This window comes from Nonomuraea sp. MG754425, assembly GCF_021699195.1.
Classification (GTDB): Bacteria; Actinomycetota; Actinomycetes; order Streptosporangiales; family Streptosporangiaceae; genus Nonomuraea.
The window spans coordinates 1-51,416 of sequence record NZ_SSXE01000048.1 but is presented as its reverse complement, the minus strand read 5'-3'; the positions used below and the strand labels follow the sequence as shown (position 1 = coordinate 51,416).

The following is a 51,416-nucleotide window of genomic DNA, read 5'->3' as shown; positions in this document are numbered from 1 at the left end:
GAGGCTCTGTGCCCTCGCCGTCCCCCCGTCCCGGCCATCGGCCCGGCGCCCGGCCGGTGTCCCGGCATGGGTCCCGCACCTGGCATGGGGCCTGGCATGGGGCCTGCGCCCGGGGTCGGTCCCGGGATCGGTCCTGGCATCGGTCCTGTGCCCGGCATGCCCGACATGCCGGGCATCCCCGGCATCCCCGGCATGGGCGTGCCGGGCGGCACGGGGCCCGGGGCGGCGTTCGGCAGGGGGGCCGAGTCCGTCGTCTGGCCGCTGAGCAGCCGCAGGATCACGTCCCGCATCGTCGGCCGCCGCTGCGGGTCCTTGGCCAGGCAGGCGTACACGATCGAGCGCAGCGGCTGCGGCAGATCGCCCAACTGGGGCTCGTTGTGCAGGATCCGGTTGATGATCGCGGGCAGCGTGTCCTGCCCGAACGGCGGCGTCCCTGCGCCGGCCCACACCATGACCGAGGCCCACGCGAAGACGTCGGACGCCGGGCCCACCGGCTGTCCCGCGAGCTGCTCGGGCGACATGTACGCCGGCGTCCCCACGACGGAGCTGGTGTGCGTGACGGCGTCGTCCATGGCCCTGGCGATGCCGAAGTCGATGACGCGCGGCCCGCCGGGGCCGAGCAGCACGTTCGCGGGCTTGAAGTCGCGGTGCACGACGCCCGCCTGGTGGATGGCGGCCAGCGCGGTGGCGGTGGCGACGGCCAGGCGTTGCAGGTCGGCCCCGCCGTGCCGGCCGGCCTGCTGGAGCGACGGCCCTTCGACGTACTCGGTCACGATGTACGGCCGGGGCCCGCTCAGCGAGGCGTCCAGCACCTGCGCGATGCAGAACGGCTCCACCCGCCGGGCCGCCTCGATCTCCTTGGCGAGCCGGCCGTCGATGCCGGCGCCCTCGCGCAGCACCTTGACCGCCACCGTCCGGCCGTCGGCCGCCTGCCCGAGGTAGACGGTGCCCTGCCCGCCGGAGCCGAGCCGGCCGAGCAGCCGGTATGACCCTGCCGCAGTCGGGTCGTCCTCCCGCAGCGGTTCGACATGCGCCATGAGAGAAGTGACTCCTGAGACGGGTGCGGTGATCTTACGTACGATACCGACTCGTATACATATTTGTAGTGAAGTCGATTATTTGTCCGAAATTCTTCGGTAATCCCGTCAGGAAGGAGTGGAACTGTCGAATGCCCCCGATCAGCCGGGGGAGCCGCTCACCACAACCTGTCGGCCAGGCCGCCCCGGGGCAGTGACACGGCCACGACCAGCCCGCCGCCCTCCCGGGGCCGCGCCCGCACGTCCCCGCCGTGCGCGGTCGCCACCGACCGGACGATCGACAGCCCCAGCCCGGCGCTCGTCCCCGTCACGGCCCGCTCGCCGGCCTGCCGGTGGAACGGCTTGAACAGCAGCGGCACGTCGTACGGCGGCACGAGCGGCCCGGTGTTGCTGACCTCCACCTCGACCTTCCCCCCGGACACCGTGCGGCTGACGACCCGCACCCAGCCGGTGCCGTCGTCGAGGTTGTAGCGGATGCCGTTCTCGACCAGGTTGTGCACGAGCCGTTCGAGCAGCAGCGCGTCCCCGGTGGTCGGGGCGGGGGCGACGGCCTCGTACACGGTGACCTTGGCGTCGGCGGCCGGCTCGGCGGACTGGGCGGTCACGTGGGTGACGACGTCGGCCAGGTCCACGGGGGAGCGGTCGGCGACCTCCTGCTCGGACCTGGCGAGCAGCAGCAGGCCGCCGATGAGCCGCTCGTGCCGGGCGTTGATCTCCAGCAGGCTCTCGCCCAGGTCCTTGACGTCGTCGGAGGCCGTACGGCGGTGCATGGCCAGCTCGACCAGCGCCCGGTTGAGCGTCAGCGGCGTGCGCAGTTCGTGGGAGGCGTTGGCGACGAACCGGCGCTGCCCGTCGAAGGAGTGGTCGAGCCGCTCCACCATGGTGTCGAAGGTGTCGGCCAGGTCCTTGACCTCGTCGGCCGGGCCGCTGAGCGCGATCCGCTCGTGCAGCCCGCGCTCGGCCATCGGCGCGGCGGCGATCTTGCGCGCGGTGGCGGTGACCAGGTGCAGCGGGGCCAGCACCCGCCCGGCCACCACCCAGCCCAGCCCCACCGCGCCGCCGCCGACCAGGACGAGCGCGACCGTGCCCTGCGTGAGCAGCGAGGTCACGGCGGCGTCGCGCAGGCCCTGCTGCTCCCGCCACAACCAGTCGATCGCGGCGTCGCCGGTCAGGGTGACGTCTTCCTTGGCGATGAAGATCTGCCGATGCCTGCCGGGCTCGGTGGGGGCGCCGTACCGTTCGTCGAAGGTCTGCGCGAGCTGCTGGTTGAACAGCAGGTACGTGACGCCGAGCAGGACCAGCCCGGCCAGGAAGAACAGGGCCCCGTACACCAGGGTGAGCCGCAGCCGCAGCGTCGGCCGCATCCGGCGGAGCAGCCCGGACCCCGGCCACGTGCGGGCCGGTCGCTGCCGTGGTTGTGGCCGGGCGTTCATGCGATCCGGTAGCCCACGCCCGCGACGGTCTCCACGACCGGCGGGTCGGCGAGCTTGCGGCGCAGCTTGAGTATGGTGAGGCGGACCGCGCCGGTGAACGGGTCGGCGTTCTCGTCCCACGCCTTCTCCAGGAGTTGCTCGGCGGAGACGACGGTGCCGCCGGCGCGCAGCAGCTCGGCCAGGACGGCGAACTCCTTCTTCGACAGCGGGACGAACCGCCCGTTCCTGAACACCTCCCTGCGCGCCGGGTCGAGCGTGATCCCGGCCCGCCGCAGCACCGGCGGGGCGGCCGGCCGCGAGCGCCGCCCCAGCGCCAGCACCCTGGCGGCCAGTTCGGGGAAGGCGAACGGCTTGGTCAGGTAGTCGTCGGCGCCCATGGACAGCCCGGTGACCCGGTCGTCGAGCTGGGCGGCGGCGGTGAGCATCAGCACCCGCGCGTCGCACTCGGAGGCCACCATCTCCCGGCAGACGTCGTCGCCGTGCACCCGCGGCAGGTCGCGATCCAGCACGACCACGTCGTAGTCGTTGACCGCGATCCGCTCCAGCGCCGCCGCGCCGTCGTGCGCCAGATCGACCGCGTGGGTCTCCTCACGCAGCCACTCGGCAATCGCGTCGGCGAGCATCGGCTCGTCCTCCACCACCAGCACCCGCATGCGTCTCTCGGACCCTTCTCCTCGCTTACAGGGCGAGTGTGGCGGAGCGGACATTCGCTCCGAATAAGCCGCCGATCGCCGCAGGTGACCCGGCCGGGGGACGGAAACGCTGAGGAAACACCGTGGCTTGTTCCATCCCATCGAACGACGACATTTCGACGATGGAGGGGCTTCCATGAGACGACGAGTCCTGAGCGCGCTGGTCACGGCACCGTTCGCGTTCTCCCTGCTGCTGACCGGCTGCGGCTCCGGCGACGGGGGCGGCGCGGACGTGGCCTCGGTGAGCGGCGGCACGGGCAATCCGAGCGCCGCCGCCGCCGAACCGAGCGAGGACCCCCAGGAGCGGGCGCTGAAGTTCGCCCAGTGCATGCGCGAGAACGGCGTCGAGGTCCCGGACCCGGACTCCAGCGGCCGGTTCATGATGAAGTTCGACAAGGGCACCTCGCCGGAGAAGGTGGAGGCGGCCCAGGCCGCCTGCAAGCAGTACGCGCCCAGCGGCAAGCTCCAGGGCGGCGGCGACCCCAAGATGGCCGAGAACCTGCGCAAGCTCGCCCAGTGCATGCGTGACAACGGCGTGGAGAGCTACCCCGACCCCGAGGGCGGCATGATGCGCATCACGCCCGACATCGCCGAGGACCCCGACTTCAAGTCCGCCGAGGAGACGTGCAAGAAGGAGTCCGCCGAGGCCGGCATGGGAGGCTCTTGATGCCCCCACCGAACGACACGGCAGCCAACGGCACGGCCGCCGTGGACGCCGATCCGCGGGCCACGCCCGCCCGGCAGCGCCGCCGCCGCGGCAGGGGCCGGCTGGCGGCCGGGCTGCTCGTGCTGGTGGCGGTGGCGGGCGGCGGGTTCGTCGCGGTGAACAGCGCGGGCCTGCTCGAAGGCGGGGCAGGGCCGACCCGCTCCGCCGCCGTCCTGCCCCCGGCCACCACGACGGTGACCAGGCAGACGTTGAACGACACCAGGGACGCCGACGGCGAACTCGGCTACGGCCCGGTGACCTCGGCCCTGACCCGCCGGCCGGGCACGATCACCTGGCTGCCGGCCGGCGGCGCGACGATCACCCGCGGCAGGTCGCTGTACCGGCTGGACAACGAGCCGGTCGTGCTCATGTACGGGGACACGCCCGCCTACCGCGACCTCAAGATCGGGGTTGCGGGCAAGGACGTGAAGAACCTGGAGCGCAACCTGCGCGCACTCGGCTACGACGGCTTCACGGTGGACGAGGAGTTCACCTACGACACCTACCGGGCCGTCCTGGAGTGGCAGGAGGACCGCGGACTGGACGAGACCGGCGTGGTCGAGCTGGGCCGGGTCGTCTTCGCCCCCGGCAAGGTGCGCGTGGAGAGCCTGGAAGCCGAGAAGGGCCAGCCGGCCCAGCCCGGCCAGAAGGTGCTGACGCACACCGGCACGGCCAAGGTGATCACGGTGCAGCTCGCGGCCGAGGACCAGCGGATGGCCAGGAAGGGCGCCAAGGTCGAGGTCACGCTGCCGGCCGGCAAGAGCGTGAAGGGCGAGGTCACCGAGGTCGCCACGGTCATCGTGCCGGGCGAGGGCCAGAACGCCGACCCCGAGACGCGGGTGGAGGCGCTGGTCTCGATCGGCTCCGCCAAGGCGGCCAAGGGGCTGGACAAGGCGTCGGTGGACGTGACGTTCACCGCCTCGCAGCGCAAGAACGTGCTGACCGTGCCGGTGGCGGCGCTGGTGGCGCTGCAGGAGGGCGGGTTCGGCCTGGAGGTCATCGAGGGCGGCGCCTCGCGGTACGTCGCGGTCGAGACCGGGATGTTCGCCGGCGGGCGGGTCGAGGTCTCGGGGGACGGGCTCACCGAGGGCATGACCGTGGGGATGCCGAAATGACGTTCCCCATGATCGCTCTCACGGACGTGTCCAGGACGTACCCGGGGGGCGTGGCGGCGCTGAGTTCGGTGTCGCTGCGGATCGGCCACGGGGAACTGGTCGCCATCGTCGGGCCCTCCGGATCGGGCAAGTCGACCATGCTCAACGTCGTCGGCACGCTCGACCGGCCGTCGTCGGGGCGCATCCACATCGACGGGTACGACGTCTCGAAGCTGTCGGACAACCAGCTCTCGGCGCTGCGCGCGACCACGATCGGGTTCGTCTTCCAGTCCTTCCACCTGGCCGCCAAGGTGCCGGCGCTGGACAACGTGGCCGACGGCCTCGTCTACACCGGCCTGTCCAGGGCCGAGCGGCGGCGTCGCGCGGCGGCGGCGCTCAGGCGGGTGGGGCTGGAGCACCGCATGGACCACGAGCCGCACGAGCTGTCGGGCGGGGAGCGGCAGCGCGTGGCCATCGCCAGGGCCGTGGCGGGCGACCCGCCGCTGCTCCTGGCCGACGAGCCCACCGGTGCGCTCGACTCCGTCTCGGGTTCGGGGGTGATGGAGCTGCTGCACGAGCTGAACGCGGGCGGCACCACCATCGTGATCATCACGCACGACCGCGAGATCGCCGCCGGCCTGCCCAGGCAGGTGCGGATGCGCGACGGCCGGATCGTCGCCGACTCCGCCGGTGAGCTCGCGGAGCCGGTGGAATCAGGGGTGGCGTGATGGCGGCCATGGAGGCGGGACGGCCCAGGCTCGCTCCCGCCAGGATGCGCCCCCGCGACGTCATGCGGGTCGGCGCGGTCGGCCTGCGCACGCGACCGCTGCGGGCGTTCCTGTCGGCATTGGGCATCGCCATCGGCATCGCGGCCATGGTCGGCGTGGTCGGGCTCTCGTCGTCCTCGGGAGCCGAGCTCGACCGCCAGCTCAGCGCGCTGGGCACGAACCTGCTCACCCTCTCCGCGGGCTCGACGCTCATGGGGGAGGCGGCCCAGTTGCCGACGGACGCCGAGGCGATGATCGAGCGGATCGGGCCCGTGCAGGCGGTCTCGTCCGTCGGGAAGGTCGCCGAGGCCAAGGTCTACCGCTCGGAGCAGATCCCGGAGGCGCAGACGGGCGGGCTGACCACGTACGCGGCCCGCCTCGACCTGCCCGCCACGGTGGGCGCGACGCTGCGCAGCGGCACCTGGCTCAACGCGGCCACCGAACGGTACCCGGCCGCCGTGCTCGGCTCGTCCGCCGCCCAGCGGCTCGGCGTCGGCGCGGCCGGGCCGGACACGCAGGTCGTCGTGGGCGGCGTGCGCTTCACGGTCGTCGGCGTCCTGGCGCCCGTGGCGCTGGCCGCGGAGCTGGACAGCGGCGTCATGATCGGCTGGCCGGTGGCGGCGGGACGGCTGGGCTTCGACGGCCACCCGACGACCCTCTACACGCGCTCGGAGGAGGCCCGGCTGGAGTCCGTCCGCCAGGTGCTGGCGGGCACGGCCAACCCGGAGGCGCCGAACGAGGTGGACATCTCCCGGCCGTCCGACGTGCTGGCCGCCAAGCAGGCCACCAGCCAGGCGTTCACCGGCCTCCTGCTGGGGGTGGGCGCGGTGGCCCTGCTCGTGGGCGGGGTCGGCGTGGCCAACACGATGGTCATCTCGGTCCTGGAGCGTCGCGCGGAGATCGGCCTGCGCCGCTCGCTGGGGGCCACCAGAGGGCAGATCAGGACGCAGTTCCTGGCCGAGTCCCTGCTGCTGTCGGCGATCGGCGGCACCGGCGGCGTCCTGCTGGGGACGGCCGTCACGATGGGGTACGCGCTCTACAGCGGCTGGCCGTCGGTCGTCCCGGTGTGGGCCACGGCCGGGGGGCTCGCCGCGACGCTGGTCATCGGGGCCGTCGCCGGTCTCTACCCGGCCGTGCGCGCCTCCCGCCTGTCGCCGACGGAGGCCCTGTCCACGCCGTAGTTGCCGGTCGCGGCCGGTCGCGACCGGTCCGGGGGCGCGGGTCAGCCGGTCGGGTAGCAGGTCGTCCGGCCGACCACGCGCACCCCGGGCCGGTCGCCCGACCGCACGGTCAGCTCGAACTCCACCCAGGTGCGCGGATGGCGTAACACCGCCACGTCCTGGTCGTCGTCGCGCAGGTCGGGGTCGTCGGCGACCCGGTCGTAGCCCATCGCCCGCAGCCGCCGCAGCAGCCCGTCGGACACCTCGGGGAGGTCGCTCTCGGCCCGGACGGAGTGGCGCACCTTGCCGGGCACGCAGGCGTGGTCGTCGCGCCGGTCGGGGGCCGACAGGCGCAACCCGGCGTCGCCGAGGAGGTGACCGGCGTCGGCGTCGAGCTGCCTGACGGCCTCCTCGCGGGTGGGCGGCCGTTCCGCGGCCATGCACGCGGTGACCGCCGCAGCGCACAGGAGCAGCGCGGGCAGGACGTGACGGCGGGCACGCACGAGGCGACCCTACCGAAGATCACTATCAGCTAACGGGCTAATAACACAAAAGCACAGATGTGCGCTGTGCGCGCTCAGGGCATGATCCGCCCTTCTCAGGGCAGATGCCGAGGATGAACGGCAGGCGTTTCGCACCGGAGCCGGATGATCCTCGACACCTTTGACCAGCTACGCGTCACCCTCGTTCCGCACCCGTTCGGCCTGCGCATCACCGGCGAGATCGACTGCGGCAACCGCCGCCTGCTCGCCGACGCCCTCGGCTGGGCCCTCCTGGCGGGCAGCCGGCAGCTCCGGCTCGACCTGTCGGGCCTGGTCTTCCTCGACGTGGCCGGGTTGCGCCTCATCGTCGGCACCGCGGCCCGATTATCCGCCGGCCGCGAGGTGGTGCTCGACCCGATCTCGCCGATGGTCCGCCGCCTGCTCGCGGTGACGGGCTGGGACCGGGCCCCCGGCCTGCGCGTGCCCTCCCGGGCCTGAACCCGTGACCGGGAGGCTAGGGCCGCCAGCGGCGCAGGTCCGTCTCCTTCTCGTACGGCTGCTCGTCCGGGTACGTGAGCAGTTCCAGCGTCCCGCCCCAGGGCGCGCGGCAGTACACGAACCGGTTGCGCTCGCCCGCCTCGGGCCCCGGCAGCGGCACCGGCTCCGACAACCAGGTGCCGCCCGCGTCGGTCACCCGGCGCAGCGACTCCTCCAGGTTCTCCACGTACAGGGCGACGTGCTGCCACCCGAGGTCGCACGGCAGACCGGCCCCGGCCTGCCGCGGCCCGCTGAACTCGAACAACTCGATGCCCGGCCCGTTCGGCAGGCGGAGCATGCGCACCGCGACCTCCGCCGTCCCCTGCGGCACCCCGAGCCGCCGCTCGGTCGCCCAGCCGCCCTTGGGCCCGTGCTCACGCGGCAGCGTGTCGTAGAGCACCTCGGCGCCGAACGCGCGGGCGAAGAACTCCGTGGCCGCGTCGAGATCGGGCACCGTCATCCCGACGTGGTCGATGCCGCGGACGGTCATGGCTGCCTCCTGCCGATCATGTGCGCCCGCCGCGGAATCTCCCGGCCAGCCCCAGCTCGTCCACGAACCGGCCCAGGCCGAGTGCCACGCTCACCAGCGGGTGCTCGGCTCTGCGCACCGGCATGCACAGCGCCTCGCGCAGCCGCCGTCCGAGCCCGTGCAGCATCGCCCCGCCGCCGACCAGGACCGCGCCGCGCTCGCCGAGGTCGGCGGTCAGCTCGGCCGGGCACCGTTCCACGGTCTCCATCGCCGCCCAGGCGATCGTCTCGACCGGCTGCCGGGTGGCCTCCAGGATCTGTTCGACAGACAGCGTCAGCTCCTGCTCGCGGCCGGTGTCGGGGTCGCGGGCCAGCACGACCACCTGCCCGTCGCGCGCGCCGTGCTTGGCCGACTCGGCCTCGGAGTCGTCGAGCTGCAGCCCGTGCTCGCGCTCGACGAGGCGGGCGATCGCCCTGGTCATGGCCCGTCCGCCGTAGGGGACCGAGCCGGTCGCCACCACGGACTCGCCGGACAGCACGGCGATCCGCGCCGCGTCGCGGCCGATGTCGATCACCATGTGGCCGGTGCAGTCGTTGAGTGTGAGGCCCGCGCCGAGGGCCGCCGCGAGCGCGTGCGGCACGAGGTGCACGGTCCGGGCGTCCGCGTCGTACGCGATGTCCCGCAGGGCCGCCCGGTCGATCGGTGTGGAGTCGCCGGGCAGTGCCAGGACCAGGCGCGGCCTGGCGTACGGGTGCCAGTGCACCTTGCGCAGGAAGTGGCGGATCATGCGCCGGGCGAGTTCGGTGTCGGCCGGCAGCCCACCGCTGACCGGCCAGTGCGTACGTCCGACCGCCCCCAGGGCGGCGGCCTCCGCGCCGTACCCGATCACCTTGCCCGTCCGCCCGTCGCACATGACGGCGGAGGGTTCGTCGAGCACGATGCCCTTACGCCTGACGTAGATCCGCGTGCTCGCCGCACCAAGATCCACCGCGACGTCACGACCGAGCAGTCTCATCGTCGGATCTATTTCCGGACCTGCTCCAACGCAACACCACGATCCGAACGGTTCCCCTTTACCCGTCCGGCCGGGACGTCGTGGCCGGTGGTGGGCGCGCGGGCCGGTTCCGGAGGCTCGTGGAGGAGATCGAGGCCGGTTTCGCGTCGCACGCGGGCGCGTGCGAAGCTGTGAGTGTCCCCAACACCTTGGAGGTCCTCATGGCGGATACACCGGAGCCGGAAGTCAGCGAGACTCCCGAGGACGAGATGAAGCGCAAGTTCCGCGAGGCGCTGGAGCGCAAGCGCAACCAGCACGCGGAATCGGGCGCGGGTGGCAGGGGCGGCGACCCATCGAAGATTCACGGGTCGCACGGTCCGGCTGCGAGTAAAAGATCGTTCAGGCGCAAGAGCGGCGGCTGAGACTGAGAATCCTGCGGGGGTGCGGCATGGGCCGCGCCCCCTTTTTTCATTCCCATCCCAGGTAGATCTTTTGCCCGATTCATGGTGAATAGTTGGCGAGTGTCCGTTTCGTGGCTACAGTAATCGCCATTACCAGCCGGTGACCTGGTCCTTACCGAGAGGGACCGCCGGTTGGCGCCGAATCCCGAGAGATCGGGAACCGGGGAACCACCTCAATGGGGTGAATCCGGCCCCCCGCCGGTAGGGCATCTCCGCGCCCGAACCCGTCAGCTAACCCGGTAGGCGTGATGGAGAGGATGTTCCGCCCCATGCACCAGCGCGTCGTACCCCCAGACCGCATCCCCCCGGCCGCGGGCTGAGCGGCCCCCTTCCCCAAAGGCTCGTACCTTGCGCTCCGCGTAGCGATATCGCGGTGTCCTGCCCTGCTGCGCCCTTTTTCGGCGAGCGCAATCTCCCTGTCCCCCAGTGAAGGGTCTTGCTGCTTTATGTTTGCCCGTTTTGGCCTGCGTTCCCTCGCCGCCCTCACCGCCTCGGCCGTGAGCGCGCTGACCATTGCCGGTACGGCGGCCCACGCCGATACCGGCACAGAAGAGAAGGCCCTGCTCAAGGGCTCGACCACGGCCTCGTACTTCTGGGACGACGCCTCCGGCCGCGCCGGCGACACGGGCCTGCCGGCCAGTGGCAAGCCGATGCAGAAAGGGCTGGCCGCCAGCCCGAGCTGGCCGCTGCTGACCGAGGGCTACGTGGTCTACAAGGGCAAGAAGATGCCCTTCTTCGTGGGTGACCGCGGGCCGGGCGAGCCCTCCAACCGGGGCATCATGCTGGACCTCGACGCCAAGACCTTCGCCGCGCTGACCGGCGGCAGGTTCAACTCCGCCACGCTCGGTGTGGACGGAGTCGGCGGCCAGGGCCACATCGACGTCGACTACGTCATCACCAAGTGGGGCGACGGCGTGGGCAAGAAGAACCACCCGGTGCCCTTCTCGACCGGAGCCTGGGCCAAGCGCGACAAGAACCCGGCGACCCCGCCGCAGACCGACGCGGACACCTCCTCCGCCGGCGGCCAGTTGGTGGACGCCCCCGAGACCGCCGGCCCCGGCGTGGTCGGCACGTCGCTGATGGCCGGCGTCCTGGTCATCGCGGGCGGCGGCGTGGTGCTCGGCGGCGATCGCCTGCGCGCCCTCATCAAGCGCTGACCGCACGACGTCTCCCGACACGGGCAATCCCGCTTTACGGAGCGGCGACCAGAATGACATTCTGGGCGTCGTGACCTCTCGCGCAGCCGCGAACGGCATCGAAATCGCCTACGAGAGCTTCGGCTCACCCGACGGCCGGCCCCTGCTTCTCATCATGGGACTCGGCGCCCAGCTCATCCAGTGGGACGAAGGGCTCTGCGAGCTCCTGGCGGACCAGGGCCACCACGTCATCCGGTTCGACAACCGCGACGCGGGCCTGTCCACGCACTTCCACGACCACGGCCCACCCGTACCGGGCGCGGCCCCGCCGTACCTGCTGGACGACCTGGCCGACGACACCGCGGCCCTCCTGGACGTCCTCGGCCGGCCCGCCGCCCACATCGTGGGCGCCTCGATGGGCGGGATGATCGCCCAGACGCTGGCCATCCGGCACCCCGGGCGGGTGCTCACACTGACCTCGATCATGTCCACCCCGGGCCCGTCCGTGGCCCCGCCCACGGAGGCCGCGGCCGCGGTGCTGTTCCGCCGGCCGCCCGAAGGCCGCGAGGCGGTGCTGGAGCAGGCGCTGCGCACCTGGTCCACGATCGGCTCGCCGGGCTACGCCCAGGACCGGGAGAAGATCGTCGAGATGGCCGGGCGGGCGTACGACCGCTGCTTCGACCCGGCGGGCACGGCCAGGCAGATGGCCGCGATCATGGCCTCGGGCGACCGCACCGAGCGGCTCGCCGGGGTACGGGTGCCCACCCTCGTGCTGCACGGGGAGGCGGACCAGCTCGTCCCGGTGGCGGGCGGCCGGGCCACGGCGGCGGCCGTCCCGGGAGCGCGGCTGGTGACGTACCCGGGGATGGGGCACGACCTGCCGCGCGAGCTCTGGCCGAGCGTCGCGGCCGAGATCACCAAGCTGACCTCCGCCTGACGCCCCGGCCGGTGGCCCGCCTCCCCATGGGCGCGGGCCACCGCGACGGGCGTCAGACCTCCAGCTTCTCCTCGATGCCCCTGAGCTGGTGGCGGGCCATCGCCAGGTTGGCGCGCCCGCGGTCGAGCGCCAGGTACAGGAACAGGCCCTTGCCGCCGCGCCCGGTGATCGGGCGGATGATGTGGTACTGGCCGCTCAGCGTGATCAGGATGTCCTCGATGGCGTCCTTGAGACCCAGCGAGTCCATCGTGCGCAGCTTGGCCTTGACCACCTCCGTGTTGCCGGCCGCGGCGACCTGGAGGTCCAGGTCCTTGGAGCCGCCGAGCGCGCCCAGCGCCATGCCGCTGCCGTGATCGACGATCGCCGCCCCGAGGGAGCCGTCGATGGTCATCATCTCCTTGAGTGACACGTCCATGCCGGCCATGTTCTCTCCTCCCTTTTTCGTGTGCTCAGTGCCTTCGTGCTGCGACGGCGGCCACTGCGGCAGCCGTCTTCCTGCCCTCCAGCCGCAGCAGCCCGACGTTCGCGCCGGGACCGGCCAGGACCGTGAGGACGATGGTGGGGCCGGCGGCGTAGCAGGCCGCGAAACCGGCGGTGCCCGAGATGAGCGTCTCCTCGAACGTCCCCTGACCGGTGATGACCAGCATCCGCCTGCTCATGGCGAGCAGCGCCGCGGACAGCGCCGCCGCCTGCTCGCCCGGCCCGCCCGCGAGGTCGCAGGCGATCTGCAGGCCGTCCACGGTGCAGGCGACGCTCCCCTGGACGTCCGGGGTGCGCCCGCGCAGGAGCGCCATCTCCTCCAGAACCTCTTGCCGTAGCTCCACCGGTGGCCTCCTCCTGAGTGAGGGGAACCTCACGACAGCTCCTCGAGCGCCTTCTTCAGCCGCATCAGCAGCGCCAGATCGGTCGGATCACCCGTCACGGGCGGGCCCAGCGGCTGGGCCGCCGCCCCGGGATCGTGCGGCGGTCGCGCGGCCGTGGCCGCCCGCCGGTTGGGCAGGTCGGGCGCGGCGAGCAGCCCCGACGCGGCCAGCCGCCGCACCGCCACCAGCACCGGGTACGCCGGCCGCCCGATCTGCTTGGCCAGCTCCGGCGGCGTCGCCTTGTGGTCGGCCCGGACGACGACCTCCCACTGGACCCGGCTCAGCGTCACCCCGTGGCCCGGCAGCCGCGCCAGCGGCCGTACCGGAAGGGTGTCCACGTCGGCGGAGGGCCAGATCCGGGCGAGCTGCGCCCGCCGCCGCGCGCACTCCCGCACCAGCCCCGGCACGTCGAAGAACCACTGCCCGCCCAGCCAGTGCCGCTCGCCGGGGCGGAACTTGGGCCGCGTCCCGCTGACCGGCAGCAGGAAGAAGGCCGCGTCCAGGACGCCGCCGAGCACCGCGTACTGCAGCTCGCCCGGGGTGACCGGGCCCTCGGCGAGCAGCCGCTCGCAGCCGCCGTCGGCCCGCAGCCGGCGCAGCGCCGTCTCGGTCGTCAGCCCCCTGGCCGCGAGCAGCCGTTCCACGCTGGGGGTCTGCGCGCACTCCATGTACGTCACGCGCCCGTCGGCGAGGAAGATCGTGCCGCTCCTGCCGACCTGGAGCGCGCCCGTGGAGCGTTCGCGGGCGAGCCCCGCCAGGAGGGTGTCCAGCTTGCTCATCGGCTCAGGTCGCCAGCTCGCCGGAGATGGCCCGCAGGCGGTAGCGGGCCAGGGCGAGGTTCGATCGCTCCAGGTCGAGACGTACGTAGATGACGAGCGGCCCCTCGAAGACCGTCTCCAGCAGCCGGAGCAGATGGTGGCCCTTGTCGGTGGTGACGAGCATGTCGTCGATGCGCACGACCTCGCCGGGGCAGGAGCGGGCCAGGCCGTCCGTGGTGGCGCGCAGGGCCTCGGTCAGGGCGGCGGCCGATCGGTCGGCGTCCACCCCGTCCGCCGCGCTGAAGGCGACCGCCATGCCGCTCGTGTGGTCCACCAGCATGGCGTCCAGCGCGCCCGGTATGGACATGACCTCAGCCAGGCAGGTGTCGATTCCCAGCACGTGACCTCCCTCGCCGTGGGTGGAACGCGAACAGCGTAGGGGGAGGGAAAGGCATCGGCGTGACGGGCGGTGACCGGCGGGATGCTTTTATTCGGCTGCGATGGAGAAAAACAACACCGTTATATATATCTGTACGATTTATGAGAATTTCTCGCGGCAGCGCATGATCTCGGCGACATGCTGTTCGGCCCAGTCGGCCACCACGGAGATCGGCCCGTGCAGCGAGCGTCCGAGCGTCGTCAGCTCGTACTCCACGCGCGGCGGCACCTCCGCGAACACCTCCCGCGTCACCAGCCCGTCCTGCTCCATGGCCCGCAGGGTCTGGGTGAGCACCTTGGGGGTGACGCCGCCGATGCGCGTCCTGAGCTGGGTGAAGCGCATCGGGCCGCCGTCCAGGCAGAGCAGCACCAGCGCCGACCATTTATCGCCGATCCGGTCGAGAACCACCCTGGTCGGGCAGTTCGGGTCGAAGACATCGCCGGTATCCATAAGGTACTTATAGCACGATGAAGTAACCAGTATCCGATGGATACTCTTGCGCGTATGAAGATCCTGCTCTTTGGCGCTACCGGCATGGTCGGCCAGCGCATCGCCGCCGAACTGCGCGACCGCGGCCACGAGGTGACCGGCCTCAGCCGCGGCGGGCCCGTCAAGGGCGACGTCCACGACACCGCCACGCTGGCCGAGGGCCACGACGTGATCGTCTCCGCCATCGCCCCGCCGCGCGACGGCACCGAGCCCGAGCCGCCCTTCCTGGCGGCCAACCGCGCGCTCATCGACGGCGCGCGGACGGCCGGGGTGCCGCGGGTGATCGTCGTGGGCGGCGCGGGGAGCCTCCAGGTGGCCCCCGGCCACGACCTCGTCGACACGCCCGACTTCCCGGCCGTCTACAAGAAGGAGTCGCTGGCCGGACGCGCGCTGCTGCGCCTGTACCGGGAGGTGGACGACCTCGACTGGACGTTCTTCTCCCCGGCGGCGGAGATCGCGCCCGGCGAGCGCACCGGGTCCTACCGGCTCGGCGGCGACCTGCTGATGACCGACTCCGAGGGGCGCAGCTTCATCAGCGCCGAGGACTTCGCCGTCGCGATCGCCGACGAGGTGGACGAGCCCGCCCACCCGCGCCGGCGCGTCTCGGTCGCCTACTGAGCGGACCGGCCCGGGGTCACTCGTCCGGATCGTCGGGCAGCAGCGCCCGCTCGTCGGGCTTGTGCACGAGCACCTTGTCCACGTACGACTTCATCGCCACCGCCAGCCCGACGTCGGAGCCCTCCTGCTCCGACAGGAACCAGCGGTGGTCGAGGACCTCGTGGAAGAGCTGCGCGGGATCGAGCTTCCCGCGCAGCTCGGCGGGGATGGCCTCGACGGTCGGCTGGAACACCTCGGCCAGCCACCGGTGCGCCACGATGGCCTCGTCCTCGTGCCGCAGCCCCCTGGCCACCCGGAAGCCGTCGAGGTCGTTGAGCAGCCGCCGGGCCTGGTTCTCCTCCACGTCGAGCCCGGTCAGGCGGAGCAGCCGCCGCTGGTGGTGGCCGGCGTCCACGACCTTGGGGCGGACGATCAGCCGGCCGGTGCCGACCTTGCGGCGCACCATCATCTCGGCCACGTCGAAGCCGAGCAGGTTCAGCCGCCTGATGCGCTGCTCCACGCGGTGCCAGTCCACCTCCTCGATGATCTCGCTCTCGTTGATCTCGTTCCACAGGCGGTGGTAGCGGGACACGACGTCCTCGGCGGTCTCCATGGGGTCGATCGACGGGTGCAGCAGCCCGCCGGCCTCCAGGTCGAGCATCTCGCCGAAGATGTTCGTGTGCGCGCTCTCGATGTCGGCGAGCCGCTGGCCCTCGCTGATCATCGGGTGCATCTCGCCGGTCTCGGCGTCCACGAGGTAGGCGGCGAACGCGCCCGCGTCGCGGCGGAACAACGTGTTCGACAGCGAGCAGTCGCCCCAGTAGAACCCGTTCAGGTGCAGCCGGACGAGCAGCACGGCCAGCGCGTCGAGCAGGCGGGTGAGCGTGTCGGGACGCAGGGTGCCGGACATGACCGCGCGGTAGGGGAGGGAGAACTGCAGGTGCCGGGTGATCAGGGCGGCGTCGAGGCCGTCCTCCCGGCCGGTGACGTACGCGACCGGTTCGACGGAGGGGGCGTCGAGCCTGGCCAGGTCCCACAGGAGCTGGTACTCCCGCTTGGCGTACCGCTCGCTGATCTCCTTGATCGCGTACACCTTGCCGGAGAGCCGGGCGAAGCGGACGACGTGCCGCGAGATGCCGCGCGGCAGATCGACGAGATGGTGTCGCGGCCAGTCCTCCAGCGGCGTCTCCCAAGGAAGGCGGATCAGGTCAGGGTCGCCTAGCGCGCCGGTGATCTGCAGGGGCATTTTCTCAGGATATGGTGCATCGGTGGACGAGTTTCTCAAGTGGTACTTTTCAGACCGTCCCGTCGTCGCCGCCTCCCTCGGGGCCGACGGTCACGATCACACGCTCGGCGACTTCTCCGCCTCCGCCTGGCAGGCCCGCGAACGTGAGCAGGTGCTCTGGCTCGACCGCCTCTCCGCCGCCGAGGCCCCCACACTCGATGACGAGATCGACAGAGATCTCGTCCTGTCCCAGCTCAGGGGTTCGATCGCGCTCGCGTCCTGGCCCGAGTGGCGGCGCGACCCGGGCGTCTACCTCGGGGCGATCTTCACCTCCATGTACGCGCCCTTCCAGCGCCGCCTCAAGCCCGAGCCCGAACTGGTCGCCTCCGCCCTGTCCCGCCTGGCCGAGGTGCCCGCCGTGCTGGCCGCCTGCCGCGCCAACCTCGACCCCGACCTCGCCGCCCCGCTGCTCATCACCCGCGGGCTCGGCCAGGCGCGCACCGGCCGCAACTTCCTGACCCGCACCGTCCCGTCCATGGTCGCGGACGAGGACCTGCGCGCCAGGCTGGCCGCCGCCGCCGAACCGGCCGCCCAGGCGTTCGACGACCTCGTGGCCTTCCTCGAAGGCTTCGCGTGCGGCGGCACCTGGCGGATGGGCGAGCGGCTCTACTCCACGCTGCTGCGCGAGCGCGAGCTGCTCGGGTACGGCGCCGCCGAACTGCACGAGAAGGGCAAGGCCGCCTGGGCCGAGCTGGACACCCGCATGAGCGAGGTGGCGGTCCGGGTCAACGGCTCCCCGGACTGGCGGGCGGCCATGGAGTCCCTCATGGACGACCACCCGCCGACCCTGGCCGACATGCGGGCCGAGTACGAGGCCGAGACCCTGCGCGCCCGCGAGTTCGTCCGGGCGCGGGACCTCGTGACCTTCGCCGACGGCGAGGAGTGCGCGGTGCTGCCGTCGGCGGAGTACACCCGGCCGGTCCTGTCGGTGGCCCACTACCTGGCGCCGCCGCCGCTCAGCGCGTCGCGGGCGGGCGTGTTCTTCGTGCCGTACACGCCGGACGGCTTCACCCCCGAGCAGGTGCGCCAGCGCCTGCGGACGAACTCGCGGGCCCAGATGCCCTCGATCGCCGTGCACGAGGCATACCCCGGGCACCACTGGCACCTGTCGTACATGGCGGGCAACCCCCGTACGGTCAGGAAGGTCTTCAGGACGCCGTACTTCACCGAGGGCTGGGCCCTGTACGTCGAGAAGATGCTGCACGAGCAGGGCTACTTCGACACCCCGGCCACCGAGCTGGCACACCTCGACTGCCGCATCTTCCGGGCCGCCCGGATGGTCGTGGACACCGCGCTGCACTGCGAGGACATGACGATCGAGCAGGCCGAGACGTTCATGGCCACCAAGGCGTCGCTGTCGCCGGGGACCGCGCAGGGCGAGGTCAACCGGTACTGCGCCTGGCCCACGCAGGCCCCCTCCTACCTGACGGGAGCCATCGAGATCGACCGCATCAGGGAGTCGTTCAAGGGCTCGGCCAAGGAGTTCCACGACCGGATCGCCGGATCCGGCGGGCTCCCGCTCGGGCTCGCCGAACAGGCCGCCCTCTCATAGCGGCGGGGGGTTGAGCGCCCGTTCGACCACGGCGGCGAGCTGCTCCTCCGTCAGGACGGCCGGCCTGCCGACGCTCAGCCCCCGCACGTACACCTCGCAGAGCCATTCCAGCAGCCGGGTGGCCTCGAACGCCTCCTCCAGCGTGGCGCCGATCGTCACGCCGCCGTGGTTGGCCATCAGCGCGGCGCGCTTGCCCTCCAGCGCCGCGCGTACGTTCGCGGCCAGCTCGGGGGTGCCGTACGTGGCGTACCCGGCGACCTTCACCACCCCGCCCAGCAGCAGCGCGTTGTAGTGCACGGGCGGCAGCTCGGTCATGGTCGTGGCCACCACCGTCCCGAACACGGAGTGGGTGTGCACGATGGCCTGGGCGTCCGTGCTCTCGTAGATGGCCAGGTGCATGGGGGTCTCGCTGGACGGGCGCAGCTCGCCCTCGACCACCCGGCCGGTCAGGTCCACCAGCGGGCACGTCTCCGGGGTCAGCCGGTCGAGCGCGATCCCCGACGGCGTGACGGCGACCAGGTTGCCCATGCGGACGCTCAGGTTGCCCGAGGTGCCGATGACCAGGCCCTGCTCGATGGCGCGGCGACCGTACTCGCACAACTGCTCGCGAAGGCTCATATGTGTGGAATTTAGCCCATCAGAGGCGGTCGATGGTCCGCCGCATGATCCGTTCGGCGTCCGCGCGGGTCAGCCGTCCCGGGTAGAGCAGCAGGTGCAGGCTGAGCCCGTCGACGAGGGCGAGCAACTCCTCGGCGAGGTCGTCGAGGTCGTCGGACGTCCGCAGCTCGCCCGCCCCCCGTGCTCGGGCCAGCAACTCCCGTACGGCGGCGCGCAGCTCGCCCGCCTCCGCCCGCTGCACCTCGGCCAGCCGGTCGGAGGCCAGGCTCCGGCTCCAGAAGCTGACCTCCAGCCGCGTCTCGGCCGCCCGCTCGTCGTCGAGCGGCAGGTTGTCGAGCAGCACCTCGCGCAGCGCGGCCAGGCTGGTCGCGCCCGCCACCTTGTCCGTCAGCCGGGCCCGGATGCGCTGGTGCGACTGGCTCAGCGCCGAGAGCAGGATGTCGTCCTTGTCGGCGAAGTAGTGGGCGAGCACGCCGTTGGAGTAGCCCGCCTCCTTCGCGATGGCGCGGGTGGTGGCGGCGTCGATGCCGTCCCTGACGATCACCCGGCCGGCCGCCGAGAGAACCTCACGCCTGCGCTCGTCGTGATCGACGATCTTGGGCATCGTGCGCCTCCTCTGTACTCATTGACTTTTTAGTCGGACGTCTGTCTATTTAAACCATGACCGTCGTCACAGTCGGCGTGCACATCGTCGACATCCTCGCCAGACCCGTCGATCACCTCCCGGAGGGCCAGGACACCGTACTGGTCGACCAGATCCGGCTGACCGCCGCCGGCGCCGCCGCGGGCACGGCCGTCGACCTGGTCAAACTGGGCTCCGACGTGGTCACCATGGGCGCCGTCGGCGACGACGAGCTCGGCGACCTCCTGCTCATGGTGCTGGCCAGACGCGGCGTGGACACCTCCCGCCTGGTCCGCAGGGCCGGCGAGCAGACCGCGGCCTCGATCCTGCCCATCAGGCCCGACGGCGGGCGTCCCAGCTTCCACGTACCCGGCGCGAACCTGGGCGTCACCTACGCCGACCTCGACCCCGGCCTGATCCGCACGGCGCGGGGCATCCACCTCGGCGGCATGGACGTCACGTTCGGCCTCGGCGACCCGGCCTTCTTCGCCCTGCTCGACGAGGCCAGAGCCGCCGGGGCCGTCGTCACGATGGACCTGCTGTCCGAGCTGCCGGACCTGCTGGCGATGTCCCGCGCCTTCCTCCCGCACGTCGATTTCGTCCTGCCGAACGAGGCCCAGGCCCTGGGCATGACCGGGGCCGCCGACGTCGAGTCCGCCGCGCGGGCGCTGCTCGCCGACGGGCCGCGCGGCGTCGTCGTCACCCTCGGCGCGTCCGGCAGCCTCGTCGTCACCGCGGACGGGACGGAGCACGTGCCGGCGCTGAAGACCGAGGTGTCCGACACCACGGGCTGCGGCGACGCCTACTGCGCGGGCTTCCTCACCGCCCTCCTCCACGGCCGGGACGTGCCCACCGCCGCCCGCTGGGGCACGGCCGCCGCCGCCCGCGTCGCCACCGGCCTCGGCTCCGACGCCGGCCTCACCGACCTCGCCACCACCCTCAGCCTCCTCGACCAGGGAAACCTCCATGACTCTTGACGCCGACCTGCGCCGGCGCGCCGCGAAAGTCGTCCCCGGCGGCATGTACGGCCACCTCAACGCCGCCCTCTTCGCCCCCGGCTACCCCCAGTTCTTCGAGCGCGGCGAGGGCTGCCGGCAGTGGGACGCCGACGGCCGCTCGTACATCGACTTCATGTGCAGTTGGGGACCGGTCGTGCTCGGGCACCGGCACCCGCGCGTCGAGGAGGCCGCCGCCCGCCAGGCCGCGCTCGGCGACTGCCTCAACGGGCCCGGAGCGATCATGGTGGAGCTGGCGGAGCTGCTGGTGGACACCGTGCCGAGCGCCGACTGGGCGATGTTCTCCAAGAACGGCACCGACGCCACCACGCAGGCGCTCATGGTCGCCAGGGCCGCCACGGGGCGGACGAAGGTGCTGATGGCGCACGGGGCGTACCACGGGGCGGACCCGTGGTGCACGCCCTCCCTGTCGGGGACCACGCCGAACGAGCGGGCCGACCTGGTCGAGTTCGCCTACAACTCCCTGGAGTCCCTGGAGGCCGCGGCGGCGACCGTCGAGGGGGACGTGGCCGCGATCATCGTCACCCCCTTCCGGCACGACTCGTTCGAGGACCAGGAACTGGTCGAGCCCGCCTTCGCCCGCGGCGCCCGCGCCCTGGCCGACCGGCTCGGTGCCGCCCTCGTGATCGACGACGTGCGCGCCGGCTTCCGGATCGACCTGCGCGGGTCGTGGGAGCCGTACGGGGTGCGTCCCGACCTGACGGCCTGGTCGAAGGCGATGGCCAACGGCTACCCGATCGCCGCCGTCACCGGCACGGACGCGCTGCGCGGCCCGGCCCAGACGTTGTACTCGACCGGCTCGTTCTGGTTCTCGGCCGTCGCGATGGCCGCGGCCAAGGCCACCATCGAGACCCTGCGGGACGACGACGGCATCGCCGCCATGGAACGGGCCGGGACCCTGCTGCGCGAAGGGCTGTACGCGCAGGCCAAGGCCCATGGCTTCGTGGTGAACCAGACGGGTCCGGTGACGATCCCGTGGCTCAGCTTCGACGGCGACGCCGACCTGTCGGTGGCGATGCGCTGGAGCGACGCCTGCCTGCGGCACGGGGTGTACCTCCACCCGTGGCACAACTGGTTCATGTCGGCCGCGCACACGGAGGCGGACGTGGCGGCCGCCCTGGAGGGCACGGACCTGGCCTTCGCCGAAACCCGCGCCCATCTCGGCTGAGCCCGCCCGCGCCGGCGACGAGAAAGCTCCTCCCGCCCGGTAATGCTCCGGAACCGCCGGACATGAGTGGGGTGCTGACGCACTCAAGGGAGGAGCCCAAGTGGATCCCGAAACCCGGTTCGAGGAGCTCTACACCGCCTCGTACCGCCCCCTTCTCGGGTACGCGTTACGCCGCTGTCCGGACCCGGACGACGCGGCGGACGTCGTGGCCGAGACGTTCACGGTGGCCTGGCGCCGGATGGCGGACGTCCCGAAGGGGGACGAGGCCCGGTTGTGGCTCTTCGGCGTGGCCAGGAACGTGCTGGCCAACCACCGGCGCGGCGAGCGCCGGCACGAGCGGCGCACTGCGGCCCTGCGCGCGCAACTCGCCGCCTGCCCGGTGCGCTCCGCGCCGCCGCCTTCCGTCCCGCCCGGCTCCGATCCGCTCTCCCGGACGGGGCAGGCGTTCGCCGCCCTGCCCGAGACCGACCGGGAACTGCTCGCCCTGGTGGCGTGGGAGCAACTCAGCCCGGCGGAGATCGCCAAGGTGCTCGGCACGTCCGCGAACGTGGTCCGGGTCCGGCTCTACCGCGCCCGCAACCGGTTCGCCCGCGCCCTGGCGCGGTCCGGGGCCGGTCATCCGCGTTCCGTCGTGTTCGAAGGGAGCAAGCTGTGAACATCGCCGATCTCGCCCGCGTGCGTGACGAGGACCTGGCCGCGACGCCCGCGGGGGACGCGTCCGGCGCGGGGGCCAGGGCGCTGATGGAGTCGATCATGGCCGGCGAGCGTGCGCCCGCCCGCCGCCGGCGCTTGCCCGTGCGGCGCGCTCTCGGGCTCGGGGCGGCGGTGGCCGGGCTGGCCGCCGCGTTCGTCGTCTGGACGCCCTCCCCGGGCCCCGCCGCCGAGTACGCCAACGCCGCCGTCTCGCTCAGAACGGGCCCGCGCACGGACGGCGCGGACTACATCGAGGTCGAGATCAACGATCCCGGGGCCGGGGCCGCCGAGTTCACCGAGGCGTTCCGGGCCGTCGGGCTGGACGCCGAAGTGCGCGCGGCCCCGGTCGCGCCGCAGGACGTGGGCAAGCTGATCGGCCCGCACACCGACGGGGAGTTCCCGCGCGGCACCGGCGTGACCGTCAGCACGCGGACGGAGGGCTGCGGCTCGGCCTGGTGCGGCAAGGTCTCCGTGCCCGTCGGTCTCACCGGGAAGGTCGTCTTCGGGATCGGCAGGCCCGCCGCGCCCGGAGAGCTCTACGCCACCTCGGCGGTGGTCGAGTACGACCCGGGCAACGGGCCGATCGACGGGTACCGGCCGGTCGGCAAGCCGGTGGCCCAGGTCCGGGCCGACATGGAGCGGGCCGGGATGAAGGTCGGGTACGTGGTGATGTGGCGCGCCCCGGACGGCAGCGGCAGCGGGTACGACGTGGACGCGGCGCACGTGCGGGACGGCTGGCCGGTCGGCAGCGTGCGCCGGATCGCCTCCGACGCCGTCACCGTCTCCGTCGACGCCCCCGCCGACGTGCCCGAGGGCTCCCTGCCCAGGATCCGCCCTCCGGACCCGTCCGGCTGGTGGCGGGACTGAGCGTGCTCAGGAACGTCCCCTGGACTCCTCGGCCGCCCAGGTGAAGACGCCCTTCGCCATGAGGGAGAGCTCGTTCGCCGCCCTGGCGGAGAAGACCTCCGCGCGCACGCGGTGCACGCCCGCGTCGTCGGGGGCCGCCAGGGCGGCCAGTTCCGCGAGGTGCCCGGCCAGCCGCTCGTCCCCGCCCGACAGGGCTTGCAGCGCGGCGTCCGCGAGCGCCGCGGGGCCGCCCGCGAGTTGCGCCAGCGCGCCGGCCAGCACCGCGTCGGGGGCGGGTTTGAGGTTGGCCGGGTTGCCGTCGTACCAGCCGCCGTAGAGCCGCCAGAGGTTGCGCACCACGAATTCCGGCTCGTCGTAGCGGGCCCGCAGGTAGGGGCGGCCGGCCAGGTCCGCGGGCGGGCGTACGGAGTGCACGATCTCGTCGAGCCGGGCGCCCGCGTTGAGCAGTTCCAGCGTCTGCGTGACGAGCGAGTCCAGCCACTGCGCCGTCTCCAGCAGCGCCTGCCGGATGCGGCCGGCCCCGAAGACGGGCGCGCCGTGGCTGGGGAGCATGATCTCGGCGTCCATGGCGGCCATCAGCCGCAGCGCGTGCACCCATTCCCTGGGGTAGCGCTGCACCTTCTGCGGGTTGCCGCAGTTGGGCGTCACCCAGATGAACAGGTCGCCGGGCAGCAGCAGCCGGTGCTCGCGGACGTAGCCGATCGTCGCGTCGTCGGTCTCGCCCTTGGCGTGCACGAGGTCGAACGTCAGGTCGCCGCGGCGCACGGTCAGCGCGTCGGTGTAGGTGACGTCGGGGTTGCGGTAGGAGGTCGGCCAGCGCAGGTTCGGGGCCCGGAACTGCCGCTGGTTGATCACCGCGTTGTAGCCGCCGGTCAGCAGGTACCGCTCGAACCGGTCGGCCACGGCCCGGTGGGCGTAGACCGTGGCCCGCGCCGCGCCCTGCTCCTCCTCGAACGGCCCGGTGCCGAACACGTGGTCGATGTGCCCGTGCGAGTAGAAGGCGGTGGTCAGCGGGGCCCGGGTCCAGCGCCGTACGTCCTCGTGGAGCTGTGCCGCCGAGAACGGGCTGCTGGTGTCGAACAGCACCAGTTCGCCCCCGGTCTCGAAGGTGATGACGTTCCCGAAGCCGGGCCACCAGCCCACCCCACCGGCGATCGGCTGGACGCCCTGGCCCGCCATGCCCGCCTCGACGATGTCGTCGTCGGCCTCGCCCCGCCACACCCGGTCCGCGTACTCCTCGATCATGCGACCACTCTGCGTCCCGAACCTCGTTCGGGGCAAGGCGTCACGGCAAGGTCACGTCTCGCCCGCACCCTCTTGACGGGCGTCGGAGGCCGTCCATACGTTGCGGGCAAACGTTTAGGAAACTTTCCTAATTCAGGAGCCGTCATGACCCACCCGGGCGACATCACTCGGCGTCAACTGATGCGCAGGATCGCGATGACCGCGCTGGCCGCCGGTCCCGGCGCGGGGCTGCTCGCCGCCTGCGCCACCGCCGGCACCGGGGCGGGCGCGCCCCTGGCCAGCCCCGCCGCCTCGCTCCCGGCCTCCGCGAACCCGGCGAACCCGTTCGGCGTGGACGCCGCCAAACCCCTCGAAGTGGTCATCTTCAGCGGCGGCTACGGCGACGCGTACGCCAGGACCGTGCACGAGGAGCTCTACAAGAAGGAGTTCCCCGGCGTCACGATCAAGCACACCGCCACCCAGGAGATCGGCACCCAGCTCCGCCCGCGCCTGATCGGCGGCGACGCGCCCGACGTCATCAACAACTCGGGCCCCAAGTCGATGGACCTGGCCGCGCTGGCCGCCGAGGGGCACCTGGCGGACCTGGCCCCGCTGTTCGACGCCCCCTCGATCGACGACCCCGCCAGGAAGGTGCGCGACACCGTCACCCCCGCCGTGCTCGACAACGCCCTGGTCACCGGCAAGGACCTGGTGCTCAACTACACCGTCTCGCACCGCGCGCTGTGGTACAACGCCAAGCTGTTCGCCGCGAAGGGCTGGAAGGTGCCGGAGACCTGGCAGGAGTTCACGGCGCTGGGGGAGACGGCCAAGGGGGAGGGCGTCCTGCTGTTCGCCTACCCCGGGCAGAAGGGGCCGTACTACCAGCTCTGGAACGTCCTCTACACCGCCGCCAAGATCGGCGGCAACCAGGTCATCCTCGACATCGACAACCTGGTGGACAACGCCTGGACCGCCGGGCCGATGAAGCGGGCGGTCACCGTCTGGGCAGAGGTCCAGGCCACCTACGGCGACAAGGCGTACTTCGGCCTCGACCACACCCAGACCCAGATCAAGCAGCTCCAGAACAAGGTGCTGTTCTACCCGGTCGGCTCCTGGGTCGAGAACGAGATGGCCAAGGACACACCAGAAGACTTCGAGTACGCCATCGCCCCCATCCCCGAGGTCACCGGCTCCGACGCGATGCCGTACGGCGCCATCCAGGTCGGCGTCGGCGAGAACTTCGTGGTCGCCGCCAAGGGGCGCAACCCGCAGGGCGGCCTCGAGTACCTGCGCCTCATGCTCTCCAAGGAAGGCGCGCGCAGGTTCACCGAGCTGACCAAGAACGTCACGGTCGTCAACGGCGCGGCCGAGGGCGTCGACCTGCCCGCCGGCCTCAAGAGCGCGGCCCGCGCCCAGGACCGGGCGGGCCAGAACATCATCACCGAGGCCCGCTTCGAGGGCTGGTACAAGGAGCTGTTCGACTACGGCACCGAGCAGATCAACGTCGTCATGGCCGGCCGGATCACCCCGGACGAGTTCTGCGCGCGCATGCAGAAGAAGGCCGACGACGTCAAGAAGGACGACTCGGTCACCAAGCAGACGCGGAACCGGTGACCGATGGAGCGGCTGCGCACGTACGGCTTCGTCGCCGGGTTCCTCGCCGTCCCCCTCACGCTGTACACGGTCTTCGTCATCAGCCCGTACGCGCAGGCGTTCCAGCTCTCGCTGACGAACTGGAACGGCTACAGCTCGATCGTCCAGTACGTCGGGCTGGACAACTTCGGCCGGCTGCTCACCGACGAGGTCTTCTGGCGGGCGCTGCGCAACCATGGGCTCCTGCTGCTGGTGCTGCCGCTCGTGACCATCGTCATCGCGCTCTTCCTCGCCTTCCTGCTCAACCTCGGCGGCGGCACCCGCGGCGACGGCATGAGAGGGGTCTGGGGGTCGGCCTTCTACCGGGTGGTGTTCTTCTTCCCCCAGGTCCTGGCCGTGGCCGTGGTCGGCGTGCTGTTCCAGGCCGTCTACCGGCCCGACGAGGACGGCGTCGTCAACGGCGTGCTGGCCAGGTTCGGCCTCGAACCCGTCGGCTGGCTCATCGAGCCGGACCTCGCCCTGTGGTCGATCATCGCGGTCATGGTCTGGCAGGGGGTCGGCTTCTACGTGGTGCTGTTCTCCGCGGGCATGGCCGCCATCCCCAAGGACTACTTCGAGGCCGCCGCGCTGGACGGGGCCGGCCGCGTCCGGCTGTTCTTCTCGATCACGCTGCCGCTGCTGCGCGACACCGTGCGGGTCGGCTGGATCTACCTGGGCATCGCGGCCTTCGACGGGTTCGCGCTCGTCCAGGTGCTGGCGGGCGACAAGGGCGAGCCCGACAGGGCCACCACCATCCTGCCGATCACCATCTACAACACCGCCTTCTCCTACCAGAAGGTCGGGTACGCGTCCGCGATGGGCGTGGCGCTGTTCTTCCTCACCGTGACCTTCGCGGTGCTGACCTTGCGCACGACCGGACGCGAGAGGGTTGAGCCGTAGATGGGCACGCGGAAAACGGACCGGCCGCCGCTCGGCGTGCTCGGCGGGCTCTCCCACGTGGCGCTGGCCGTCTGGGCGCTGCTGATCGTCGCCCCGCTGCTGTGGACGTTCCTGGCCTCGTTCAAGAGCAACACCGAGATCTTCGGCGACCCGCTGCGGCTGCCCGGCGCGCTGCGCCTCGACGCGTGGGGCCGGGCCTGGGACACGGCGCACATCGGGCTGTACATGCTGAACACCGTCGTCGTGGTGGTCCTCGGCACGGCGGGCACCATGGTGTTCGGGTCGATGGCGGCGTACGTGCTGGCGCGCTACCGGTTCGCCGGCAGCAGGCTGCTCTACTACTACTTCGTGGCCGGGCTGGCCTTCCCGGTGTTCCTGGCGCTCGGACCGCTGTTCTTCGTGGTCAAACAGGTCGGGCTGCTCAACAGCCACGTCGGCCTCGTGCTGGTCTACATCGCCTACTCGCTGCCGTTCACGGTGTTCTTCCTGGCGGCCTTCTTCCGGACGCTGCCGGAGGCCGTGGCCGAGGCCGCCCGGATCGACGGCGCCTCGCACACCCGCACGTTCCTCCAGATCATGGTGCCCATGGCCCGGCCGGGCCTGATCAGCATCACCATCTTCAACGTGCTCGGCCAGTGGAACCAGTACCTCCTGCCCCTCGTCCTGCTCGCCGGCGCGCCGGACAAGTGGGTGCTCACCCAGGGCATCGCCCGCATCTCCACGCTGGCCGGCTACGAGGCGGACTGGCCCGGCCTGTTCGCCGCCCTGTCCATCACCATCCTCCCGGTCATGATCGTGTACATCGTCTTCCAGCGGCAGATCCAGTCCGGCCTCGGCGCGGGCGCCCTGAAGTAACGTGGCCGCATGGACGTCGAGAGCAAGCTCAGCGACCTGCCCCGATGGCGGCGCGAGGGCGACGAGATCAAGCGCACGATCACCGCGCCCGACTTCCCCACGGCCATCCGCATCGTCGACGAGATCGCGGTCCGGGCGGAGGAGGCCAACCATCATCCCGACATCGACATCCGGTGGCGCACCCTCCACCTGGCCCTCACCACCCACGACAAGGGCGGCCTCACCGACCTCGACTTCACGCTGGCCGCCGTGATCGACGACATCGCGGCAAAACACGGCGCCCAGGCCGAATGACCGTACGTAGCAGGCCGGTCACTCGTTAAAGTGGGGTCCCCTCGGAGCCCCCGAAGCCGGAGGGGGCTCCCGTCGTGGGAGGTCACCATGCGCGTGCCCGCAGTCCTGCTCGTCTTCCTGACCGCGATGGCCGGGGGCTGCGCGGGCCCTCCGGCCCCGATCGACAACGTCCAGAACGCCAAGGGGGCGCGCGGCGAGGTGGTCAACCTCAACGCCGCCGGCGAGTTCGCCGCCGACGCCGACACGGCCGTCGCCTACGACCGCAAGCTCGCCCCCGAGGGCGCCCAGGCCAGCGTGAGCGTCGAGTCGTCCGAGGGCCAGACCCGCACCTCGCTCGTCGTCGAGGGCCTGCTGCCCCAGCACCACTACGGCGCCCACCTGCACGCCAAGCCGTGCGGCGACCGTCCCGACGACGCGGGCTCCCACTACCAGCACCATCCCGGCCGGATCGACCCCGGCAGCGAGATCTGGCTCGACTTCACCACCGACACCGAGGGCGCGGGACGCGCCAGCGCCCGCAACGACTGGGCGCTGGAACGTGCCAAGCTGCCCGGCTCCCTCGTCATCCACGCCCAGCCCACCACGACCTCGGGCCCGCAGGCCGGCCAGGCCGGCCCCCGCATCGCCTGCCTCACCCTGGCCTGACGGCCCCACCACCCGGACCTCTCCACTCCGGCGCCGGGGGAGAGGTCCGGCGGGTCATTCCCCGTGGTAGAGGCGTTCGAGATCCACGAGCTGGAGCTGCCCCGCGCTCCTCCTGGCGCGTTCCCGGAGCGCGGGCATGAAACCGGCGCCGCTGAACAGCGTGATGGCGTTCGGGGCCCGGCCCTGCTCCCGCAGGATCGTCGCGATCCGCTCCATCCGTTCGAGGTGCGCCAGGCCCATCGTGTCGCCCCACTTCGCCTCGCCGATGGCCAGGACCCTGCCGTCGGCGTCCAGCGCGACGAGGTCAACCTCGTGGTTGGCGCGGGTGGCGGGGTCATGGACGACGCCGGACAGGACCTGCATGGCCATGCCCCCGAGGGTTTCGTCGGCGGCCATGCTGTGCGCCCAGGTCCTGCAGATGTGCTCGAAGACCGGCCCGGTCACGGCGCTGCGGAAACGCGGCTGGGCGGCCGTCCACAGGCGTTCGGTCCGGCCCGGTCGCACCTGTTCGAGCTGCGCGTAGACGGGTCTCATGACCGAGTGGTAGAAGCGGACCAGCGGCTCGGTGATGCGGTAGGCGGAGCGGTTGCGCCGGAAGGCGTCCGGCTCGACCGTCAGCAGCCCCGCGCCGGCGAGCACGGTCAGATGGTGGGAGATGTCCGTGGCCTTGCGCTCGATCCGGCTCGCGATGGAGCCCCGGGTGCAGTTCCCCTCGGCGACGGCGGCGAGCACCGTGTGGTACAGGCCGGTGTTCGTGAGCGTCGGATCCTCCGCGAGCAGCGCTCTCACCTCCCTGAAGAGCGGGCTGGCCGGGCTGAGGACGTGCTCGATCACCCACCGGTCGAAGTCCTCCAGGCTGGTGGGGGCGGCGCCGCGCAGGAACTCGGTCCGGTACGCCGGCGTCCCGCCCACGACCAGGTAGACGAGTGCGGCGAGCCGTAGGTCGTCCAGCTTCCAGAACTCGCGGGCGGCGCGGTAGTCGAAGGTCGGCACGATCAGCTCCAGTGACGCGCGCCCGCGCAACGGAGCACTGCCCATCAGCAGGTTGCCCATGAACGAGATCGACGAGCCGCAGAGCAGGATCCGCGCCCGCGACTCCACCCGCTCCCTGCGCCGGGGCGACAGCGCCCGCTGGATCAGCGAGGGCAGCTCCGGCGCCCCGTGCACCAGGTAGGGAAACTCGTCGATGACCACGGGGACGGGACGCTCACCCCCGAGCGCGAGCAAGGCGTCGAGGGCCTCCTCCCAGTGCGTGAACCGCACCGTCCCCGGCGCGCCCGCATGGCGTCCCACCGCTTCGCCGAGTTGCCGTAGTGCCTCCTGCCGGGGCACGGCCTCCGTCGCCGAGTAGTAGAAGCCGCCGGTGGCCTCGCACACGGCTTCGAGCAGGAACGTCTTGCCCTGCCGCCGCTGTCCCGACACGACGCCGAGGCTCGCCCCGGGCTCCTGGTCGGTGACGAACCTGGTGAGCTGCGCCCACTCCCAGGTGCGGTCGAACATGTCCGTGGGCTTCGGCAGATTCATGAGTCCCCCCTGCTTTTAGGAGTGCAATTATAAGAAGTGCACTCCTAAAAGCAGCGGAACGGGGTTCGGTCAGGGGTTCTTGGCCAGGGTGAAGGAGCCGGCGGCGATGGCGAGTTGTTCCACCAGCGTCTGGTCCGGGATCGGGGCCGTCGGGTCGATCGCCATCGTGGTGACGACGTACGCCTTGCCCGCCGCCGTACGCGCCAGGAAGCTCAGGTCCGACACCCCGGGCTCCGAGCCGCCCTTGAACCACCGGACCGGCCACTCGGCCGGGTCCAGGGCGAGGCCCGCGTCGTTGATCGACATGATCTCGCCGATCCGGCGGTCGCCCAGCTTCACCAGCCCCGCGTAGGCCCGGCAGATCTGGTTCGGTGAGGCGTACCACTCCACGGAGCCCAGCTCGCGCGGCTCGGGCCACGCCTGGATCTTCGACAGCGGCACCCGGGCGGTGACCTTCTCCAGGTAGACGCGCTGCTTGGCGTCGTTCAGCGACAGATAGCGCTTGGCGTGGCGCGGGTAGTCGGCGCCCTTGAGCACGAACAGGTCGCGGGTCGTCATGAGCGGCACGTTGCGCTTGTCGTTCACGCCCCAGGCGCGCATCGTGCGTTCCACCGCCTTGCGGCCCACCTTGTGGATCAGCAGGTCGGTGGCCGTGTTGTCGCTGATGGAGATCATCAGCTTGGCGGCCTCCAGCACCGACACCTTGCTGCCGTCGGGCCGGTCCTGGAGTTCGCCGGTCGGCAGGCTCTTCAGCTCGGGGGTGATCGTGAGCTGGGTGTTCCAGCCGAGCGCGCCGCTCCTGACACGCTCGGCCACCGCGCCCAGCACGTACAGCTTGATCATGGAGCCGAGCGGGCGGGGCTCGCCGGCGGCGAGCGTGTGCACGGGCCGGCACCTGCCGTCGGAGCCCAGCTCGGCGGCGAGGAAGCCGGCCTGCGGGGTGGCCGCGCGCAGGCGCTCGTCCACCTCGGTCCAGCTCTTCGGGGCCGGGCGCGGCTGGAGCGGCTCGCGGAACTGCAGGCCGGCGATCAGGCCCGCGCCGTCCACGGACAGCAGGAGCTCGTACGGCTTGGCGGCCACCACGACCCGGGCGACGAGCTGCGTGTCCTGCGCCGACACCAGCCGCTCCAGCGTCATCGCCGCGAAGGCCGCCAGCACCTGGTTGACCTGCGCGGGCGGGATGGCCTTGAGGAAGTCGGCGCTGAAGTGCAGGCCCAGCTCGCCGTCCGCGATCGGCGTGCGCTTGACCGCGTCGAGCAGCCAGCCGAGCTGCCGTCCCGCCGGGGTGTCGGGGATCTCGGGCGCGGCGGCCACCGAAGCGGCCGTGGCCTGGGCGGGGACCGGCAGGGTGACGCAGGCCGTCATGGCGATCGCAGCCGTGGCCGCCGCGAGGGCCCGGACGGGCTTCGACGGGGTGTGCATGAGATGACTCCATTCGACGGATCGGCTTCGGAGCTCCAGCCAACCGCGACGGGCGGGTCCGTGACCACCGTGCGGGCCGCCGTCCCGGCTGGTGAGGCCGGCCGCGCGAAATATGCGGATAACCTCATAGACGCCGCTCCCGAACGTTCGTCACGATGAGGCTCCATGAGTTCCAGGCTGCCGGCCGGGTCGCTGGCCTCGATCGCCGCCGGCAGCGTCGTGATCGGCGCGCTCCTGGAGAGCGGCCTGCCCGCTCCCGCGTCGCAGTGGACGTTCATCGTCTGCGCGCTGCCGCTGCCCGCGCTCGGCCTGCTGCTGGCCGTCCGGCGGCCCGAGCTGCGCTACGGCTGGCTGCTCCTGGCCACCGCGCTGTCCTTCGGGCTCGCCACGCTCGGCGTGGGGCTGTCGATGCGGGGCGTCCCCGCGCTCATCGGCGCCCCGCTCGCCGCCCTGTTCACGGTGTTCTACGGCCTGTCCTGGATCTTCGTGCCCCTGCTGTTCCCCGACGGGCGGCTGCCGTCGCGCCGGTGGCGCGCCGTGGCGTGGATCTCCGGCGTGGCGGTCGTGCTGCACGGGGGAGGGCTCCTGCTGGGCGGCCTGTCGCCGTCGCGGGGGACCCGGCCGCCGACGAGCTTCGATCTCGTCCTGGCGTTCGTCGCGGGGGGCGGGCAACTGGTCACGTGGATCATGGCGGTGGTCGTGTTCTGCGGCCTCGTCGTCCGCTGGCGGCGCGCCGACCCGCCCGAGCGCGGCCAGTACGCCTGGATGGTCTCGGGCGCGGCGGCGACCGTGGTGGGCGCGGTGCTGCTGATGGCGTTCGTCGCCGGCGGGACGCGGGCCGGCGTGGCCGGGTTCCTGGGGATCGTGATGGTGATGGCCGCGCTGCCCGCCGCCATCGCCGTGGCGATCGTCCGCCACCGGCTGCTGGACGTGCGCGTCGGCCTGCGCGGATCGCGCCTGCACCTGGTGTTCGACCTGCGGCCGACGGTGGACGAGGTGCTGTCCGACCTCGGCACGGCGCTGGAGGACACCCCCGAACCGGTCGAGCAGCTCGGACGGCTGGCCGCCGCGGTGCGCACCGGGCTGGAGCTGCGCTGGGCGGCCGTGGCGCTCGACGACGGCACCCGCGTGGTCTCCGGCAGGCAGGACGACCGCGCGGTGCTGGAGCTGCCGGTACGCGGCGGGCGCATCGAGTGCGGCCCCAAGCAGAGCGGCCCGCTGACCCGCGTGGACCGCCGGCTGGTGCGGGCCCTGGCCGTGCCCGCCGGGCTGGCCATCCAGAGCGCCGGGCTGGTCACCCGCCTGGTCAACGCCCAGGAGGCCGAGCGCCGCCGCATCGAGCGCAACATCCACGACGGCGTGCAGCAGCAACTCGTCGCCCTCATCGCGGGCCTGGAGCTGGCCAGGGCGACCGGCGCGGGCCCGGACACCCTCGCCGACCTGCGCGAGCAGGCCCGCCAGACGCTCACCGACCTGCGCGAGCTGGCCGCCGGCATCCATCCCTCCTCGCTCAGCCAGGGCGGCCTGGTGGAGGCCGTGGAGGAGCGCTGCTCGCGCCTGCCCGTGCGGACGACGGTGAGCGCGCCCCCGTCACTGCGGGCCAGGCGGTTCGCCGACGAGGTCGAGGGTGCGATGTACTTCACGGTGAGCGAGACCGTGGCGAACGCGCTCAAGCACGCGGGCGCGACGGCCATCGAGGTGCGCCTGGCCCACGACGACGGCCGCCTGCGGGCCACGGTCGCCGACGACGGCCGGGGCTTCGAGCCGCGTACGGCGTCCAGGAGAGGGCTGGCCACGCTCGCGGACCGGCTCGACGCGCTCGGCGGGAGCCTGACGGTGGACAGCGGGCCGGGAGAGGGGACACGGGTGAACGCGTGGGTGCCGGTCGATGCCTGAGACGATCCGCACGGTGGTGGCCGACGATCACTACCTGGTGCGCGAGGGCACCCGGCGGTTGCTGGAGACGTCCGGCGAGGTGACGGTCGTGGGCGCGGTGGGCGACGCCGACGAGCTGCTCGACGCCGTACGCCGGCTGCGCCCCGACGTCGTGATCACCGACATCCGGATGCCCGGAGGGCGGTGGCGGGCGGGCTTCGAGGGCATCGACGCGGCCCACCGGATCCGTTCCGCGCATCCCGGGGTCGGGGTGGTGGTGCTGTCGCAGTTCTCGGACGCGCTGTTCGCGTTCGAGCTGTTCAAGCACGGCACCGAGGGGTTCGCCTACCTGCTCAAGGACCGGGTCGGGGACCTCGACGAGCTGCTCGGGGCGATCAGGGCGGTCGCCTCCGGCGGCTCGGTCATCGACCCGAAGGTGGTCGAGGGCCTGCTGGCCAGGCGTGACGTACGGGGCCAGCAGGAGGCCCTGACCGCCCGCGAGCGGGACGTGCTGCGCGAGATGGCCCACGGCCGGACGAACTCCGCCATCGCCCGCGCCCTGCACCTGTCGATCTCGTCGGTGGAGAAGAACGTGAACGCCATCTTCACCAAGCTCGGCCTGGAGAACAGCGGTGACGTGCACAGGAGGGTGGCCGCGGTGCTGGCCTACCTGGGGCCGGAGCCGCCCGATCAGCGGTAGGCGAGGCGGCGCAGCAGGATCTCGGCCGGGCCGCGGTAGCCGACGCGGCGCATGAGGTCGGCGAGCAGCAGCGAGATTCCCCAGGTGCCCGCCGCGACGAGCGTGGCGCCGAACAGGCCCAGGTGGTCCTGCAGGCCCAGCCCGTACGGGAAGAAGACCAGGACGAACGCGATGGACTGGAAGAGGTACAGGCTCATCGAGCGCTGCCCGAGGGCCTCGACCATCGTGGTGAGCCGGCTGCGCCGCCGCCCGGCGCGGATCGCGACGAGGGCGATCAGGGCCGCCAGGCCGATGCCGCCGGCGTATCCGGTGAGGGGCTGGAGCAGCACGGCCGTCCAGAGCGCGGCCGGGGACGGAGCGGTCCACAGCCCGGCCTGGATGAGCGCCGCGGGGACCGAGCCGGCCACGGACACGGCGGTGGTGCCGACGGCGGCGCGCAGCAGCAGGCCGCGGTGCCGTACGGGCTCCTCCAGGTAGCGGCGGCGCGCCGCCCACATGCCCAGCACCACGCCGGGGACGACCGAGAGGCCGCCGACGACCAGGCCGAAGGGCCACACGAGCAGCCGTTCGACGAGCATCGTCCAGAAGTCCGCGTCGCCCGCGGCGTTGCTGCCCGCCGTGAACGTGGAGATGCCCTGCGACATCGGGAACCACATGCCGATCCCGACCATGGCGGTGGCGGGCACCAGGGTGAGCCCGGCGGTCCACAGCAGGGTCGTGTCCTTGCGCCGTAGCAGGCCGGCCAGCAGCACGGAGGCGAGCCCGTACATGGCGAGGATGTCGATCGAGACCAGCAGCGCCGTGTGCACGAGGCCGAAGGCCACCAGCCACCATCCGCGCCGGCGCAGCAGCTTGCGGGCGCCGACCCAGTCGCCGCCGGAGCGGGCGAGCTGCCGGTCGAGCATCTGCACCAGCGCGTAGCCGAACAGGAAGGCGAACATCGGCCGCGCGTGGTTGTTGACGAACAGGAAGTGGAAGACGTCGGTGATCACGTTGAGCACGGCGGGGCCGCGGTGGACGTCGGTGACGAACAGCGGCGCGTGCGCGAACGCGATGGCCAGCAACATCGCGCCGCGCGCCAGGTCGGGGGCGAGGGCCCGCCCCGGGAGGGCGGCGCCGGGCCGGGCCGGCGCCACGATGGGCATGGTCAATGCTCCTCCTGAACGCATGGTGTCAACCGCCGCTGGTCTTCATGTACTGGGCCGTCTCGATGTTCTTGTGCAGCGCGGTGACGATGGGTTCGACGGGGGTCGCCAGTTGCCGGATGCGGTCGCGGTGCAGGTGCGCCTCGCGCTCGTCCACCACCCCCTTGAGCCGGGCCGTGACGGCCAGCGCCGCCAGGGCGCCCAGCTTCCGCTCCACGCGGGCGACCGGCCGGCTGCCGCGGACGGCCCGGCCGACTCGTTCGGCGAGCCTGCGTGACAGGTACGCCTTGCGCGGCACGATCCGCTGGACCGGGAAGACCAGCACCCAGTGCCGCTCCACCCGGATCAGCCGGTCGGCGGCCAGCTCGTCGCGTACGAGGTGGACCGCCTTCGTGTGGTCCTTGCCGACCCAGTGCCGCCAGGGCCGGGGCGGCGAGGCCGAGATCTGCTCCCAGACGATCGCCCGCAGCGACTTCGGCCCGGCGCCGGCGGGGGCGGTCACGGCCCGCGCCCGGCCGGAGTCGTCGGCGAGGTCGCCCGCGAGCAGCAGCTCGGCCAGGGTCGTCGCGCGCAGCAGGTAACCGAGCACGCCCCGGTTCGCCAGCCGCTCCTTACGCAGGTCGAAGGCCAGCAGGAAGGCCGCCCGCGTCAGCGTCTCATCCTGCTTCACCGTCGTCTCCATCCTCTTGCTCCTCTTCTGTGGTGGCGCGCGGCCGGCCGCGCGGGCGCATCCGCCCCACCCCGTCGGGCAGCCGCCCGGCTTCCGCGAGCGCCCTGCGCAGCAGGAACTCGATCTGGGAGTTCGTGCTGCGCAGCTCGTCGGAGGCCCACCTGGACAGTGCGTCGTGGACCACGGGGTCGAGCCGCAACAGGAGTTTCTTCCGCTCCACGGCGATTACTGGTAGAGCGTGCCCGTGTTGACGACCGGCTGGGTGTCGCGATCGCCCACCAGTACCACGAGCAGGTTGCTCACCATGGCCGCCTTGCGCTCCTCGTCCAGCTCCACCACGTCGTGCTCGGCGAGCTTGGCCAGCGCCATCTCCACCATGCCGACCGCGCCCTCGACGATCCGCTGCCGGGCCGCCACCACCGCGCCGGCCTGCTGGCGGCGCAGCATCGCGTGCGCGATCTCGGGCGCGTAGGCCAGGTGGATGATGCGGGACTCGATGACCTTCACCCCGGCGGAGGCGACCCTGGCCCCGATCTCGGTGGAGAGCTGGTCGTTGATCTCCTCGGCGTTGTCGCGCAGCGACAGCCGCGGCTCGCCGTGGGCGTCGTAGGGGTAGGCGCCGGCGATGTGCCGGACGGCCGTCTCCGCCTGGATGGCCACGAACTCCACGAAGTCGTCCACCTCGAACACGGCCTGCGCGGTGTCCTGCACCTGCCAGACCACCACCGTCGCGATCTGGATCGGGTTGCCGTCGGCGTCGTTGACCTTGGTGACGTCGGTCTCGTGGTTGCGGATCCTGGTGGAGACCCGGCGGCGCTGGGTGATCGGGTTGACCCACTGGAAGCCGGGGGTGCGCAGGGTGCCGACGTAGCGGCCGAGGAGCTGCACGACCCGGGCCTCGCCCGGCGCGACGGCGGTGAGCCCGAAGAACATCACGAACCCGACCAGGATCACCAGGATGCTCACGAGGAGCAGCAGGAGCCCCGCGGCCCCCGAGCCCGTGGCGAGCATCGCGATGGCCAGGACGAGCAGCGCGAGCCCGGCCAGTTCCAGCACCGTCGAAACGGTCAGCATCATGAATCCGCCGGCCGCCCTGAGCGGGCGCTCGCTGGTGTGGGGCGCGGGCATGTCGATGACGCCGCCCTCCAGGACGGCCCCGCTCGATGTCTCCGTCATCGTCCTTCCTCCTTCTGTGTGACTTCATCTTGCTAGCAAAGTGATATCACTTTTTCGGCGAGGAGGAAAGCCCGGTGGTAGGGCTGGCCCTACCGGGCGGCGGGGTGACGGCGGCAGTGCGGACCGGCCCGCGCGCCCGTAGGGTTTCCGTCATGCGAAGAACGGCGCTGATCACGGGCCTGCTCGGGCTCGCCGCGATGCTGACCGGCTGCGGCCTGACCCAGCACAACGAGGACACCGTGTCCTACGACGTCACGGAGGCGGTGGCGGCCCTGCACGTCGAGAACGACTCCGGCGACGTGGAGGTGGTCGAGTCCGACCGGCGCGGCATCCACGTGAGCGAGCGGCTGTCGTGGAACAAGGACAAGCCCAAGACCAGCCACCAGGTGCGGGGCGACACCCTCGAACTGAAGTACACCTGTCCCACCACGTGGGGCCTCGGCGCCGCGGGGGTCTCGTGCAGGGTGGACTACACGATCGAGGTGCCCAAGGGGCTGCGCGTGCAGGCCAGTGCCGACTCCGGCGACCTCACGCTGAAGGGCCTGTCGGGCGAGCTGAAGGCGACGACCGACTCCGGCGGCATCCAGGCCGACGATCTGACCGGCGAGCGGGTCGTCGTGCAGACCGACTCGGGAGACCTCACGCTGAACGGCCTGTCGGGCACGCTGGACGCGAAGAGCGACTCCGGCGCCATCGAGGCCGGCGGGCTGACGGGCAAGCGGGTCGTCACGCAGACCAGCTCCGGCAGCGTGACGCTGACCTTCACCGCCCAGCCCGACCAGGTCACGACCGCCTCCGACTCGGGCTCCACCGTGGTCCACGTGCCGCAGGGGCCGTACCACATCGTGGCCACGACCGACTCGGGGAGCAAGGAGATCAACGCCACCGCCGACGCCTCGGCCCCGCGCTCGATCAAGCTGTCCAGCGACTCGGGGGACATCGAGGTCGTCACCCCCTGACGACCCCTGACGGGCGGCGGGTCAGCCGTGCGAGTAGACCACGATCGACACGGCGATGTACTGCACCAGGTAGGCGGCGATCGTGAACGCGTGGAACACCTCGTGGAAGCCGAACCAGCGGGGTGAGGGATCGGGGCGGCGCAGGCCGTAGACGACGGCACCGGCCGAGTAGAACACGCCGCCCACGGCCACCAGCACGACGGCCGCCACGCCCGCGCCCTCCAGCAACTGCGGCATGACGAAGATCGCCGCCCAGCCCAGCGCCAGGTACAGCACCGTGTACAGCCAGCGCGGCGCGCCCATCCAGAACACCCGGAACAGCACCCCGGCCAGCGCCCCGCCCCAGATCACGGACAACACCGCGATCCGGGCCACCCCGTCGAGCGCCAGCAGGGCGAACGGGGTGTAGGTGCCCGCGATGATCAGATAGATGTTCGCGTGATCGAACCGGCGCAGGACCTCCGCCAGCCGGGGCCCCAGCGTGCTGCGATGGTAGGTGGCCGAGATGCCGAACAGCAGGGCCGACGTGACGGCGTAAACGACGGAGGCCAGACGGGCCTGCAAGGTGGGGCCGAGTGCCACGAGCACGAAACCGGCGATCAAGGTGACGGGCAGCGCTCCGGTGTGCAACCAGCCTCGCAGCCGAGGCTTGACGGTGATGGTCGTCATGTAACCTACGGTACCGTAGGTTACGGAAACCACCGACCTGTGGTACCCCGGTCAGAGGCCCGCGAAGAACCGGGCCGCGATGGGCACGGCGGTGGCCCGGCCCGACCCGCCGTTGCGTACGAAGACACAGAAGGCCAGGTCGTCGCGGTAACCGATGAACCAGGCGTGCGACGTCTCGTCCTCCACCTCGGCCGTGCCCGTCTTGCCGGAGACGCCCTCGGGCAGCCCCGACTCGCGGGCCGTCCCGAAGTCGACGACGGCCGCCATCATGTTCCGCAGCGCGGCCACCACGTTCTCGTCCATCCGCACGTCCCCGTGCGGGACGCCGTCGATCCGGCGGACCAGTTCCTCGGTCAGCAGCCGCGGCGAGCGCCAGGTGCCGTTCTGGACGGCGGCGGCCAGCGCGGCCATGCAGAGCGGGGTGGTGACGACCTCGCCCTGGCCGATGGCGTCGGCGGCCAGCATGTCGGGGTCCTCGGCCTCGGGCACGGTGCCGCAGGTCCCGCCGATCCCGGTCGCGATCGGGCGGCCGAAGCCCCACTCGTCCGCGGTCCTGGTCAGCTCCTGCCCCGTCAGCCGGGTGGTCGCCTGCTCCACGAACGTGGTGTTGCAGGAGTGGGCGAAGGCGTCGGTGAGCGTGACGACGCCGCGGTCCACCTCGCCGTCGTTCCTGATGAGCCCGTGGAACGGGATCTGGTACGAGCCGGGGCAGCCGACCTGGGCCGCCGGGTCGAGCCCGTCCTCGATCAGCGCCGCCGCCGTGATCGTCTTGAAGATCGAGCCGGGCGGGAACACGTCCCGGACGGCGCTGTAGTTGTCCCCGAGGCGGTCGGCCAGCGCGAGGATCTCGCCCGTGCTGGGCCGGACGACGATGATCGTGGAGTCCGCCACCCCGTCCAGCGCCCGCGCCGCCGCGGCCTGGACGGGACGCGACAGCGTGGTGCGCTCGACGTTCGCCTTGGGCATGCGGGTCAGCAGCGGCGAGTCGGGCCGCCCCGGCACCTTCGACACCAGCGTCCAGCCGTAGTTGACGTGCTCGAACTCGGGCTTGAGCGGGTTCAGGTACGCCTCGGCGTAGCTGTCGTTCGGGATCTTGTCGCCCTCGCTGGTGACCAGTTCGGCCGCCGACGTCTCGACCTCCTCCAGTTCCAGCGTGCCGCCGTTCCCGAGCAGCGGGTGCAGCGTCTCGGGGGCCCACAGGACCTTCCAGGCGCGATCCCGCACGGCCAGCCGCAACGTGCCGGCGAACGGCCAGTCGCCGAGTTCGGCGAGCTCGCGCACCCCCGCGAACGGCACCTCGGCGGCCTGCTCGCCCGTGCTGCGCACCTGCCCGGGGGTGAGCTGGAGGGTCTCGACGTGTAACTCGTCGCTCAGCTCCCGATGCCGGACGGCGAAGTCGGGCGGCGGCTGGTACACCAGCCGTTCCATCGCCGACACGTTCCCCCGCCGCCAGGCGTCGAAGTACGCGGTGGCCGTCTGGAGGGCGCTGCCCTTGACCCGGTTCGACGCCACGACGGCGAAGGCGCCCGCCCCGGCCACCGCGGTTACCGCGATTACGAGCACAATCAGCTTGCGTCGCATACGGTTTCTCCCAGGAGGGGATCAGACTTGGCTCGTGGACAGCGGGAACCGATGCCTGGCATGTACCCGGTGACGTTCGGCGCGGTCGAACTTCTCAGGGACCTGGACAGGCGGGACGGCTGGGTGCTGTCCAAGGATGGCGTACCTCAGTCGTACGTGGACCTACAAGACCCGACATATCTGGAATTTGAGTATGTACAGCTGATGGCCGACGTGATCGACGTCCTGCCGGACGGGCCACTGAGCTGCGTGCACGTGGGCGGCGGCGCCTGCACCATCCCGCGCTTCGTGGCCGCCACCCGTCCGGGCTCCCGGCACATCGTCATCGAGCCGGACGGCCTGCTGGTCGATCTCGTCCGCGAGTACCTGAACCTGCGCTCGATCCCCCGGCTGAAGGTCCTCGTCACCGGAGGCAGGGAGGGCACCGCCACGGTCTGGGACGAGTCGGCCGACCTGGTGGTCCTCGACGCCTTCGCGGGCGCGACGATGCCGGTCGAACTGGCCACGACCGAGTACATGGGCGATCTCGCCCGGGTCCTGCGCCCCACCGGCACCCTGCTGATCAACCTGGCCGACGGCAAGGGCCTGCCCTTCACCCGGCGCCTGCTGGCCACCGTCGCCAGTACGTTCGGGCAGGTGGCCCTGGTGGCCGAGCCCGGCGTCATGCGGGGCCGCCGCTTCGGCAACCTGATCGTGGCGGCGTCGCGGACGGCGCTCCCGCTCGACCTGATGACCAGGCAGGCGGCACGCGGCCTGACACAGGCCAGATGCGTGCACGGGGAGGCGCTGACGAACTTCATCGCCGGCGCGGCCCCCATCAACGACGGCGACCCGGTCATGGCCCCCGCCCCACCCCCGGCCGTCTTCGACTGACGGGCCCGGCCGCTCGTCGAGGGCGGGGCGGCCACGGTGGAACGCCGCCATGGGCACATACTCGGATACGTGAATCTCGGCCAAGAGCAGTATGTCTCGGTGACCAGCTATCGCAAGGACGGCACCCCGGTCGCCACCCCCGTTTGGGCGGTCCAGGACGGTGCGGCGGTGCTGATCTGGACCGCCGCCGACTCGGGCAAGGTCAAACGCATCCGGAACAACCCGGAGGTCAGCGTGGCCGGGTGCGACTTCCGGGGCAAGCTCAAAACCCCGCCCGTCCAGGGCAGGGCCGAGATCCTCGACGCCGCCGCGACCGAGCGCGTACGCGACCTCCTGCGCCGCAAATACGGCCTCATGGGACGCCTCACCATCCTCGGCAGCAGGCTGCGCCGGGGCGCCGGCGGCACGGTGGGGGTGCGGATCACCGATATTTGACCCGCCGCTGGTCTCTTTCCGGGCAAGAGCCGGAAAGCAGACCAGCATGGGGGAAATTGCTCGATCGTGGTGGTTGCTGCTGATCAGGGGGGTGGCGGCCATCATCTTCGGCGTGCTGGCCCTCATCTGGCCCGGGATCACGCTGCTCGTACTGGTGATCTTCTTCGGCGCGTACGCGCTGGTCAGCGGAATCTTCGCGCTGTTCGCCGGGTTCCGGCACGAGGCGCGGTCCAGAGCCTGGCTGATCATCTCCGGAATCCTCGGCATCCTGGCCGGAATCGTGGCCTTCATCTGGCCGGGCATCACGTCGCTGGCCCTGCTCTACGTGGTGGCCTTCTGGGCCATCTTCGCCGGCGTCTCCGAGATCGTGGCCGGGATCCAGCTCCGCAAGCAGATCGAGAACGAGTGGATGCTCATCGTCGGCGGCGTCCTGTCGGTGATCCTGGGCGTGCTGCTGCTCATCTGGCCGGGCGCGGGCATGCTCAGCCTCGTGTGGCTGATCGGCATCTTCGCGATCCTGTACGGGATCGCCATGATCGCACTCTCTCTTCGCGTGAAGAACTTCACGCCAAGGGAGCATGTGCCGTAAATTTTATGTAGAGACCCGTGTTCCTCGATAGGTCCTCAAGGGGTGCTGGAGGGGAACACTCAGGCCCGATCCGCCCACCGTGGAGGCGCCATGGACGTGCACACCCGCCTAGCCCGCCACCTGCTCGTCGACGGTTACCGTCTCGTGCTCGACCTGGAGCTCAGCCACGGCTCATGGCTGGTCGACGCCCGCAACGGCCGCCGCTACCTCGACTTCTACACCTTCTTCGCCTCGGCCCCGCTCGGCGTGAACCCGCCCTTCGACCCCGACTTCGTCCGGCTGCTCGGCCAGGTGGCCCGCAACAAACCGGCCAACCCCGACATCTACACCGAGCACCTGGCGGACTTCGTCGACACCTTCACCCGCGTGCTCGGCGACCCCGACCTGCCGCACCTGTTCTTCGTCGAGGGCGGCGCCCTGGCCGTCGAGAACGCGCTGAAGACCGCCTTCGACTACAAGAGCCGCCGCAACGAGGCCGCGGGCCGCTCGCGTGACCTGGGCACCAAGGTCATGCACCTGACCAAAGCCTTCCACGGGCGCAGCGGCTACACCCTCAGCCTGACCAACACCGAGCCCGGCAAGACCGACCGCTTCCCCAAGTTCGACTGGCCGCGCATCGACGTGCCCGCCATCCACTTCGGCGACGTCGAGGCCGCCGAGGGGCGGGCGCTGGCCCAGGCGCGGGAGGCGTTCGAGCGTGACCCGTACGGCATCGCCTGCTTCATCGCCGAACCCATCCAGGGGGAGGGCGGCGACAACCACATGCGGGCCGAGTTCCTGCGGGCCATGCAGGACCTGTGCCACGAGTACGACGCGCTGTTCATCCTCGACGAGGTGCAGACCGGCGGCGGCACGACCGGATCCGCGTGGGCCTACCAGCAACTGGGGCTGGCGCCCGATGTGGTGGCGTTCGCCAAGAAGGTGCAGGTCGGCGGGATCATGGCGGGGCGCAGGGTGGACCAGGTGCCCGACAACGTCTTCCAGCAGAGCGGCCGGATCAACTCCACGTGGGGCGGCGGCCTGGTGGACATGGTGCGCAGCCGCGGCATCCTGGAGATCGTCGAGCGGGACGGCCTGATCAACCGCGCCGGCACCGTCGGGAACGACCTGCTCGAACGGCTGTCCAAGCTGGAGGCCGAGAACCCGCAGTCGATGGCGAACGTGCGGGGCCGCGGCCTCATGTGCGCCTTCGACCTGCCCGACCAGGCCGCCCGCGACGCCCTGGTGACCCGGCTCCGGGAGGAGCACGGCGTGCTGGTGCTGCCGTGCGGCCCCAGGTCCGTACGCCTGCGCCCCGCCCTGAACATCCCCGAGGCCGACCTCGACCTCGGCCTGGCCGCCCTGTCCGCGGCGCTCTGAACGACAGCCGAGAGGCGGCCGTGTGATCCCCGGCCCTGCCGGCCAGGGCCGGGGTCACTGCGTGACGCTGGCCCTGCTGCGGTGGGGGCCGGCGTAACGCCAGAAGAAGTTGAGCAGCACGCTGATCCGGTTGCGCCCGCCCAGCAGGTACGCGACGTGCACGAAGATCCAGATCAGCCAGGCGGGCAGCCCGTGCATCGTCAGCCCGTTCTCGAGCTGCAGCACCGCCTCCGCCTTGCCGACCGTCGCCATGATCCCCGGATCGCGGTACGCGAACGGCCGCGCCCGCCCGCCCTTCGCCATCGCCGCGATCTGCCTGCCCACGTGCCGGCCCATCTGGATCGCCGGCTGCGCGAGCTGCGGCGGCGCGTGCGGCGGCCCGGCCAGGTCGCCCACCACGAAGATCTCCGGGTGCCCCGGCACGTTCAGCGCCTCCGTGACCGCGACCCGGCCGCCCTTGCCCTGCTCCAGCCCCCACGAGGGCACCTCGGGCGGCGCGGTGACGCCCAGCGCCCACACGGTCACGTCACTCTTCAGCCGGGTGCCGTCGGCCAGCAGCACCGCGTCCGGCTCCACGCCCGCGACGGTGGCGCCGAGCCGCAGGCGCACCCCGCGCCTGAGCAACGCCTCCGCCGCCGCCTCCCGCAACCGCGGCTTGTACGGCGCCAGCACGTACGCGAACCGCTCCACCAGGGTCACGCTCGTCTGGTCGGGCCGCACCTCGGGATGTGTCAGGGGGATCGTGTTGCGCCGCAGTTCGGCCAGCGTGCCCGCCGTCTCGACGCCTGTCGCCCCCGCGCCCACCACCACGACGTGCATGCTGTCGCGCCGTCCGGCCGCCGTGTCCTCCAGGTAGTGCTGCAGCCGCCGCCGCAGCCCGGCCGCGTCGCCGAGCGAGTAGATCGGCAGCGCGTTCTCCCGCGCCCCCGGCACGTTCAGCCAGTTGGTGGTGACGCCGGTGGCCAGCACGAGGTAGTCGTAGTCGATCGCGTCGCCGTCCTCGAACTCCACCCGCCGCTCGTCGGCCAGCACCTTGCTCAGCGCGGCCCGCCGCGCCCGGACGTTCGGCCATCGGGCGGCGAAGGTCCGGATCGGGTAGGAGACGTCGGCCGTGCCCATCCCGGCCGTGGCCACCTGGTAGAGGAGGGGTTGGAAGGTCGCGTACGGGTGCCGGTCGACCAGCATCACCAGTGCGCCGCTCCTGGCCAGTTCCCGTGTCGTCGCCAGTCCGGCGAAACCGGCGCCCACGACGACGACCCGCGCTCTGTGCACCATGATCTCTCCTTCCCCCGCGAGGGGCACTCGGATGTCAATGGCACAGCCAGCATCTCTTAAACGGCCGTCCGGCGATGGGGGAGGAACGACCGCCATGCCCGGCGCGGCGCACGGCGAACCCGCCTCGTGACCCGGCCGTCCGAAGGCGCGGGAGAACGGTGATCGGCCGCCGCTACTGGCGGCGCGACAGCCAGAGCCCGATGGCGGTGACCCTGGAGTCGACGCCGAGCTTGGCGTAGATCCGGTTGACGTGGTTCTTGACGGTCTTCTCGCTGAGGAAGAGCCGTTGCGCGATCTGCCCGTTGGACTGACCTGTGGCGATCAGGTCCATGACCTCGGCCTCGCGTTTGCTCAGTGACGTGAACACGCTATCGAAAGCTGCGTCGTCGACTCTCATCCGGCCTCCGGGGGCGCGCAGACGGTCAGATCGCCGATGGCCCCCGTGCTGCCGGCGTTAGCGTTAGACAGCGAGCATAACCCGCATTGTCATGATTTGGGGCCGTTGCCCGAAAGAAAACGACAACGGCCGGTCCGAAGGACCGGCCGCTTGCCTTGGGGTGAGTGAAGGGACTTGAACCCTCGACATCCAGGACCACAACCTGGCGCTCTGCCAACTGAGCTACACCCACCATGCCCGCCCGCTGTGTGACGGCACAGGAAAAGTGTAGCGGTGTTCGGGAGTCTTTACGCCACTCGATTATCCGCTGACACGTTCGGCGAGGCCCCTGGCGGTGCTCGAATCGGGCCCCGGCTGACCCACGAAGACGGCCGCGCGGTAGTAACGAAGCTCCCTGATGCTCTCCGTGATATCGGCCAAAGCCCTGTGCCCGCCCTGCTTTTCGGGCGCGGCGAAATAGACCCGCGGGTACCACCGGCGGACCAACTCCTTGATCGAGGAGACGTCGACCATCCGGTAGTGCAAATACGCGTCCACCCCGGGCATGTCGCGGGCGATGAACGTCCGGTCGGTGCCGATCGAGTTGCCGCACAGCGGAGCCTTCTTCGGCTCGGGCACATGGCGGCGGATGTAGTCGAGCACCAGCGACTCCGCCTCGGCCAGGGTCACCCCGCCCGGCAACTCGGGCAGCAGGCCGGAGGCGGTGTGCATCTCGCGCACCACCTGCGACATCTGCTCCAGGGACTCCGGCGGCGGCTTGATCACCACGTCGACGCCCTCGTCGAGCTGGTTCAGCTCGCTGTCGGTGACGACGCACGCCACCTCGACGAGCGCGTCGCGGCTCAGGTCGAGCCCGGTCATCTCACAGTCGATCCAGACCAGCAAGTCACTCATACGATCTCCTCGCCCAGCGGCTCGGAGCGATCCGCCCGCTTGTTACCCCACCAGCCTAGTGCCACCGATCAAGCGGGCTTGAGGGAGCCGAGAACCTTGCCGACCACGTCGGTGCCCAGATTGTCGGGAACGGAGACGTAAACGATCGCCGGGCTCTGGCCCTCACCGCGGTCCATGAGCACGATCGCCCCGTTCTCCTTTTTCCACTTGAAGCCGTTCTCCTCCGAGACCTTGGTGAAGTCGAGCTCGAACTGCAGCACCCACGCGTCGCGGTCGCCGATCTTCATGGCCTTGTCGGCGACGACCTCGCTCTCGTGCGCGAGCTGGTAGAACTGCGTGGTGAAGTGCACGAACACGGCCTTGGCCGTGTCGCCCATGCCCGCCACGCCGCTGTAGGGGTAGAGCTCGTTCAGCAGGCCCGTGTAGACGTTGCCGACCCAGTCGAAGCGGCCGTCGTACTTCTCCTGCGAGATGGCCTTGACACCGGCGGTCCACTGCTGCTCGGTGGGCCGGCCGCTGTTGACGTCGGAGGGGGCCGCCACGGCCCAGTCGTCCGGCACCTCGAAGGAGAGGCCGGCGCGCGGGTCGGTGACGACGTCGCCGGCCGGTTGGGGGAACTCGCCGCCCTGGCCGGGGCTGGGCACGGGGTCGCGCGACGGCGGCTCGTTCGAGGGCGGCTGGCGCGGCTCGTACGTGTCGGCCGGTCTCGGCTGCGCCGTGTTCCGGCCGTCGTCGCCGATGAAGAACAGGCCGGCCACCACGACCAGCGCGATCACCAGCAGCGCGGCCAGCCCGCCGAACACCCAGGGCAGCGGGTTGCCCTGCTTCGGCGGCGGGCCGTAACCGGGCCCCGGCGACGGCCCGCCGCCCCACTGCGGCTGCTGCTGGGTGGGGGCCGCGGGCCCGCCGTAGGGGCTGTGCCCGTGGGCCGGCTGCCCGAACTGCAGCGTGGGGTTGGCCGGCGTCGCCGACCAGTTCGGGCCGGACGGCGACTGGGGCCCGGACGGCGGCGAGCCGGGCTGAGACGGTGGCCCGGACGGCGGTTGCGGCTGCGGGCCGGTGGGCGGCTGCTGGGGCTGGGCCGGCCCCTGCTCCTGGACGTGGGTGGCGTCCGTCCACTGGGCGCCGTCCCACCAGCGGAGTTGTGGCTCTCCGTAGGGGTCCGGGTACCAGCCCGCGGGGGTCTGCGTGGTCATGTTCGCCAGATTAGTAAGAACCGCTATGAGATGCATTGCCGCCGGGTGATCAACACTTGTACGTGAAGCTCGCCTTCCCGGTGCGCACCGGCCCCGGCGTGAGGATGCGCAGCGTGGCGGTGGCCTTGACCTCGCTCTTCCCGCGCAGCGTCCACCGCAGCGGCACCGCGTACGACGTCTGGTCGGCCTTCGTGCGCAGCGTTCCCCTGACGACCTCCTTGTCCAGGTTCTTGCGCCACTCGTAGGTGATCTCGCCGGGCGCCCCGTTCGTCACGACGGTGCCCGTGACGAGGACGGCGCTGTCGCAGCCCTGCGTCTTCTTCGGCGCGGCCACCTTGACCGACTCGACCGCCAGTTCCGGCACGTTCCCCAGCCGGAACCAGGCCAGCAACGCCCCCACCATGATCACGGCGAAGACCGCGGCGGACAGGATCGTCCGCCTGCGCCGCGCCCGCGACGCCCTGGCCCGCGCGGCCGGCCGGTGCACGGTGGACGCCTCCTCGCGCCCCGTCCGCCAGATCCGTTCCGCGGGCGTCTCGGGGTGCCGGGGCTGGGTGCTCACGTCGACCCCGGGCCCGAACTGGACCGGCCCCGACGGCTGCCCCGGCACGTGCAGGAGCGTGACGATGTCGCCCTCGTCGTGCGGCGTCGCGACCGGAGCCGGCCCGTACGAGCGCGGCTGCGCGAACGCCGACCGCCCGCGCGCCGCCCTGGCCAGCCCGTCCCTGCTGATCCGGCCGCCGGGCAGCCGGCCCCGCTCGTTGACCAGCAGGTCGCGCGCGCTCCCCAGACCCAGGGTCTGCGCGGTGGCCGCGGCGCGGTCGAACAACTCGGCGACCTCCGGTGCGGCGCGCCCGGAGGTGGCGGCCAGGCCGCGGGCCAGCGAGGCCCAGCCCGCCGCGTCCCGCTCGCGTGGCGAGACCTGGGCGCGGATGGCGTCGGACAGGCCGCGCTCCGACAGCAGCGAGACGCCCTCCGCGGTGATCACGATCGTGCCCGGGTGCACCGAGCCGTGCGTGACCCCGGCCGCGTGCAGCGCGAGCAGTGTCTGGGCGGTCTCCACCAGCACGGACGCCGCCCCGTTCGGATCGACGGGCGAGCCGCCGCCCGCGCCGGCGGCGAGCAGGTCGGCCAGCGTGGGGCTGACCGCCTGCGCGGTCAGCAGCCACACCTGGTCGCCGGCCGCGACCACGTCGGCCACCGGGATGAGCCCGGTCAGCCCGGCCAGCACGAGCCGCTGGTCGGTCATGACCGCCTGGACGACGCGCTCGCGCACGCCCGGCAGCCCCACGAGCCTCGGGTCGAACAGCAGGGCGCCCGCCCTGCGGCCGTCGGGTGAGATGGCGTCGATCCAGTTGCCGAGCTCGGTCATCCAGGTGTGCTCGGTGAGCCGGAACCCGGCGATACCGTTCTGAGGGTTGTCCATCGCCGTTGCCCCCCGGGCGCGTCTAGCGCTTGTTTCTGTGCCGTCCCGCCCTTCGGCGCCTCACCGCAAGTGTGACCGGAAGCGCGCCCGTCGTCATCAGGCCGAGGGCGAGCAATGCGCCGGCGCTCGACAGCCGCGGCTGCTCCGGCGTGACGGTGGGCCGCTCGCCGCCGACGGGCGTCTCCTCGCCGCCGGGCGACGGGGACTGCGGCGGCGAGACAGTGTTGCGCGTCGGCACGGGCGTCGGTGTGACCGGGACGGGCGTCGGGGTCGCGCGCGGGACGGTGGGCGAGGCGGACGGCTTGCGGTCCTCCACGTCGCCGCTCATCTCGGGCTCGGCGGACGGCGTCGGGGTCGGCGTCGCGGTCCGGCTCGGCCTGGGCGTCCTGGTCCTGGGCGGCGTCTTGACCGGCGTGGGCGTGGGCGTCGCGGTGGTCGTGCGCGTGGGCAGGACGGTCGCCGGCGCGACGGTCGGCGGCGCGGTGCTCACCGTGTCCGTGGGGCTGGGCTCGGGCGTGGTCTCGTCGAGGGTGATCGCCGGCTCCTCGGTCGGCTCCGCGGTCGTCTCCTCGGGCTCGGGCGTGAACGGCTGCGCGGTGCTCGGCCCGACCGAACTGGTCTGCGCCCGCAGCACCGGCTCCGACGGCCCCGAGACGAGGACCACCACCGCCGCGGCGATCAGCACCCCGGCGCCCGCCGCGCCCACCGCGATCTTGGCGGGCAGCCTGCGCAGGAGGCGCGCCGGCCGGGCGAAGCGGGTCTCGGCGAGCGAGGTCGCCGTCTGGGCCGGCTCGTCGAGCCCGCTCGGGAACAGCAGCACCAGCAGGCCCGCCAGGGCGGCCAGGCGGCGGCGTCCGCGCTCCTCCCAGTCCGCGCCGTAGCCCTCGGCCGCGACGGCCTCCAACTCGGTCAGGAACGCCTCCGCCGACGGGGGGCGTCCCGACGGGCTCTTGGCCAGGCCGCGCTCGACCAGGCTGCGCAGCGCCTCGGGGACCTCCTCGACGGGCGGGGACGCGCTCTGGTGCTGGCGGGCCAGCGCCGCGACGTTGGGGGCGCGGAACGGGCGTGTGCCGGTCAGGCACTCGAAGAACACGACGGTGGCCGCGTACACGTCGGTCGCGGGCCCGGCCGCGGCGCCCGCCCACTGCTCGGGCGCCATGTACGGGGGCGTGCCCGCCGCGCCGGCGTCCTCCCCGGCGCGGACCGCGATGCCGAAGTCCACGAGCTTGCTGGTGCCGTCGGCGCGCACCATGACGTTCTCGGGCTTGAAGTCGCGGTGCACGACGCCGATCGCGTGCGCCGAGGCCAGGCCGAGCAGCGAGCCCTTGAGCACGGTCAGCGCCGCCTCGGGGCCGGTGGGGCCCTCGGACCTGATGAGCTCGCGCAGCGAGACGCCGTTGATCAGCTCCATGATGATGGCCGCGCCCTGCCCGGCCTCGACGTAGTCGATCAGCCGGGCGTGGTACTGGCTCTGTAACGTGGCCAGCAGCCTGGCCTCGTGCCGGAACCGGGCGACGAACCCGACGTCGGACCTCAGCTCGTCGCTGAGGTACTTGATGGCGACTTCGGCGCCGTCGTGGTCACGCCTGGCCAGGACCACCCGGCCGGCCGCGCCCGAGCCCAGCTCGCGCACCTCGGTGTAGCCGGGGACCCCCCAGGGCCCATCACCGTACATAACGGTCTCCTCTGGAGTTCTGTGGGCCCCCACCCTCATCAAACGGTCCGTAGCTTAACCAGAGGGAACCGCTTTCCCGCTACCGGTATGCGACAAGTAGCGAAATGTCACTCATCGGTGCCAGAAGAGCTGGGGCGCGGCGTCACCCTCGGCGTCGCCTTGGGCGTTTCCTCGGGCTGCCGGGGCTCCTCGGACGGCTCCTTCGACGGCTCCTCCGACGGTTCTTCGCACGGTGGCGTGGAGCCGCTCGCGGAGGCGCCGCCGCCGGCCGCCGCCGGGTTCGTGACGGCCGTCACCGACCACTTCGTGCCGCAGGGCAGCCGCACCTCGTACCCGAAGGTCCGCCGGTAGGAGGTGCTGCCCGACAGGGTGACGGTCTGGGTGTCGGCCGCCTCGCCGGCGGTGAACCTGACGGTCAGCCGTACCGGCTGGGTGTTCCCCGTGGTCACGCTGACCGGCGCGCTCAGCCCGCCCCTGGTGCCGACGTCACCGATGGACACCCGGTCCACCCGCGGCGGGCAGGTCACCGCGGTCCGCGCGGTGCGGGTCGTCCCGCCGGCGGTGACCTGCGCCGTCAGCGTCGAGCCGCACGGGCGGGCACGGAACATACGCGTGAAGTCCCGGTCGTACGACGTCCGCCCCGACAGCGTCGCGGTCCTGGTGCCGGCCGGCTCGCCGTCCACCGCGAACCTGACCTGGACCGGGATCTCCCCGGTGCCGCTCGCGGCGACCCGCACCCGGGCGGTGGCCGTCAGCCCGGTCAGGCCGAGCCGCACGTCCAGCGCGGTCACGCCGGTCGGGCAGGGCGGCACGGCCAGCGACGCCGACCGGGGCCCGCCGGAGGCCGCGGGGGAGGTGGTGACGGTCAGCGTGACCGTCCCGCCGCACGGGGGCTCGCCCATCGTCCAGGTGATCCGCCGGTTGTAGGAGCCGGCGCCGCTGAGCCGCAGGCGCTCGGTGCGGCCGTCGGTGCCGGGGGCCGACCAGGCCGCCACGGCGGTGACAGGGCCGGTGCCGCTGGTGCGCAGGCCGATCGTGCTGCTCGCGAGGCCGTCCGCGCCGATCGTGATCTCACCCACGGTCACCCCGAGCACCGAGGTGGCCGGCGGCGGCGGATCCTCGGTGACGGTCCGGGTGGGCTGGGTCGCCGGGGG

General features: G+C 71.9%; 55 protein-coding genes, 1 tRNA gene, 1 pseudogene and 1 riboswitch. Of the genes and pseudogenes, 26 read left to right on the top strand and 31 right to left on the bottom strand.

Going from position 1 to position 51,416, the window contains the following annotated elements:
• The 3 genes from FAF44_RS18715 to FAF44_RS18705 all read right to left on the bottom strand — a co-directional run.
• Positions 1-1,037, bottom strand: a 1,037-nt coding sequence (locus FAF44_RS18715; RefSeq protein ID WP_237104477.1) for a serine/threonine-protein kinase, incomplete at its 3' end; no start/stop codon positions are given.
• Between the two features lie 158 nt (positions 1,038-1,195).
• A complete protein-coding gene (locus tag FAF44_RS18710) occupies positions 1,196-2,401 on the bottom strand; it encodes a HAMP domain-containing sensor histidine kinase (protein ID WP_237104476.1) in 1,206 nt (401 codons plus the stop codon).
• 65 nt (positions 2,402-2,466) lie between these two features.
• Positions 2,467-3,123, bottom strand: a complete 657-nt coding sequence (locus tag FAF44_RS18705) for a response regulator transcription factor (RefSeq protein WP_237104475.1) — start codon at positions 3,121-3,123, stop codon at positions 2,467-2,469.
• 175 nt (positions 3,124-3,298) lie between these two features.
• Here FAF44_RS18705 and FAF44_RS18700 point away from each other — a divergent pair, with 175 nt between their 5' ends.
• Genes FAF44_RS18700 through FAF44_RS18685 form a run of 4 tightly spaced genes read left to right on the top strand, consistent with a single transcriptional unit; the run spans position 3,299 to position 6,910 of the window.
• A complete protein-coding gene (locus FAF44_RS18700; protein ID WP_237104474.1) occupies positions 3,299-3,829 on the top strand; it encodes a hypothetical protein in 531 nt (176 codons plus the stop codon).
• Entirely contained in the window at positions 3,829-4,983 is a 1,155-nt protein-coding gene (locus FAF44_RS18695; protein ID WP_237104473.1) for a peptidoglycan-binding protein, read from the top strand. Before FAF44_RS18700 ends, FAF44_RS18695 begins: the two co-directional genes overlap by 1 nt.
• Positions 4,984-4,991: 8 nt before the next feature.
• Positions 4,992-5,690, top strand: coding sequence for an ABC transporter ATP-binding protein (locus FAF44_RS18690; protein ID WP_237104472.1), 699 nt, complete (start codon positions 4,992-4,994; stop codon positions 5,688-5,690).
• An 8-nt stretch (positions 5,691-5,698) separates the two neighbouring features.
• A complete protein-coding gene (locus tag FAF44_RS18685; protein ID WP_237104479.1) occupies positions 5,699-6,910 on the top strand; it encodes an ABC transporter permease in 1,212 nt (403 codons plus the stop codon).
• A 41-nt stretch (positions 6,911-6,951) separates the two neighbouring features.
• Here the strand turns inward: FAF44_RS18685 and FAF44_RS18680 are convergent, their stop codons facing one another.
• Positions 6,952-7,392: a hypothetical protein gene (locus FAF44_RS18680; RefSeq protein ID WP_237104471.1), complete on the bottom strand. Its 441-nt coding sequence runs from the start codon at positions 7,390-7,392 to the stop codon at positions 6,952-6,954.
• 144 nt (positions 7,393-7,536) lie between these two features.
• Here FAF44_RS18680 and FAF44_RS18675 point away from each other — a divergent pair, with 144 nt between their 5' ends.
• On the top strand, positions 7,537-7,869 hold the full coding sequence (locus FAF44_RS18675) for an STAS domain-containing protein (protein WP_237104470.1): 333 nt from the start codon (positions 7,537-7,539) through the stop codon (positions 7,867-7,869).
• A gap of 16 nt (positions 7,870-7,885) precedes the next feature.
• Here the strand turns inward: FAF44_RS18675 and FAF44_RS18670 are convergent, their stop codons facing one another.
• Positions 7,886-8,398 carry a VOC family protein gene (locus FAF44_RS18670; protein WP_237104469.1) on the bottom strand — a complete coding sequence of 171 codons (513 nt, stop codon included), beginning with the start codon at positions 8,396-8,398 and terminating at the stop codon, positions 7,886-7,888.
• A 16-nt stretch (positions 8,399-8,414) separates the two neighbouring features.
• A complete protein-coding gene (locus tag FAF44_RS18665; protein ID WP_237104468.1) occupies positions 8,415-9,392 on the bottom strand; it encodes a rod shape-determining protein in 978 nt (325 codons plus the stop codon).
• A gap of 119 nt (positions 9,393-9,511) precedes the next feature.
• On the opposite strand from FAF44_RS18665, the gene FAF44_RS55805 reads away from it, so the two are divergent.
• The 3 genes from FAF44_RS55805 to FAF44_RS18650 all read left to right on the top strand — a co-directional run bounded on the left by FAF44_RS55805 (position 9,512) and on the right by FAF44_RS18650 (position 11,905).
• On the top strand, positions 9,512-9,793 hold the full coding sequence (locus tag FAF44_RS55805; protein WP_237104467.1) for a DUF5302 domain-containing protein: 282 nt from the start codon (positions 9,512-9,514) through the stop codon (positions 9,791-9,793).
• Positions 9,794-9,958: 165 nt separating this feature from the next.
• Positions 9,959-10,093, top strand: a riboswitch (cyclic di-AMP (ydaO/yuaA leader).
• Between the two features lie 185 nt (positions 10,094-10,278).
• Positions 10,279-10,989 carry a hypothetical protein gene (locus FAF44_RS55800; protein ID WP_308193340.1) on the top strand — a complete coding sequence of 237 codons (711 nt, stop codon included), beginning with the start codon at positions 10,279-10,281 and terminating at the stop codon, positions 10,987-10,989.
• Positions 10,990-11,059: 70 nt separating this feature from the next.
• Positions 11,060-11,905, top strand: a complete 846-nt coding sequence (locus FAF44_RS18650) for an alpha/beta fold hydrolase (RefSeq protein ID WP_237104466.1) — start codon at positions 11,060-11,062, stop codon at positions 11,903-11,905.
• Positions 11,906-11,957: 52 nt separating this feature from the next.
• On the opposite strand, the gene FAF44_RS18645 is transcribed toward FAF44_RS18650, so the two are convergent.
• The 5 genes from FAF44_RS18645 to FAF44_RS18625 form a co-directional block, all read right to left on the bottom strand.
• A complete protein-coding gene (locus FAF44_RS18645; protein WP_237104465.1) occupies positions 11,958-12,329 on the bottom strand; it encodes a hypothetical protein in 372 nt (123 codons plus the stop codon).
• Between the two features lie 25 nt (positions 12,330-12,354).
• Positions 12,355-12,729, bottom strand: coding sequence for a roadblock/LC7 domain-containing protein (locus FAF44_RS18640; protein WP_237104464.1), 375 nt, complete (start codon positions 12,727-12,729; stop codon positions 12,355-12,357).
• Between the two features lie 29 nt (positions 12,730-12,758).
• Positions 12,759-13,547, bottom strand: a complete 789-nt coding sequence (locus FAF44_RS18635) for a hypothetical protein (protein ID WP_237104463.1) — start codon at positions 13,545-13,547, stop codon at positions 12,759-12,761.
• A 4-nt stretch (positions 13,548-13,551) separates the two neighbouring features.
• The gene (locus FAF44_RS18630) at positions 13,552-13,926 is read right to left on the bottom strand and encodes a roadblock/LC7 domain-containing protein (RefSeq protein WP_237104462.1); all 375 of its coding nucleotides are present in this window, start codon (positions 13,924-13,926) and stop codon (positions 13,552-13,554) included.
• 138 nt (positions 13,927-14,064) lie between these two features.
• The gene (locus FAF44_RS18625) at positions 14,065-14,415 is read right to left on the bottom strand and encodes a helix-turn-helix domain-containing protein (protein ID WP_237104461.1); all 351 of its coding nucleotides are present in this window, start codon (positions 14,413-14,415) and stop codon (positions 14,065-14,067) included.
• Positions 14,416-14,469: 54 nt separating this feature from the next.
• On the opposite strand from FAF44_RS18625, the gene FAF44_RS18620 reads away from it, so the two are divergent.
• Complete coding sequence (locus FAF44_RS18620; RefSeq protein ID WP_237104460.1) at positions 14,470-15,072, top strand: NAD(P)-dependent oxidoreductase; 603 nt, start codon at positions 14,470-14,472, stop codon at positions 15,070-15,072.
• Between the two features lie 16 nt (positions 15,073-15,088).
• Here FAF44_RS18620 and FAF44_RS18615 read toward each other — a convergent pair whose 3' ends face one another.
• Positions 15,089-16,297: a DUF4032 domain-containing protein gene (locus tag FAF44_RS18615; RefSeq protein ID WP_237104459.1), complete on the bottom strand. Its 1,209-nt coding sequence runs from the start codon at positions 16,295-16,297 to the stop codon at positions 15,089-15,091.
• Positions 16,298-16,319: 22 nt separating this feature from the next.
• Here FAF44_RS18615 and FAF44_RS18610 point away from each other — a divergent pair, with 22 nt between their 5' ends.
• The gene (locus tag FAF44_RS18610; protein ID WP_237104458.1) at positions 16,320-17,888 is read left to right on the top strand and encodes a DUF885 domain-containing protein; all 1,569 of its coding nucleotides are present in this window, start codon (positions 16,320-16,322) and stop codon (positions 17,886-17,888) included.
• Here the strand turns inward: FAF44_RS18610 and FAF44_RS18605 are convergent.
• Both FAF44_RS18605 and FAF44_RS18600 read right to left on the bottom strand, forming a co-directional pair.
• Positions 17,883-18,506, bottom strand: coding sequence for a class II aldolase/adducin family protein (locus FAF44_RS18605; RefSeq protein WP_237104457.1), 624 nt, complete (start codon positions 18,504-18,506; stop codon positions 17,883-17,885). The genes FAF44_RS18610 and FAF44_RS18605 overlap by 6 nt on opposite strands.
• Positions 18,507-18,525: 19 nt before the next feature.
• On the bottom strand, positions 18,526-19,110 hold the full coding sequence (locus FAF44_RS18600) for a TetR/AcrR family transcriptional regulator (RefSeq protein WP_237104456.1): 585 nt from the start codon (positions 19,108-19,110) through the stop codon (positions 18,526-18,528).
• A gap of 56 nt (positions 19,111-19,166) precedes the next feature.
• On the opposite strand from FAF44_RS18600, the gene FAF44_RS18595 reads away from it, so the two are divergent.
• From FAF44_RS18595 to FAF44_RS18580, 4 genes are all read left to right on the top strand, one after another.
• Positions 19,167-20,105 carry a carbohydrate kinase family protein gene (locus FAF44_RS18595; protein WP_237104455.1) on the top strand — a complete coding sequence of 313 codons (939 nt, stop codon included), beginning with the start codon at positions 19,167-19,169 and terminating at the stop codon, positions 20,103-20,105.
• Positions 20,095-21,312, top strand: coding sequence for an aminotransferase class III-fold pyridoxal phosphate-dependent enzyme (locus tag FAF44_RS18590; protein ID WP_237104454.1), 1,218 nt, complete (start codon positions 20,095-20,097; stop codon positions 21,310-21,312). The genes FAF44_RS18595 and FAF44_RS18590 overlap by 11 nt, the downstream gene beginning before the upstream one ends.
• A gap of 100 nt (positions 21,313-21,412) precedes the next feature.
• On the top strand, positions 21,413-21,967 hold the full coding sequence (locus FAF44_RS18585) for an RNA polymerase sigma factor (RefSeq protein WP_237104453.1): 555 nt from the start codon (positions 21,413-21,415) through the stop codon (positions 21,965-21,967).
• Complete coding sequence (locus tag FAF44_RS18580) at positions 21,964-22,872, top strand: hypothetical protein (protein ID WP_237104452.1); 909 nt, start codon at positions 21,964-21,966, stop codon at positions 22,870-22,872. The genes FAF44_RS18585 and FAF44_RS18580 overlap by 4 nt, the downstream gene beginning before the upstream one ends.
• 6 nt (positions 22,873-22,878) lie before the next feature.
• Here the strand turns inward: FAF44_RS18580 and FAF44_RS18575 are convergent, their stop codons facing one another.
• Complete coding sequence (locus tag FAF44_RS18575; protein WP_237104451.1) at positions 22,879-24,117, bottom strand: alkyl sulfatase dimerization domain-containing protein; 1,239 nt, start codon at positions 24,115-24,117, stop codon at positions 22,879-22,881.
• Between the two features lie 144 nt (positions 24,118-24,261).
• Between FAF44_RS18575 and ngcE the strand changes: the two genes are divergently transcribed.
• The 5 genes from ngcE (at position 24,262) to FAF44_RS18550 (ending at position 28,422) form a co-directional block, all read left to right on the top strand.
• Positions 24,262-25,710, top strand: a complete 1,449-nt coding sequence (ngcE, locus tag FAF44_RS18570) for an N-acetylglucosamine/diacetylchitobiose ABC transporter substrate-binding protein (RefSeq protein ID WP_237104450.1) — start codon at positions 24,262-24,264, stop codon at positions 25,708-25,710.
• Between the two features lie 3 nt (positions 25,711-25,713).
• A complete protein-coding gene (locus tag FAF44_RS18565; protein WP_237104449.1) occupies positions 25,714-26,628 on the top strand; it encodes a carbohydrate ABC transporter permease in 915 nt (304 codons plus the stop codon).
• Positions 26,629-27,483: a carbohydrate ABC transporter permease gene (locus FAF44_RS18560; protein ID WP_237104448.1), complete on the top strand. Its 855-nt coding sequence runs from the start codon at positions 26,629-26,631 to the stop codon at positions 27,481-27,483.
• Positions 27,484-27,492: 9 nt separating this feature from the next.
• Positions 27,493-27,777, top strand: a complete 285-nt coding sequence (locus FAF44_RS18555; RefSeq protein WP_237104447.1) for a 4a-hydroxytetrahydrobiopterin dehydratase — start codon at positions 27,493-27,495, stop codon at positions 27,775-27,777.
• 87 nt (positions 27,778-27,864) lie between these two features.
• Entirely contained in the window at positions 27,865-28,422 is a 558-nt protein-coding gene (locus FAF44_RS18550; protein ID WP_237104446.1) for a superoxide dismutase family protein, read from the top strand.
• Between the two features lie 54 nt (positions 28,423-28,476).
• Here FAF44_RS18550 and FAF44_RS18545 read toward each other — a convergent pair whose 3' ends face one another.
• Both FAF44_RS18545 and FAF44_RS18540 read right to left on the bottom strand, forming a co-directional pair.
• Positions 28,477-29,946, bottom strand: coding sequence for an ATP-binding protein (locus tag FAF44_RS18545; RefSeq protein ID WP_237104445.1), 1,470 nt, complete (start codon positions 29,944-29,946; stop codon positions 28,477-28,479).
• Positions 29,947-30,015: 69 nt separating this feature from the next.
• On the bottom strand, positions 30,016-31,368 hold the full coding sequence (locus FAF44_RS18540; protein ID WP_237104444.1) for a serine hydrolase: 1,353 nt from the start codon (positions 31,366-31,368) through the stop codon (positions 30,016-30,018).
• A 165-nt stretch (positions 31,369-31,533) separates the two neighbouring features.
• Between FAF44_RS18540 and FAF44_RS18535 the strand changes: the two genes are divergently transcribed.
• Entirely contained in the window at positions 31,534-33,264 is a 1,731-nt protein-coding gene (locus FAF44_RS18535) for a histidine kinase (RefSeq protein ID WP_237104443.1), read from the top strand.
• Positions 33,257-33,943: a response regulator transcription factor gene (locus FAF44_RS18530; RefSeq protein WP_237104442.1), complete on the top strand. Its 687-nt coding sequence runs from the start codon at positions 33,257-33,259 to the stop codon at positions 33,941-33,943. The genes FAF44_RS18535 and FAF44_RS18530 overlap by 8 nt, the downstream gene beginning before the upstream one ends.
• On the opposite strand, the gene FAF44_RS18525 is transcribed toward FAF44_RS18530, so the two are convergent.
• Genes FAF44_RS18525 through FAF44_RS18510 form a run of 4 tightly spaced genes read right to left on the bottom strand, consistent with a single transcriptional unit; the run spans position 33,934 to position 36,934 of the window.
• A complete protein-coding gene (locus tag FAF44_RS18525) occupies positions 33,934-35,088 on the bottom strand; it encodes a DUF418 domain-containing protein (RefSeq protein WP_237104441.1) in 1,155 nt (384 codons plus the stop codon). The genes FAF44_RS18530 and FAF44_RS18525 overlap by 10 nt on opposite strands.
• Before the next feature lie 28 nt (positions 35,089-35,116).
• The gene (locus FAF44_RS18520; protein ID WP_237104440.1) at positions 35,117-35,770 is read right to left on the bottom strand and encodes a GPP34 family phosphoprotein; all 654 of its coding nucleotides are present in this window, start codon (positions 35,768-35,770) and stop codon (positions 35,117-35,119) included.
• Entirely contained in the window at positions 35,745-35,984 is a 240-nt protein-coding gene (locus tag FAF44_RS18515; RefSeq protein WP_237104478.1) for a hypothetical protein, read from the bottom strand. Before FAF44_RS18515 ends, FAF44_RS18520 begins: the two co-directional genes overlap by 26 nt.
• Entirely contained in the window at positions 35,984-36,934 is a 951-nt protein-coding gene (locus FAF44_RS18510; protein ID WP_237104439.1) for an SPFH domain-containing protein, read from the bottom strand. Before FAF44_RS18510 ends, FAF44_RS18515 begins: the two co-directional genes overlap by 1 nt.
• A gap of 152 nt (positions 36,935-37,086) precedes the next feature.
• On the opposite strand from FAF44_RS18510, the gene FAF44_RS18505 reads away from it, so the two are divergent.
• Positions 37,087-37,893 (top strand): DUF4097 family beta strand repeat-containing protein, encoded by an 807-nt coding sequence (locus tag FAF44_RS18505; protein ID WP_237104438.1) that lies wholly within the window; start codon positions 37,087-37,089, stop codon positions 37,891-37,893.
• Positions 37,894-37,914: 21 nt separating this feature from the next.
• Here the strand turns inward: FAF44_RS18505 and FAF44_RS18500 are convergent, their stop codons facing one another.
• Together FAF44_RS18500 and FAF44_RS18495 are read right to left on the bottom strand one after the other, a co-directional pair.
• A complete protein-coding gene (locus FAF44_RS18500) occupies positions 37,915-38,562 on the bottom strand; it encodes a hemolysin III family protein (RefSeq protein ID WP_237104437.1) in 648 nt (215 codons plus the stop codon).
• Positions 38,563-38,613: 51 nt separating this feature from the next.
• Positions 38,614-40,143 carry a penicillin-binding transpeptidase domain-containing protein gene (locus FAF44_RS18495; protein ID WP_237104436.1) on the bottom strand — a complete coding sequence of 510 codons (1,530 nt, stop codon included), beginning with the start codon at positions 40,141-40,143 and terminating at the stop codon, positions 38,614-38,616.
• Between the two features lie 51 nt (positions 40,144-40,194).
• On the opposite strand from FAF44_RS18495, the gene FAF44_RS18490 reads away from it, so the two are divergent.
• From FAF44_RS18490 to lat, 4 genes are all read left to right on the top strand, one after another.
• On the top strand, positions 40,195-41,016 hold the full coding sequence (locus tag FAF44_RS18490) for a spermidine synthase (protein WP_272894693.1): 822 nt from the start codon (positions 40,195-40,197) through the stop codon (positions 41,014-41,016).
• Positions 41,017-41,085: 69 nt separating this feature from the next.
• Complete coding sequence (locus FAF44_RS18485; RefSeq protein ID WP_237104434.1) at positions 41,086-41,451, top strand: PPOX class F420-dependent oxidoreductase; 366 nt, start codon at positions 41,086-41,088, stop codon at positions 41,449-41,451.
• 46 nt (positions 41,452-41,497) lie between these two features.
• The gene (locus tag FAF44_RS18480; protein ID WP_237104433.1) at positions 41,498-42,040 is read left to right on the top strand and encodes an HdeD family acid-resistance protein; all 543 of its coding nucleotides are present in this window, start codon (positions 41,498-41,500) and stop codon (positions 42,038-42,040) included.
• 90 nt (positions 42,041-42,130) lie between these two features.
• A complete protein-coding gene (lat, locus tag FAF44_RS18475; protein ID WP_237104432.1) occupies positions 42,131-43,399 on the top strand; it encodes an L-lysine 6-transaminase in 1,269 nt (422 codons plus the stop codon).
• Positions 43,400-43,453: 54 nt separating this feature from the next.
• Here the strand turns inward: lat and FAF44_RS18470 are convergent, their stop codons facing one another.
• The 8 genes and pseudogenes from FAF44_RS18470 to FAF44_RS18435 all read right to left on the bottom strand — a co-directional run.
• Positions 43,454-44,674 (bottom strand): NAD(P)/FAD-dependent oxidoreductase, encoded by a 1,221-nt coding sequence (locus FAF44_RS18470; RefSeq protein ID WP_237104431.1) that lies wholly within the window; start codon positions 44,672-44,674, stop codon positions 43,454-43,456.
• A gap of 172 nt (positions 44,675-44,846) precedes the next feature.
• Positions 44,847-45,041 carry a LuxR C-terminal-related transcriptional regulator gene (locus FAF44_RS18465; protein WP_237104430.1) on the bottom strand — a complete coding sequence of 65 codons (195 nt, stop codon included), beginning with the start codon at positions 45,039-45,041 and terminating at the stop codon, positions 44,847-44,849.
• A gap of 186 nt (positions 45,042-45,227) precedes the next feature.
• Positions 45,228-45,303 (bottom strand) — tRNA-His (locus tag FAF44_RS18460).
• 68 nt (positions 45,304-45,371) lie between these two features.
• Positions 45,372-45,965, bottom strand: a complete 594-nt coding sequence (gene orn / locus FAF44_RS18455; RefSeq protein WP_237104429.1) for an oligoribonuclease — start codon at positions 45,963-45,965, stop codon at positions 45,372-45,374.
• 68 nt (positions 45,966-46,033) lie between these two features.
• Positions 46,034-47,161, bottom strand: a complete 1,128-nt coding sequence (locus FAF44_RS18450) for a DUF2510 domain-containing protein (protein ID WP_237104428.1) — start codon at positions 47,159-47,161, stop codon at positions 46,034-46,036.
• Between the two features lie 49 nt (positions 47,162-47,210).
• Positions 47,211-48,587 carry a hypothetical protein gene (locus FAF44_RS18445; protein WP_237104427.1) on the bottom strand — a complete coding sequence of 459 codons (1,377 nt, stop codon included), beginning with the start codon at positions 48,585-48,587 and terminating at the stop codon, positions 47,211-47,213.
• 22 nt (positions 48,588-48,609) lie between these two features.
• Entirely contained in the window at positions 48,610-50,262 is a 1,653-nt protein-coding gene (locus FAF44_RS18440) for a serine/threonine-protein kinase (protein ID WP_237104426.1), read from the bottom strand.
• Positions 50,263-50,369: 107 nt separating this feature from the next.
• Positions 50,370-51,416, bottom strand: a pseudogene (locus tag FAF44_RS18435) (hypothetical protein); the annotation flags it as partial.

Bases quoted from the DNA above. Each gene is read 5' to 3' on its own strand.
- FAF44_RS18490 (WP_272894693.1), top strand. From the start codon at position 40,195: ATGCCTGGCATGTACCCGGTGACGTTCGGCGCGGTCGAACTTCTCAGG.
- FAF44_RS55800 (WP_308193340.1), top strand. From the start codon at position 10,279: ATGTTTGCCCGTTTTGGCCTGCGTTCCCTCGCCGCCCTCACCGCCTCG.
- FAF44_RS18445 (WP_237104427.1), bottom strand. From the start codon at position 48,587: ATGGACAACCCTCAGAACGGTATCGCCGGGTTCCGGCTCACCGAGCAC.
- FAF44_RS18470 (WP_237104431.1), bottom strand. From the start codon at position 44,674: ATGGTGCACAGAGCGCGGGTCGTCGTCGTGGGCGCCGGTTTCGCCGGA.
- FAF44_RS18565 (WP_237104449.1), top strand. From the start codon at position 25,714: ATGGAGCGGCTGCGCACGTACGGCTTCGTCGCCGGGTTCCTCGCCGTC.
- FAF44_RS18605 (WP_237104457.1), bottom strand. From the start codon at position 18,506: ATGAGCCTTCGCGAGCAGTTGTGCGAGTACGGTCGCCGCGCCATCGAG.
- FAF44_RS18670 (WP_237104469.1), bottom strand. From the start codon at position 8,398: ATGACCGTCCGCGGCATCGACCACGTCGGGATGACGGTGCCCGATCTC.
- FAF44_RS18685 (WP_237104479.1), top strand. From the start codon at position 5,699: ATGGAGGCGGGACGGCCCAGGCTCGCTCCCGCCAGGATGCGCCCCCGC.
- FAF44_RS18440 (WP_237104426.1), bottom strand. From the start codon at position 50,262: ATGTACGGTGATGGGCCCTGGGGGGTCCCCGGCTACACCGAGGTGCGC.
- FAF44_RS18450 (WP_237104428.1), bottom strand. From the start codon at position 47,161: ATGACCACGCAGACCCCCGCGGGCTGGTACCCGGACCCCTACGGAGAG.
- FAF44_RS18700 (WP_237104474.1), top strand. From the start codon at position 3,299: ATGAGACGACGAGTCCTGAGCGCGCTGGTCACGGCACCGTTCGCGTTC.
- FAF44_RS18675 (WP_237104470.1), top strand. From the start codon at position 7,537: ATGATCCTCGACACCTTTGACCAGCTACGCGTCACCCTCGTTCCGCAC.
- ngcE (WP_237104450.1), top strand. From the start codon at position 24,262: ATGACCCACCCGGGCGACATCACTCGGCGTCAACTGATGCGCAGGATC.
- FAF44_RS18510 (WP_237104439.1), bottom strand. From the start codon at position 36,934: ATGACGGAGACATCGAGCGGGGCCGTCCTGGAGGGCGGCGTCATCGAC.
- FAF44_RS18620 (WP_237104460.1), top strand. From the start codon at position 14,470: ATGAAGATCCTGCTCTTTGGCGCTACCGGCATGGTCGGCCAGCGCATC.
- FAF44_RS18560 (WP_237104448.1), top strand. From the start codon at position 26,629: ATGGGCACGCGGAAAACGGACCGGCCGCCGCTCGGCGTGCTCGGCGGG.
- FAF44_RS18575 (WP_237104451.1), bottom strand. From the start codon at position 24,117: ATGATCGAGGAGTACGCGGACCGGGTGTGGCGGGGCGAGGCCGACGAC.
- FAF44_RS18665 (WP_237104468.1), bottom strand. From the start codon at position 9,392: ATGAGACTGCTCGGTCGTGACGTCGCGGTGGATCTTGGTGCGGCGAGC.
- FAF44_RS18480 (WP_237104433.1), top strand. From the start codon at position 41,498: ATGGGGGAAATTGCTCGATCGTGGTGGTTGCTGCTGATCAGGGGGGTG.
- FAF44_RS18595 (WP_237104455.1), top strand. From the start codon at position 19,167: ATGACCGTCGTCACAGTCGGCGTGCACATCGTCGACATCCTCGCCAGA.
- FAF44_RS18690 (WP_237104472.1), top strand. From the start codon at position 4,992: ATGATCGCTCTCACGGACGTGTCCAGGACGTACCCGGGGGGCGTGGCG.
- FAF44_RS18635 (WP_237104463.1), bottom strand. From the start codon at position 13,547: ATGAGCAAGCTGGACACCCTCCTGGCGGGGCTCGCCCGCGAACGCTCC.
- FAF44_RS18505 (WP_237104438.1), top strand. From the start codon at position 37,087: ATGCGAAGAACGGCGCTGATCACGGGCCTGCTCGGGCTCGCCGCGATG.
- FAF44_RS18495 (WP_237104436.1), bottom strand. From the start codon at position 40,143: ATGCGACGCAAGCTGATTGTGCTCGTAATCGCGGTAACCGCGGTGGCC.
- FAF44_RS18535 (WP_237104443.1), top strand. From the start codon at position 31,534: ATGAGTTCCAGGCTGCCGGCCGGGTCGCTGGCCTCGATCGCCGCCGGC.
- FAF44_RS18645 (WP_237104465.1), bottom strand. From the start codon at position 12,329: ATGGCCGGCATGGACGTGTCACTCAAGGAGATGATGACCATCGACGGC.
- FAF44_RS18695 (WP_237104473.1), top strand. From the start codon at position 3,829: ATGCCCCCACCGAACGACACGGCAGCCAACGGCACGGCCGCCGTGGAC.
- FAF44_RS18540 (WP_237104444.1), bottom strand. From the start codon at position 31,368: ATGCACACCCCGTCGAAGCCCGTCCGGGCCCTCGCGGCGGCCACGGCT.
- FAF44_RS18590 (WP_237104454.1), top strand. From the start codon at position 20,095: ATGACTCTTGACGCCGACCTGCGCCGGCGCGCCGCGAAAGTCGTCCCC.
- FAF44_RS18625 (WP_237104461.1), bottom strand. From the start codon at position 14,415: ATGGATACCGGCGATGTCTTCGACCCGAACTGCCCGACCAGGGTGGTT.
- orn (WP_237104429.1), bottom strand. From the start codon at position 45,965: ATGAGTGACTTGCTGGTCTGGATCGACTGTGAGATGACCGGGCTCGAC.
- FAF44_RS18550 (WP_237104446.1), top strand. From the start codon at position 27,865: ATGCGCGTGCCCGCAGTCCTGCTCGTCTTCCTGACCGCGATGGCCGGG.
- FAF44_RS18530 (WP_237104442.1), top strand. From the start codon at position 33,257: ATGCCTGAGACGATCCGCACGGTGGTGGCCGACGATCACTACCTGGTG.
- FAF44_RS18555 (WP_237104447.1), top strand. From the start codon at position 27,493: ATGGACGTCGAGAGCAAGCTCAGCGACCTGCCCCGATGGCGGCGCGAG.
- FAF44_RS18545 (WP_237104445.1), bottom strand. From the start codon at position 29,946: ATGAATCTGCCGAAGCCCACGGACATGTTCGACCGCACCTGGGAGTGG.
- FAF44_RS18705 (WP_237104475.1), bottom strand. From the start codon at position 3,123: ATGCGGGTGCTGGTGGTGGAGGACGAGCCGATGCTCGCCGACGCGATT.
- FAF44_RS18600 (WP_237104456.1), bottom strand. From the start codon at position 19,110: ATGCCCAAGATCGTCGATCACGACGAGCGCAGGCGTGAGGTTCTCTCG.
- FAF44_RS18710 (WP_237104476.1), bottom strand. From the start codon at position 2,401: ATGCGGCCGACGCTGCGGCTGCGGCTCACCCTGGTGTACGGGGCCCTG.
- FAF44_RS18525 (WP_237104441.1), bottom strand. From the start codon at position 35,088: ATGCCCATCGTGGCGCCGGCCCGGCCCGGCGCCGCCCTCCCGGGGCGG.
- FAF44_RS18520 (WP_237104440.1), bottom strand. From the start codon at position 35,770: ATGGAGACGACGGTGAAGCAGGATGAGACGCTGACGCGGGCGGCCTTC.
- lat (WP_237104432.1), top strand. From the start codon at position 42,131: ATGGACGTGCACACCCGCCTAGCCCGCCACCTGCTCGTCGACGGTTAC.
- FAF44_RS18500 (WP_237104437.1), bottom strand. From the start codon at position 38,562: ATGACGACCATCACCGTCAAGCCTCGGCTGCGAGGCTGGTTGCACACC.
- FAF44_RS18615 (WP_237104459.1), bottom strand. From the start codon at position 16,297: ATGCCCCTGCAGATCACCGGCGCGCTAGGCGACCCTGACCTGATCCGC.